Genomic DNA, 55,058 nt, shown 5'->3' with positions numbered 1-55,058 from the left:
ATGTGGCGGTAATCAGCGGAACGCTGGATCAGCTGACTTCGGGCAACCTGCAAGCGCGGGTGGGCGCTGTTAAAGGCTGGTCTGACGATCTGGCCCGAATTGGCGCCAAGATTGATCAGATGGCCCGCTCCCAAGAGGATGTGGTCGAGAGCCTGCGGCAGGTTTCATCGGATATTGCCCATGACCTCAAGACCCCGATTCAACGCGCTGCCGTCCATCTGGATGAATTGAGTCAGAGCCCGGATCTGACCGGGAATGCGCGGGAGATGCTGGAAAAGGCACAGGCGGAACTCGACCGGATCGTGTCGATCTTTCACGCGCTATTGCAACTGGCACAGATCGAAAGCGGCTCGCCACGGGCGCGGTTTGCGCCGGTGGACCTGTCCGAGCTATGCCGGACCTTCTGTGATGTCTACGAGCCCGCTGCCACTGAGAATGGGCAAACTCTGATCTGCGCCCTCCCCGATGTCCCGGTGCGTCCAGTGATGGGGGATCGCACGTTGTTGGGGCAGGTTCTTGCCAATCTCATTGAGAATGCCATGCATCACACCCCGCAAGGTAGCCGGATCACCGTTGCTCTGTGTCAGTCAGAAGCCCATGTGTATCTGGCGGTCACGGATAACGGCCCCGGCATCCCCGAGGCAGAGTGGGATCTGGTGCTGCGCCGACTTTACCGGCTGGATCGTAGCCGCATGACCCCCGGGAATGGATTAGGGCTGAGCCTTGTTGCGGGAATTGCGCAAGTGCATGATGCGACGTTGGCCCTCAAAGATGCGGGCCCTGGTCTGCAGGTCGGGCTCCGCTTTCCCTCCTAGCGCGGCATGAGATCTCTGCACGGATTGCCGGTGGCGTGCCCCACGTTGGTCCTTTGGCAGCACGGCCCAGAGGCCGCGCTCATGTTGCCTCAACCGTCACCTCTGCGCGCGTGCCACCCAAAGCCGCAAAGGCGCGTTGTCGGCAGGTGAGAACAAGAATTTGCTGTTCGCGCGCCGAACGATGGAGCGCATCAAACATGGCTTCGATGCGATCATCATCGGAATGAACTAGGGCATCATCCAAAATCACCGGGACGGGACGTCCCGAGGCCGCAAATAGCCGCGCAAAGGCCAGCCGTGTCAGAATCGCAACCTGTTCGCGGGTGCCGCCCGAAAGAATGTCGAGCGATTCCGCTTGACCATTGCGGGTCAGAATCGCCGGCAAAAGGCTGGTGTCGTCAATAGATAGCTGCGCTCCCGGATAGAGGATCGAAAGAAGCGGCTGCAACTCGCGCAGGACCGGGCCGAAATAGGCCTCGCGCGCGAGAGTTCGCGCCTCGTCCAACGCGCGGCGCAGACGGGTGAGGGCCCGCGCCTCGGCCTCGTAGCGGGTGGCGCGCGCCTCAGATTCGACGCGGGCGTCGGCCAAGGCGGATAGACGTTCCTCAATCCCTTCTTCGGCCAGTGCCGCGATAGTGGCGTTGAGGCTGGCAAGGTTCTCGCGGGCCATGGCCAGATCGCGCGTGGTCTGATCGACCGCTCCCTTGGCGCGGGTCAACCGGGCCTTGGTAGTGACAAGGTCCGGGGCGGTGGCGCGCAGGTTATCACATGCCCTTTCGGCCTCCACACAGGCGCTGGCAAGCGCGGGCTGGCGGGCCCGGAGATCGGCAATATGGGCGGCCAGCGCATCCGGATCCCCGGCTTCGGACAGGGCGGCCTCAAATTGCCGCTCTGCGCTACTGCGGTTGGCCTCGGCAGCGGCGCGGGTTTCACCTGCGGCCACGGCCAGATCATGCGCCGCCTTCGCGGTGGCGCGCGCGATCTCCTCGTCGGCCTCGGCAGCGGTGAGCTCCTTGGTCAAGCCATCAAAATCCTCAGCCTCTTGCGGGGCCTCAGCTGCGGCGGTCAGCGCCCGCGCCAAGGCCTCGCGCAGCGCCTCAACACCCTCAGGCGCCACTTCGGCGCAGAGAGCCGCACCCTGCTTGGCCTCTGCCTCAAGCCGTTGAGCTTTGGCCCATTGGGTGCGGGCGTCGGCTAGCGTGTCAACCTGCGCCTCCGCCAAGAGACGCGCTAGCGTCCTGCCTGCTCGTTCAATTTCGGCGGCACTGTTCGTGCCGCGCGCGAGACCTGGGTCGATATGCAACATCCCAAAGCCCGGCAAGGCAATGTCAGTTGCGACAAAGATCGGCGTGGGACGCGCGGCAAGGGGCTGACCATTGCGCAAAGCCGGGAGGCCGTCGGGGTACGCCGTAATCGTCACGGCCTGTGCCTCGGCCCGCGCGCGTGCCAGATCGAGATCACTTTGGGACTTGTCGGCGGCGTCAAGCAGTTTGGCCGTGACGCGGATGCCCGCCCGCGCGGCTTCGGTCTTGTACAGCACCGCCAGAAGTTCGGTGGCACGGTCCAACCGGCGCTGGAGATCCTCCGCCTTGATCCGTGCTGCATGCGCCGCTTGGGCACGGGTGGCCTGTTGCAGGCGGCGGCGCAGGTCGCGCGCCTTGGCGGCAAGATCCTCGGCGCTCTCGGCAGCGGCCTGGTCGCACTCGGCCAGGTTGGCAAAGCGGGTGTAAGCTCTTTTTGCGATTTCCTCGGCCTGCGACATCGTCTCTTTTGCCTTCTCTAGGCGGGCGGCACGGCCTTCTGCTGCCAGCACATCGCGCTGCAGATGCTCGGCATCCAACCGGGCAAGGCGCAGGGCGGTTTCGGCCTTTGCACCTTCGGCCTGATGCGCTTGCGCGGCTTGATGCTCCGCCTCGGCCTGAGCGAGGGCCTGCGCACGTCCAGCGATGTCGGAGGGATCGGTCAAGCGGGCAAGGTTGCGCTGAACCTCGGCCCGACGGATGAGGTCACCCGACAGCCGCGCGGCGCGCGGACGCAACTCGGCTTCTTCGCTGGCGAGTGTTGCGGCCTCTTCAACCGCGCGGGCCCATTCGCCTCCGGCCTTGGGGCGTCCGGTGGCTGTCGTCAAGCGCATCAGCGCGTCGGTCACACGGTCAATCACGCCGTCCATCCGCCGTCCGCCGGTCATCATGTCGATCTCACCCGCGACGGAGGACAAAAGATCACGTCGCGCATTCAACCCGCGCTCACGCTCACGCTTGTCGTCCGCGCCGCTGCCCTCGGGTTCCAACCCCATCAACCCTTGCCGTACCCAGAGCAGGCCAGACGGGCCTGCCAGCCCCCCGCCCATAAGCTGGTCAATCCACGCCTCGGCCTCGTCTGCCTGAGCGATCAGGCGGCCAGTGGCATCCTGCACCTGCGCCTGCGGGCGGTTGAGCCACCGCTTTGCAATGCGAAAGCGCCCCTCTGCGAGTTCTACCTCGGCCGCAACCTCGGGCGCGCCCCCAGCATGCGGTTGCAGAGCCTTGATGGCGGCATTGCGGCTGTTATGCCGTTCGAAGAACAATGCGTGCAACGCGTCAAAAAAGGTCGACTTGCCGAATTCATTGGGCTGGGAGAGCACGGTGATCCCGTCGCCAATCTGGCTGAGGCGCGCCCGCTGCCCCGCGAAGCGGCGCACGTTGGTCAACTCGATGACGCGTAGCCTCACGTCCTCACCTCTTGGCTAAGGGCATAGAGCCGGGCGAGCGCCGCTGACGCCGTATCGCGGTCGGATTGCGAAAGCGTGGCATCCCCCGCCTCGGCCATCAAAACCTCGGCGGCTTGACGCAGCGCGCCGGCACGGTCGATCTGATCGAGGTCTTCGGGAATCGCCTCAACGGCCAGAGCAGAGAGGTCCGCCGCGAACCAGCCGAAAGCCGGGGCGCGCGTGGCCAGATCACCCTCGAGTGCGGCGCGCTCGGCCAAAGGCAGGCGTCCGGTCACGGTGAGGCGCACCAGATGATCACGAGCGCGGATCTGCGGAAGGGCGGCGGCAAGGCGCGCTATCACATCTTCGCCGGGCAAAACGTCTAGGGTCGGCCGGCGCCAGCGAAACTGCGCGGTGTCGACCGGCGTCACCTCTGCTGTGCCCGCGAGTGTCACGAGGAGTGCGGCCCCCGGTGTGTCATGCTTGAACCCGTCCGGTTCTGGTGTTCCGGAATACCAAGTAGTAGGTGTCACCTGCATCTGCCCATGCCAATCGCCAAGGGCGAGATAATCGAGACCCGAGCGCGTGGCCCGGTCGGGCGGGATGATGCCAAGGGCACCTTCTTCGCCCGAGAAATCGGTGATCGCCCCATGCCCAAGCCCGGATGCGCCGCGCGCCGTGGGGCGTAGGGGCCGACATTGCCTCGGTAAGATCGCGCCCCGGGCGGCGCTGCGTGCAGGGCGCGGGCAAAAGCCAGTGATCGGGGGCAAGAGCGACCGGGGCATCGGAGGCGATGACGCGCAAATTCGCAGGGGAGGCCCGCGCGATGCGCCGCCAGAGTTCGGAGGCCGCAAGGCTGTCATGGTTGCCGGGCAGCAGCACCCAAGTCAAATCGTCTTCCTCGCCCATCGCACTGAGGGCTTGCCGCAATGTGTCGGGGGCTGGCGTTTCGGCATCGAAAGTATCACCCGCGAGCAGAACCACCCCTGCCCCGCCGTCGCGCGCGGCCTTGGCCAGCCGGGCAATCACCCCATGCCGCGCCTCACGCAGGCGGTGGCGTATACCCTCGGGATAGCCGCCAAAGGCGCGGCCAAGATGCAGGTCCGAGCTATGAAGGAAGCGAAAGGGGGTCATGGGGTTCCTTGTTGCGGCAAAGTGCTCTGTGGCAAGCTTGCCGCAAATGGGCGCACGATCAAGGCGTGGCACCCCTTGATCCGAGCGGTCGGCGCATTGTCCCGAAGCGCGCACCCATTCTCATATCGTCCGCCCGCCATCGACCTCCAGCACCACGCCGGTGATGAAATCCGCCTCATCCGAGGCCAGATAAAGCGCCGCATTGGCGATGTCGCGCGCTTCGGATAGGCGGCCCATCGGAATCGTCGAGATGAACCGCGCGCGGTTCTCGGGCGTGTCAGGCATACCCATGAACTGCTCCAGCAGGCCCGTTGCACCCATCACCGGCGCGATACAGCAGACGCGGATCTTGTCAGGGGCAAGTTCCACGGCCAAAGAGCGCGTCATCAGGTTCACCGCCCCCTTGGACGAGTTATACCAGGTCAGGCCCGGGCGCGGGCGGATGCCTGCGGTTGAGCCGATGTTGATCATCACCCCGCCCCCGGCAGCGCGCCAGAGCGGCACACAGGTCTTGGTCATGTGAAAGATTGACAGCACGTTGATGTCGTAGATCTTGCGAAAGGTGGCCTCGTCCGTTTCCATCAGGGGGCTGTTGGGATTGCTCCAACCGGCATTGTTGACCACGACATCAAGCCCGCCAAAGGCGGCAACCGTGGCATCGACGGCGGCCTGAACCTGATCGCCCTTGGACACATCGCAGGTCACGGCGATGGCATTCTCACCAAGCGCCTCTGCCACGGCGCGCGCGCCGGCCTCGTTCAAATCGACCACCGCCACCTTGGCACCTTCGCGGATATAAGCCTCTGCAATTCCTTTGCCAAAGCCCGAGGCTGCCCCGGTCACAAGTGTTCGTTTTCCCTGTAGTCTCATCTTGCATTCCTTTGGTCTTGTCAGTGCCACCCGCAGCGCGGCCTAGCCGTGATGGTTGATGATCGTCTTGATCCGCGAGAATTCGAGCAGCGCGGCAAAGCCCTTTTCGCGGCCATGGCCCGACTTGCGGATGCCGCCAAAGGGCAATTCGACGCCGCCACCCGCGCCGTAGCCGTTGATAAACACCTGACCGCAGCGCATCGCCTTGGCCACACGCTGTTGGCGTCCGCCATCGCGGGTCCAGACGGCGGCGACAAGGCCATAGTCAGTGGCATTGGCAATCGAAATCGCCTCGGCTTCATCCTCGAACGGGATCAGGCAGAGCACCGGGCCGAACACCTCTTCTTGTGCGATCCGCGCCTTGGGATCGCATGGGCCGAACACGGCGGGGGCAACGTAATAACCGCCTTTTGGCGCATCGGGGCGGATGCTGCCACGGGCCATAAGCGGCGCGTCGGCCTCAGCGATATAGGTCTCGACCCGCTTTTTCTGCTTGGCGGAGATGAGCGGCCCAAGCACCGCATCCTCGCCGGAATCCGAGGCGGCGATGGCGCTGAACCGGGACGTCAATTCGGCCACGGCGCGGTCGTAGATGCCACGCTGCAAGAGCACGCGGGTGCCCGCCGAGCAGGTCTGGCCGGCATTCTGGATCACCGCATTGACGAGAACCGGCATCGCCGCCTCAAGGTCAGCGTCGTCGAACACGATCTGCGGTGACTTGCCTCCCAATTCCAGCGTGCAGCCAATGAAATTCCTGGCCGCTGCGGTCTGGACGATCACGCCGACCTCTGGCGACCCGGTGAAGGACATGAAATCAATCCCCCGATGATCCGCCAGCGCCTGACCGGCCACGGCACCGCGCCCGGTGACGATATTGATGGCACCGGGGGGAAAGCCCACATCGATCGCCAGTTCAGCAATCCGCAACGCGCTGAGGCAGGCGTCTTCAGCGGGTTTCAGGACCGTGGCATTGCCCATGGCGAGCGCCGGGGCAACCGAACGGCCAAACATCTGCGCAGGATAGTTCCACGGGATGATATGGCCGGTCACGCCATAGGGCTCGCGGTGCACTTCGACATTATAGCCGTTGAGAAAGGGCACGATCTCGCCATGCACCTTGTCCGCGCCACCGCCGTAGAATTCGAAATAGCGTGCAGTGACTTTCATATCGGCGCGCGCCTGCGCAATCGGCTTGCCGTTATCGCGCCGCTCGAGCTGTGCCAGTGGTTCGATATTCTCAAGGATACGCTCGGAGAGGCGGATCATCAGGCGGCCCCGCTCTGCGGCGGTTAGTCTGGACCACTCGCCGCCGTCAAAGGCCGCACGCGCCGCTGCGACCGCCGCGTCGATATCGCTGGCGTCGCTGTCGGCAATCTGGGCAAAGGGCAGCCCGTCAATGGGCGAAAGCACCTCCATCACCTTGCCCGAGAGTGCGGGGACCCACGCGTTGCCAATCAGGTTCAGTGGCTTTGGGATGACCGGTGTTGCATCGGGATCAATGTCTTTCATGCCTTGGCTCCTTGGTGTTCAAATTCCCCTCACCATGGTGTCCTGTCGGATCCTGCCGATCGTACACGGCGTATTGAGGCTAAGGGTTGGATTCGCTCGTCGTCAGCGTGATCGAGCGATCCCGCGCGCGCAAGGTCTGAAAGCTGTTGGCACGGTTCGAAGCTGCGGTAACAAGGGGGCAAGTCGAAGCGCCCTGCCCCCTGATTCCTTCTTAGAATGTCTTGGCGAGCGTCAGCTTGAAATTTCGCCCCACCGCCGGACGGGTGGCCAGGTTGGGCATGTATTGCTCGTCGAGCAGATTCTCGATGCCGACGCGAAATTCGGTTCCCTCCCAAACTCCCCGCTCGGGGGCGATGGTAGCGCGCAGGTTGTGGACCGTATACCCCTCGTCCCGCACGCCGTTGACGGTGATGGAGTCGGCGCTGACAACCTCCCAACTCAGGTCATAGGTGTCGTCAAACACCTTACCCACAGTGGCGCGCAGGCTGTTGGCAGCAAGGTTGCGCCAATCACGGACCCCACCCAATGCGTCCACCTCTTCGCCATCGGAGATTGTGGCGTTGAGATCGACGTAAAAGCCGTTTCCCATGGCATAGGACGCTTCAAACTCCAGCCCTTGGGTCTGGATTTCATCCAGTAGGGCTTGGGCGGGCGTGGTATCGACAAAGGAATTCACATCCCAAAGTTCACTGTCGAAATACGTGACCTTGAGCGCCAGACTGTCACTGTCGCGCAAGAGACCGCGACGGTCATAGGAAAAGCCAAGCTCATAGGTGCGCGATTTTTCGCTCCGCCCAATCCGGATAGGGAATTCCAGATCGTCGATGATCGGCAAAACCTCGGTATAGGCGGCGCTGCCGAACAGGGTAAAGCCGTTGTTGAACGCATAGCGCAGCGACAGACCGCCCACCAGCGCGTCCTCGGAAAAGCGCCCATCGTTGGGGGCGGTGTTTCCGTTGACCTCAGAGGTTTCGTAACGGATGGCGGGCGTCAACGTCCAAGCACGACCGATGTCGATCTCATCCACAGCAAAGATCGCCCAGCGGTTATCTTCTCCCCCCGGTGCGGCAAAGGCATTGACGCGCTCGCGGTTGATGTATTCGACCCCCGCTGTCAGATCGTGGCGCAATGCGCCGGTATCGAACAGGGATGTGTTCTTGAGTGTAAGCGTGGTCGTTTCGTAATCATGGTCCGCATCAAGCAGCGCCGAACAAATGCTGATCGGAGCCGGTGGGCTGCCAGGGCAAGAGACAGGAGACTGAAGGATTGATTCATCCACATGCGAATATTGCAGCGTCAGATCAACCAGATCGTTAAGCGGGTTGAAGTTGTATTTGAGGATGCTTGTCTGGCTCTCGACCTCGCGGTCGACGTTGCCGAAGAAGGTGAGATTGCCAAAGCTGTCGAACGGCACGTCGAATTGTGAACTTTGGGTGTCCTGATAGCTGGCCTCGATCGAATGGGCCTTATCCTCGCCAAAGCGATACTTGGCCTTGATCAACATCGAGGGATCGTCGATCCGCGCCCTGAGCGGGTTGATGACAGTGCCACTGCCATCCTCGGGAAAACCCAGCCTGCGGCTGACATAGTTGAAGAGCAGGCCGAAATTCTCGGTCGGTTGCCACGCCCCGATGGTCGAAGACGTCACACCATTGCCGTTGGTCTGGAATTCCAGAGTTTGACGCAGGCCAAACCCGGTCTCGCCTTCGGTCACATCCTCTGGGTCGATGGTTTCGAGCCGCACGACGCCGCCCACAACGCCAGACCCGTATTCGAACGACCCGACCGTGCCCCGGATCACCTCGACCTCCTTGAAAAGGAACGGATCGGTAAAGAGCTGCGTGCCGATACGGTAAAGCTCCTCGGAACCGCGCGTGGCCCCATCGACCTGAATCAGCACCTTTTGATCCGTGCCGAATGTGTCATTCGAGCCAAAGCCCCGGATCGAGATGCCAGACCCCTGCGCCGTGTCGCCGTTGAGCAGGGCCACCGAAGGCACCGTTACCAGCAATTCGGCCACAGACCCGGCTTGACGGTCGCGAATTTCCTCTTCGTCGATCACGGTCGTCGGCGTGGCGGTTTCGGTCTGCACCGCGCGCTTGCTTTCTCCAAGCGTCAGGGTGCCAAGAAAGCCCTCTTGCGGTAAGGTCTCTTGAGCGAAACCGACACATCCTTGGCCAAGCCCAATGCAGAGGCAGGTTGTTGTCAGTAATATGCAGCGCCTGCGCGATGTCATCACGTGTCCCTTTCGTTTCGTTGACAATGGCTGTCACACCGTTGTGCTTGCGAAAGGCTGGCACGGTTTTTTCTTTTGGTTTCAGTGGTTGCGCGATCTTTTCCGGATCGGCCTTGCGCTCTTTAATCTTTTATGAGTAAAAGAGTCAAGATTGCGATCCAGGTTTCAGGGATCGTAGTTCAGAGCCACGTCCGCGCCCGAGGCGCGATGCAGCCAGCCCATCCATCCAGACATGAGGCCGGCATGACAAACCCCGCTCCCCTTACCCCCGACGCAATCCGGGCCTTTCAGGCCGAGAACCCCAAGATGCGCAGCCGCGATCAAGCGAACCACCTTGGAATCAGTGAAGCAGAACTTGTCGCCGCTCATGTCGGGCGCGGCGTGACCGCAATCGCCGCCCATCCCGATCAGGTGATTGGGGCTGCTCAACGGCTGGGCGATGTGATGGCCCTCACCCGCAATGAGAGCTGCGTGCATGAGAAAGTGGGGCGATATGACAATTATCACACCGGCCCACACGCGGCGATGGTGCTGGCCGAGGAGATCGACCTCAGGATGTTCCCAAGCCATTGGCGGCATGCCTTCATGGTCGAGACCGAGACCGACTCCGGTCCCAAACGCAGCCTGCAAGTGTTCGATGCCGCAGGCGACGCGGTACACAAGATTTTCCTGCGCGCGGGATCATCGCTCACCGCATGGGAGGCGCTGCGCCTCTCGCTGGCCCTGCCGGAGCAATCCCCAACCCTCTCTGTCGATCCGCGCAAGCCCCCCGAGGCCGCGAAATCCAACGCCGAAAAAATCGACGTCCTGCGCGAGGAATGGCGGCGCATGACCGATACGCATCAGTTCCTGCGCCTCACGTCCAAATTGCGGATGAACCGGCTGGGGGCCTACCGCATCGCGGGCGCGCCGTTTGTGCGCGCACTGGCGACCGAAGCGGTCAATACGCTGCTGACCCAACTGGCACAGACGGGCACCGAGGTGATGATCTTTGTCGGCAATCGGGGCTGTATCCAGATCCATTCGGGCCCGATTGTCACGCTCAAACCCATGGGGCCGTGGCAAAACGTGATGGACCCGAGATTCAACCTGCACCTGCGACTGGATCACGTGGCCGAGGTTTGGGCTGTAGACAAACCCACCCAGCGCGGTGCCGCGATTTCCGTCGAAGCGTTCGACGCCCAAGGGTCGCTGATCTTTCAGATCTTCGGGTTGGGCAAGGAGGGGCGCGACAACCGCGACGCCTTTGGCCAGATCGTCGAGACGTTGCCGGGCCTGCAAGAGGCGGACGCGGAGGCGCTGACATGAGCGGGATTACCCTGACGCGCCGGGTGCTCTTGGCACAAGTCGCGCTCTTGGCTCTGGCCGGGGCGAGCCTTGCGCAAGAGGCGGACCGCGTGCTCTCCATCGGCGGATCGGTGACAGAGATCGTACATGCCTTGGGGCAGGAACATCGGCTGGTGGCGCGCGACACCACCTCGACCTTTCCGCCCAAGGCGACGGAATTGCCCGACGTGGGCTATGCCCGCGCGCTCAGCCCCGAAGGCGTGCTCTCGGTCGCGCCCTCCCTCATCCTGGCCATCGAAGGGGCTGGCCCACCCGAAGCGATCGAGGTTCTCGCGCAATCGGGCGTGACCTATGTCAACATCCCCGAGGCGCAAAGCGCAGAAGGCATCCTGGCCAAGATCATCGCCGTCGGCGCGGCACTGGGCGTGCCTGACCGCGCCGAAGTCTTGGCGACAGAGACGCGCGGCGCACTCGAGACCGCCGCAGAACGCACGGCGCAGGTGCCAGAGGGCGCGCGCAAGCGCGTCCTCTTCATCCTCAGCCTGCAAGGCGGGCGCATCCTTGCGTCCGGACGCGACACGCAGGCCGCCGCGATCATCGAAATGGCAGGGGGCATCAACGCGGTCACGGGGTTTGACGGCTACAAGCAGATGACAGACGAGGCGGTGGCAGAAGCCGCCCCCGATGTGATCCTGATGATGGACCGCACGGGGGATCATGCCATCCTTGACGAACAGCTTTTTGCCCTGCCGTCGATCCGGGTCACGCCGGCTGGTGCGACCGAATCGATTGTCCGGATGAATGGGCTCTATCTGCTGGGATTTGGACCTCGAACGGCTAAGGCCGCGCTGGAGTTGAACACCGCTCTTTATCCGCAGCCGCATGGGGCCGATGATGACCGTGACCCAAGCTGACGCCCTGTCGCATCGCCCTTTGCAAGACCGGCGCACGCGCGCCAGGCGCGCGCATCTGTGGCTGGGTCTTGGTCTGCTCCTGACCTGCGTCCTCAGTCTTGAGATCGGAGCATCAGGCGTATCTCTATGGTCAATGATCGGCTTAGGGGGGCAGGACACCCCAATGCAGGGCATCATTCTCTGGGAGGTGCGCCTGCCCCGCGTGCTCTTGGGGGTGCTGGTGGGCGCGGCGCTCGCGGTTTCGGGCACAGTGATGCAGGGGCTCTTTCGCAATCCGCTCGCCGATCCGGGGATCGTGGGGGTCAGTGCAGGAGCCGGCCTTGGGGCAATCACGGCGATTGTGTTGGGCAGCCTGTTACCCATCGCGCTGCGCGACAGTCTGGGACATTTTTTGATCCCGGTTGCAGCGTTTTTCGGCGGTTGGGTCTCTGTCCTTCTGCTCTATGGCGTCGCAACGCACGGCGGACGGACGTCGGTGGCAACCATGCTGCTGGCGGGGATTGCACTTGGCGCTTTGTCGGGCGCGGTTTCTGGCCTGATGGTCTATGCGGCAGACGATCAGCAGTTGCGCGATCTGACGTTCTGGGGGCTGGGATCGTTGGCCGGGGCAACATGGGCCAAGGTGGCCACCGCAGCGCCGATCCTGCTTTTGGCCATGGCGGGGGCTATGACGCTTGGGCGCGGCCTCAATGGGCTGGCCTTTGGCGAAGCAACGGCGCTTCACCTGGGCATTCCGGTGCAACGGGTCAAGACGCTGGCCATTCTCGCCGTGGCAGCGGCCACTGGCGGTGCTGTCGCAGCCTCGGGAGGGATCGGCTTTATCGGCATCGTGGTGCCACATCTGCTTCGATTGGCGACCGGACCAGACCACGGCCCGCTCCTCCTGAATGCGGCCCTGTTGGGGGCAAGCCTTTTGCTCGGCGCGGATATCTTCAGCCGGGTGATCATCGCGCCGGCGGAACTGCCTATCGGGATTGTCACGGCGGTACTCGGCGCACCCGTCTTTCTCTGGATCTTGCTACGGCAGCGCCCTATGGGGGATTTCTGATGCTCCACGCGGAAGCGATCACGCTCGCAATCGGGGGCAAGGCCATTCTGCGTGATGTCAGCCTCAGTGCACGGGCGGGCGAGATCACGGCCATTGTGGGCCCTAACGGCTCTGGCAAGACATCGCTCTTGCGGGTGTTGACCGGCGAAACCGCCGCAGCAGGCCGGGTGCGACTTGACCGCTTGGATGTGCATCCGCGCGCGGCCACAGCCCTTGCCGCGCGGCGCGGGGTATTGCCGCAGGCCACGCGGATCGCTTTCCCCTTCACGGTGATCGAACTGGTGCGTATCGGGCATGGCGCGGGACAACATGCGACCCGCGCCGACATTCCTGACCGCGCGCTGGCGCGTGTGGGGTTGGGGCATCTGGCCAATCGTTTCTATCAGGATCTCTCGGGCGGCGAGCAGCAGCGGGTCCAGTTGGCGCGCGTTCTCGCTCAGGTCTGGGAACCTGTTGGACCGGGCGGGGCAAACTGGCTCTTCCTGGACGAACCGGTATCGAGCCTCGATATCGGCCAACAGCTGAGCGTGATGCGGATTGCTCGCAACTATGCGCAGGCGGGGGGCGGTGTGGTCGCGGTGATGCATGATCTGAACCTGACCGCGATGTTTGCCGATCATGTCGTGATGGTGCAACAGGGCGAGATTGCGGGTGCCGGCAAGCCGCACGAGGTACTGACCTCTGGCAGACTCTCGGCGGTTTACGGCTGCGCTCTCAGGGTCAGCACGCTGCCGCTTGGACATGTGCCCTATCTGCTGCCCCAAGCCGCGCAAGAGTTCGTGGGATGATGACGGCAGGGCACGCCAAGCCATACGCAAAACCAACATCACGAGCGAACCGCTATCTCGGCGCCGGACGCAGGCCAAGAACCTGCGCCGGGGCGATCCGTTCGCCATTCTCGAGAATCAAGGCGGTCTCGCCCGCCTCGAACTGTGCTTCGGCGATTTGACGATAAAAGCTTGCGGTATGGCGCGCGAGGGTTTCTTGATCCGCGAGGGAGTGCACCGTGAGCGTGTATTCCCCCTGCGCGAGCGGGAATCCTGCCGGATCGAGGCCAGACCAAACAACCGGGCCAGAGCGCGCCGGGATCGCTTGGCGGTTCACGATGATGCCTTGGGCATCGGTTGCAACAATTTCAGCGGCATCCGCCTGGGAGTCGACTGTAGCAATCAGGGAAATCGGCTGCCCGGAGAAGGCGACAGGGCCGGTTGCCAGCGCCTCCATCCCGATCCATCCGGACACTTGCGACAAGCCCTGTGCGCCCAGTCGCGCCCCCAGATCGGTGAGCAGGTCGTTGGTCAGAACCTGTTGTTCGACCGTCGAGAAAGTCGCCAGTTGCACGGCAAAATCCGAGGATTCAATTGGATTGAGGGGGTCCTGATTGCGCAATTGGGTCGTGAGCATCTTGAGAAAGGTCTCAAAATCAGAGCTGAATCCGGTTGTGGGTCGCGCAGCGGTGGCATCCGGCTGAGGGGCGGCTGCCGCTGCGCGACCCGACGCGGTGCCCGGTGAAATCGTCGTCACATCCATCTTGTTTCCTCTAAATCAAAACATTGATGCGTGCGCCCGCCATCGCGAGCGAAAGCAAGTTTGGGGGCAAGGACATATCCAGAATAGGGCCCAATCCCTGTTCCTCGGCCTGGTGGAAACCTTGTGCTTTAGGTGCCTTGGCCGCGTTCTCGCCGGAGTTCTGCCCGGCAAAGGAGAATCGCGCCTCTTGATACCCGACATCCAGCAGCCCCCGCGCAAGCGCCTCGACATGCCGCCGCAAAAGATCAAGCGTTTCTGAACGCTCCGCGACGACCGCAACGGTCACGACACCCTCATGGCTGCTCACCCTCAGGCGCACCCGGCCCAGTTCCTCGGGCGCGAGCCTGAGATCAACGGTCGGTTTCCCCCCATCACTTGATTGCACCGCCACCGCAATTTGCCGGGCAAGCGCCTGTGCAAGATCGGGTCGTGCCAAGGCGCTAAGAGGCTGATTTGGTCCTGCAGAGGGGACGACGCGCCAGTCGGACACTTCCGTGCCCGTTGGCGCGCCCCCCTCGTCTCCGAGATCAGTCGCTTTTGCGTCGGCAGACAGAGTAACTAGTGAAAAGGCATCCCGTGCGTTGAGGTCGGAGAGCCCCGGTGATCGCATCGCCAAAGAAGCCAGGGGCGATGGCCCTAGATCCCTCTGCGAAAGAAAAGGCTGGCCCGAACCAAATCTCGCCTCCCGTGGCGAGCCGGTGGTCGGATCTGAATCCGAAGCATTGTCCGGGTCAAGTTCAGATTGCCCCGCAAAAGCGGCCAGAGCTGGGCCTTCAAGCCCTGCCCAGTTGCGCATACCTGGCGGTAGGGAAAGGCCGAATTCAGCCCCCGCCCGGGGCTGAGGCTTGGCCAGGCCCGCGCGCGATACCAAGAGCCATTTGTCGCGCTCTTCCAACTCTGTCCTTGCCGCTGCCCTTGCATCTTGATCCATTTGGTTGGATCCCTCTTGCGAGGTCTCTGGCGCAGGACCCTGCGATTGATTGACAGGGGGAGCATCCGTGTAATCGGCAGCCCAAGGCGTTTTTTGCCCCTGCCCCGGGGGCCTGCCCTCATCCGCTTGCGGTTGCCCGACCAAGGGTTGCGTGCGATTGGCAGAGTTCAGGGAATCTTGCGTGGGTAAGTGATCCTTGATCGGCTCTGACAGAGAAACACTGCCCATACCAGAAGACACTTTTTCAGAGGGCATTGGCACTACCTGCGCGTGGTGGTGGGTGGCGTCCGACAATGTGGGCACCGATCCGACACGGGGTCCGGACGCGGCGGCGGTGACCGGCAAACCAGTCTCAGGCAACGACCCCTCGTGGGGCTGGGTCCGGGTGACGTCCGCGGGGGATGCGGCAAGCCCGGTATCTGACAAATCCTCCTCTTCGCTTTGCCGCTCCACTGCACCCTCTTCAACACTTCGGAAGACGCCAGCGAATGTTCGCGCGCCTTCAGATGGCAGGGCACCGACGGCCACCGTCCGCAAACCGGTCAGCGATGCCGGTGAGCGCTCAAGCGTGGGGTGCAGAGAATTCGTGGCGGGTATAGCAGACATCGGCCCCCTCAGTCATGGCGTGACGATTTCGTCGAAGATCGCAGAAACCGGTTACTGCTTCTTTACCGGTTTCGGTTCTTCTCTTGCCTAGTGTGATCAATTTGAGGGATTCCAATGACCGATGCTGTAACTCGCGCCTTTGGTACTGTGGACCGGCCACCAAATAGCCCAAATCCGACCCGGCTTGTGGCCCAGAGACTGGAGGCAAGCTTTCTGGCCGAAATGCTCAAGTTCGGGGGGCTCGACCCCAAAAGCGACGGTTTCGGGGCAAGCACCGGCGAATCGCAATTCGCGTCCTTTCACCGCGATGCACTGGCGCAGGAGATGGTCAAGGCCGGGGGTATTGGGCTTGCGGATGTCTTTTTTCAATCCATGATGGAGCGCGCCCATGACACTTGATCAGAGTAACAGCATCATCCAACAGCTTGATCGCATCCTAGAGGAGGAGCGCGAGGCACTGCTGCGCGGGGACCTTTCGCAGATCATGGCGCTCATGTCGGAAAAGGAGCGCCTGGTAGATGCGCTCAACGCCATTGCAACGACAACCCGGGATTTGAGAGGGGTTCGCGGGAAGCTGAGCCGCAATCAGGCCCTGCTTGATGGGGCTTTGCAAGGGATTCGCACCGTGGCGGCGCGCCTCGCAGCGCATCGGCGCATTCGACGTTCTCTGGACACATATGACCAGAATGGGCGCAAACACTCCATTCCCGGCGAGATTGCGCACCATCTCGAAAAGCGCGCCTGACGGATTGGCTAAAATTCTTGGCGTTTCGACAAACGGCTTAGCACTCCGTTAGCATCTTGAGGGCACTCTGCCTCTTGCATCCCGAACGGATGGCGCAGCCGGGGCATCCCGCATCCTGCAATCGTCAGAAAGACAGCCCAGATCGTTCCCCAACTGGGAAACGGACACCGAAATGGCGAAATACGCCAAACCCGAAAGGAACTTGATATGTCCAGTATTCTGACCAACAACAGCGCCATGGTGGCTCTTCAGACCCTGCAATCCGTGAACTCCAACCTCGCCAAGACCCAAGATATGATCTCGACGGGCAAGGCTGTGGCGACGGCCAAGGACAATTCCGCAATCTTCGCCATTTCCAAAGTGATGGAATCCGATGTGAGCGGCTTTAAGGCCGTGTCTGATGCGCTGTCCTTGGGGGAATCGACCGTCGCCGTGGCATCGGCCGGGGCCGAGCAAATCACCAACCTCCTCAACGAGATCAAGGAAAAGGTCGTCGCCGCAACCGGTGAGAACGTCGATCACGGCAAGATCCAGAACGATGTCGACGAGTTGGTGAATCAGGTCACGTCGATCATCGGCGCGTCGCAATTCAACGGGGCGAACCTGCTCAATACGGCAGGTGGTGACATCACCGTACTATCGTCGCTTGACCGCGACGCAACCGGCACAGTGACAGCCTCGAATATCACTGTGGCCTCTGTCGATTTCGAAACAAATCTTGACCTGAGCGACATCGACGTGTCGGATTCTGCGGCTGCCGATACCTCACTCGCGGCGATTGAAGTTCATATCCAGACGGCGGTGGATGGCGCGGCCGCGCTAGGTGCCTCGGCCAAGCGGATCTCGGATCAGAACGAGTTTGTCAGCAAGGTCACGGATGCGATCAAATCCGGCATCGGCGCGCTGGTCGATGCCGATCTGGAAGAGACCTCGGCGCGATTGCAGGCATTGCAGGTGCAACAGCAGTTGGCGACACAGTCCTTGTCCATCGCCAATCAGGCCCCGCAGGCAATCCTGTCGCTGTTCAGGAACTAAACCACTTAGGGGCGCTCTTCGGGGCGTCCCTGACACGTGACCTGTGACAGACTGAATTTGAAAGGACATGACGTGAATGCGACCCGTCTTGCGCAGAGCGCCTATCGCGACCAAGCCCGGTCCGTGCGGACTGACCGTGGGTTGGAATATGATGCCTTTGCCCGCGTAACCCAACGCCTTGTGATGGTTGCTGGAAAGGACCAACAGGATATGGTCAATCTTGCGGCGGCCTTGCATGACAACCGGCGGCTCTGGACCATCCTTGCGACCGATGTGGCCGATGCTCAGAATCCGCTGCCAGCGTCCCTGCGGGCGCGAATTGTCTATCTCGCGCAGTTTTGTCATCAGCATAGCAGTGCGGTGTTAAACACCAAGGCATCGCTACAGCCCTTGATCGACATTAACACCGCCATCATGCGCGGGCTGAGCGACCGGAGGGCCAGCCAATGAGCGGCCTTGTCCTCAAACTCAATCCGAAGGAGCGGGTGCTCATCAACGGTGCCGTGATCGAGAATGGCGATCGTCGCTCGCGGCTGTCCATCATGACGCCGAATGCGCATATACTGCGCCTTCGGGATGCGATTCACCCCGAAAGCGCAACGACTCCCGTGCGCCGGGCCTGTTTTGCCACACAACTTCTACTCTCGGGCGATGGCGATCCTCAGGACGCACGCCGTCAGGTCCTGCGCCGCATCGAGGAGTTGAGTCAGGTGTTGCGCGATCCCGACAGCCGAGCCCAGCTAACCCTTGCCACGCAGGCACTTCTGGATGGGGAACACTACAAATGTCTCAAGGCGCTGCGCGTCCTGCTGCCGCGTGAAGAGCGCCTCTTGGCGCATCGCGCATCATGAACTTTAGCCCTGTATTGACCATTGGAGGATTGCCGGGTTGGGCGCTCTTGTCGCGCACGTTTGAGCGTCAGACGGATCTGTTCAACAAATCCCCGCAGATCGTGCGTGATACCGAGTATTTCGAGCAGAACATCGGCAAGATCACAACGGCAGAGGGGTTGGTCTCTGATCGCCGACTGTTACGGGTGGCCTTGGGAGCCTTTGGGCTTCAGGAGGATATCGACAGCCGTGCCTTTATCCGCGCCATCCTTGAGGAAGGCACGATTCGGGACGACGCGCTTGCCAATCGCCTTGCGGATGACCGTTACAAACAACTGTCCGAAGCGTTTGCCTTTGCAGACCGCCCGGTCCCGCGCACGCAACTCTTGAGTTTCGGCACCGAAATCACCGAGAAATTCAGGCGTCGGGAGTTTGAGGTCGCTGTCGGAGATCAGGATCAGGCCCTGCGTCTGGCCCTGAACGTCCAGCGCGAGCTGGGCGACATCGCAGGCGACGCGGAATCCGAGGACACGCGCTGGTTTCGAATTTTAGGAAACCCGCCCCTGCGGCGCGTGTTCGAGGTAGCGCTTGGTCTGCCAGACAGTTTCGCACAGGCAGATCTTGACCGGCAGTTGGACGAGATCAAATCGCGCAGCGCGCGACAGTTGAACATTGGTTCCCTCTCGGATCTGAGCGATGAAAGCCTGCGCGAACAATTGATCCGACGTTTCCTGTTGCGTGATCAGGTGGCCGGCTTAAATGTCCAATCCTCGCAGGCCATCGCTCTGACGCTGCTGCAATCGGTTCCGCGCAGCATTTGATACCGGCTGTTCCTTGGGGGCTTATGCCTCCGCAGTGAGAAATCTCTGATTTTGCCGTTGCAATTGCCTGCGAGTAAAAGCCCTATGGGGCTGAGCAACAGGAGAGATACATGCGCTGCGTCTTTATCAATATCCGCTGCAAACCGGGACATTCCTATCGCGTGGCCGAGGCCATCGCCCTGCGCGAAATTCATTCAGAGCTTTACTCCACCTCCGGTCCCTTTGACCTGCTGCTCAAGCTCTACATCCCCGAGACCGAGGATGTCGGTAAATACATCAACGACAATCTTCTGGATATCGCCGGGATCGAGCGTACTGAAACGACCCTGACGTTCAAGGCGTTCTAGCTCAAGATTTCGAACCGGGTGACATCAATCATACCGCGATCCGTGATCTTGAGCGCCGGGATGACCGGCAGCGCGAGAAAGGCCAGTTGCAGGAAGGGTTCCTGCAAGGTGACACCAAGGGATCGTGCCGCGGCGCGCAGGTCGACAAGACGGGCTTGGACCGCCTCGAAGGGCTCAAGGCTCATCAATCCTGCGAGCGGCAAGGGCAGCTCCGCCAGAACCTGCCCGCCTTGCACAACGACAAAGCCCCCCTCAATCTCGCCCAGCCGCGTGGCGGCAAGGGCCATATCCGCATAATCCACCCCGACACAGGCGATATTGTGGTGGTCGTGGCAAACGGTCGAGGCAATAGCCCCGGATTCGAGCCCAAAACCGTGCACGAATCCGGTTGCGATATTGCCGTTCTTGCCGTGCCGCTCGATCACCGCGATTCGAACGAGGTCGCGCGCGACGTCGGGGCGTTTATCTCCGTTCACCGGCTCAATCCGTTCGTGCAGATGCGCGGTCAGGATCTTGCCTTCTATTATGCCGATCACATCCGTCTCCGCGCGATTGCTGGCATGGCGGAAATCCTGCGGGCCGATCGCGGGTGCACGCACCGAATGTCGCCCGATCGCGGGCACGGTGCCCCGCGCGGCAAAGGCCGCCGCATCGGCACGCCGCCCGGCGCAGAACACATGCTGCACATCACAAGCCGCAAGCGACCCCACGGCCACGATATCCGCCCGTCGACCTGGCGCAATCAGACCCCGGTCGCGCAGCCCAAACGCCTCTGCACCCGAGAGCGATGCCGCGCGATAGGCGGCAAGAGGCGATGCCCCTTCTGCGATCAGCACCCGGATCATGTGATCAAGATGCCCTTCTTCCGCGATATCGAGCGGGTTTCGATCATCGGTACAGAGACACATGTAGGGGGCCGTTATATCCGACAGCAGTGGGGCGAGCGCATGAAGATCCTTGCTGACCGAGCCCTCGCGAATGAGCACGCGCATGCCGCGTTGCAGTTTCTCGCGCGCTTCTTCGGCGGTGGTCGCCTCGTGCTCAGTGCGAATGCCCGCCGCGCAATAAGCGTTGAGATCGCGCCCCGACAGTTGCGGGCAATGCCCGTCGATATGTCCTCCCTCGAAGAGCCGCAGTTTGTCCATCATCCCCGGATCGCGATAGATCACACCGGGAAAATTCATCACCTCGGCCAAACCGATCCCCGAAGCATGCCCCATCACCGCGCGCAGGTCCTCGGCATCAATCTCGGCGCCCGAGGTCTCCATATGGCTCGACGGCACGCAGGACGAGAGCTGCACCCGGATGTCCATCAGGGTATGTTCGGAAGCCGCCTGAAAATAACGGATGCCCTCCAGCCCCAGAACATTGGCGATCTCGTGGGGATCACAGATCGCGGTGGTCACGCCATGCGGCGTCACGCAGCGGTCGAATTCAAAGGGCGTTACGAGCGAGCTTTCGATATGCAGATGGGTGTCGATAAAGCCGGGCACAAGGATCAGCCCTGCAAGGTCAATCACCTCGCGCCCATCATACCTCGCACCGAGGCCAACAATGGAATCACCGCAGATAGCCACATCACCCGAAATCATATCCCCGGTGACAAGATCGAACACCTGAGCACCGCGCAGTACGAGGTCTGCGGGCTCATCACCGCGGCCCTGTGCAATGCGTTGCTCGAGATCTGCCATGCTATGCCCTCCGACACATTGCAAGTGTCGCGTGGCAGAGGACCAAGCGCAAGCCCATAGGCCGAAGCGCATCGACCACATGCTTGCTATGGGGATGCCTTTACTCGGCAGTTGCCGTTGGCTTTGCCAGCTTCATCTCTGGTTTACAGGCCATGCCATTGTAGCGGCTGACCAGCGATTCGTTGCGGCGCTGATAAGCGCGGGCTTCGTCACCTGCGGCACCCTTCATATCCATAAAGAACCACGGCACGAGCAGAAAGGCGCCTGCGGTCCCGGCAACAATATTCTGCGCGGTCTTGGTTTGCTGTTCCTTGATCAGGCCTTCGATGGCGCGGGTGTTGGCCGTGATCTCGCCGCGCAACTGCGTGCAGTTGAGGGCGCTGTCACCGGGCTGCACCTCGGCGACTGGGTCAGGCGTGCGACCACCGCATGCGCTCAGGAGGGAAATTGACAGAAGGGCTGGCACGAACAACTGTTTCATCTGATTACCTTTTCACAGAATGTGCGCGTCCATATCCTGCCCCTATGACAATGAAAAGCATCGATTTTGCGTTATCACCGTCGCCGCTTGCGCCGTCCTCCGTCGCTGCCATCTCCATGGGTGTTAAAGTTGGGATTGGGCAGGATCACGATCTTGGACAGTTCCGGGAAAGGATCAGTTTTGTGCGGGATCGCATTCGCGGCAACGAAATGCTCCTGGAATTTTGGCTCGATGGCGGTTTCGACCTTGGTGATCTCACCCACCACGCGCTCAATCTCACGCCGGGCAGCGACATTGCAAAGCGCGATGCGCGCGCCGGTGCCCGCCGCATTGCCCGCCGACGTCACCTTGTCGAGCGGCACATCGGGGATCATGCCCAGAACCATCGCATGCAGCGGCGAGATATGCGCGCCAAAGGCACCAGCCAGAACAACGCGGTCAACCTTGTCCACGCCGCGCTCATCCATCAACAAGCGCGCCCCGGCATAGAGCGCCGATTTGGCAAGCTGGATGGCGCGAATATCGCCCTGAGTCACGGTGATAACCGGACCACCCTTGGCGCTGCCATCGTGGATGACATAGGAGTGGGTGCGCCCGTCCTCGATCATGCGCGCCGTGCCCGTGGCCCCTGATGATCCGATCAGACCGCTTTCATCCAATAGCCCCGCCATGCGCATTTCGGCCACAGCCTCGATAATGCCAGAGCCACAAATGCCGGTAATGCCTCCGTCGCCCACAGCCTCATCGAAACCGTCCTCATCCGACCAGATGTCAGAGCCGATCACCCGAAACCGGGGTTCCTTGGTCACTGGGTCGATGCGAATAGCCTCGATGGCGCCGGGGGCGGCGCGTTGGCCACTGGAAATCTGCGCGCCTTCAAACGCGGGACCTGTGGGCGACGAACAAGCCAGCACGCGCGTCTTGTCGCCCAAGAGGATTTCGGCATTTGTGCCCACATCGACGATGAGCGCAAGGTCGTCGGATTTGCCCGGCTCTTCGCTCAACGCGACGGCGGCGGCGTCGGCACCGACATGGCCCGCAATGCAGGGCAACACATAGACCTGCGCACGCGGATTGATCGCGCTCAGATCCAGTTCCCGGGCGTTCAGGGCCATGCTGCCCGAGGTGGCCAGCGCAAAGGGTGCCTGGCCCAATTCCACTGGGTCGATCCCCAGCAAGAGGTGATGCATCACCGGGTTGCAGACAAACACCGTTTCGACGATTAGGTTGGCGTCAATCCCGGCCTCCTTGGCAATCTCTTCGGCCAAGGTATTGATCGCGTCACGCACGGCGGCAGTCATTTCGCGGTCACCGCCGGGATTCATCATCGCATAGCTGACGCGGCTCATCAGGTCCTCGCCAAAGCGGATCTGCGGGTTCATGATGCCCGATGATGCCTTGACCTCGCCCGTTTCCAGATCGGTGAGATGGGCCGCGACCGTGGTCGAACCCAGGTCGATAGCCAGACCAAAGAGGCCGCCTTCATGCAGTCCGGGCCAAATCTCCAGCACCTGTGCCGGGCTCTCGACATGGCCGCGGTGCAGGGCGACCGTCACCTGAAACTTGCCCTTGCGCAGCACAGGTTGCAATTTGGACAAAAGGCTCAAATCGGCGCGGATGTTGTCGATCTCCCACTGGGCCTTGAGCGCGCGTTTCAACCGCTCGAAATCGCCGGTGGGTTCGTGCATATCGGCCTCGTCCACCTCAACGAAATAGAGGCGGGTGGCCGGGTCCATCTCGATCACGCGGGCAGAGGCGGCCTTGCGCACCACCTGTTTGTGAACTTGGCTTTCGGGGGGCACGTCGATCACCACGTCACCCATGATCTGTGCCTGACAGCCCAGACGGCGGCCCGGTTTCAAGCCGCGTTTCTGGTCATAGCGTTCCTCGACCGCGTTCCATTCCGACAGAGCGTCGGGGTGGACGGTGACGCCATGTTTGGAAAATTCGCCATAGCCCGGCGTGATCTGGCATTTTGAACAGATACCGCGCCCGCCGCAGACCGAATCGAGATCGACGCCAAGCTGGCGCGCGGCCGTCAAAACCGGCGTTCCCTTGGGAAAGCGTCCGCGTTTGCCGGAGGGCGTGAAAACGACAAGTGGGTCGGTCGACATATGCGAAATCCTGCTTCTGAGGCGTTGCTTGGGCGGAACATAAGCCATAGGCGCTTGTCCGACAGCCCACAAGCGTCAGAAAATCGTCGGCGGGCGGCATGCTGCGCTCCGGCAGGGTCCGTCAGGTCAGCGACCAGCCAAAAAGCCAGATCGTCAGCGGCACCGGGGCCGTCGCCGCAAAGAGCGTCAGGACCGCCAGAGGCGCGCGAAAAACGCCGGAAAGGCCTGAGACAAAGGCAATGCCACCACCACCGCCAATGATCGAATTTCCCGGAACATTGATCAGCACCGCAAGGTGCAAGTAGCGATAATGGACAATCCAGTCGAGATAGCGCCCCGGCAATTGCGCCGCGATAAACCCGGCACGCTCTGGCGGCGACAGGGTCTCAAACTCTTCCAACATGCGGCAGGCACGCGTCAGATGAAGATCGAGCAAAATACGGTGTAGCCAGCGATAGGGCACTTTGCACCCAACCATATAGGCCATCGTCAAGCCAGAGGCTGTGGCCAGCCAGACAAAGGGCGCGATATCGCCCCCGCCCGCGGCCAACACCATCAACCCGATTTCGATCCCCGGCACAAACGGGATAGCGATAAGAACGGCATAGATCAGCAAGGCCACCACGAGGAACCCTGGCATCGTCCAGCCCTGTTCATTTTCAAGGATGTAGCCTTCGGCCCACGCAAACAAGAGGTGCAAGGCAAAGGCCAAAACTGCCAAAGCAGCCAAGCGAACCACCGTACGCAACAAGCCGGTTTTCACAGGAGGCGGCACGGGAGGCGTGGCAGGGCGGGTGAAGTCATCCATAGGGCGAGTCTAGGCCCAGCGCCTTCGCGCGCACAATGGGACTCACGTGCAGATCACGTGCATTTGCATGACCCGCGATCGACCGAGCGCTCGCATTTCAGTCACGCCGTATCTCCGCGCCAAGTTGCGCCATCAGCGCCTCGAAAATCGGAAAGGAGGTGGCAATTGGACTGGCATCATCAACCTGAACCGGCGAATTACTGGCCATGCCCATCACGAGGAAAGACATGGCAATCCGGTGATCAAGATGGCTGGCACAGGTCTGGCCGCCGGGCACATTGCCATGACCACGCCCGCGCACGATCCACCAATCCGGTCCATCCTCGACCTCGACACCGCCCGCGCGCAATCCGGCGGCCATGGCCTCGATCCGGTCGCTTTCCTTGACGCGCAATTCCTTGACGCCGCGCATCACCGTCTCGCCACTGGCAAAGGCCGCCACCACCGAGAGGACAGGATATTCGTCGATCATGCTGGCCGCGCGTTCGGGTGGCACCGCGACACCTTTGAGGTCCGGCGAAAAGCGCGCACGCAGGTCGGCGACAGGCTCGCCACCTTCTTCGCGCAGGTTCTCGTAGCTGAGGTCGGCCCCCATCTCGCGCAGCGTGGTAAAGAGCCCCGCGCGTGTCGGGTTAAGCCCGATATTCGGCACCAGAACATCCGAACCGGGGACGATCAGGGCGGCACAGACAGGAAAGGCCGCCGAAGACGGATCGCGCGGCACCACGATGGTCTGGGGCCGCAACTCCGGCTGACCGGTGAGGGTGATGACACGACCCTCTTCGGTTTCTTCGGTGGTGATTTCTGCCCCGAACCCGGCCAGCATACGTTCGGTGTGATCGCGCGTCGCCTCACGTTCGATCACAACGGTTTGCCCCGGAGCATTGAGACCCGCCAAAAGTACCGCGCTCTTGACCTGCGCCGAGGGCACAGGCACGACGTAGCGCACTGGAACAGGCTCGGCCGCACCCACGATGGTCATGGGAAGCCGCCCGCCTGCGCGCCCGACCGACTGTGTCCCGAAAAGGGCCAAGGGGTCTGTGACCCGCGCCATCGGGCGCTTGTTCAGACTGGCGTCGCCGGTAAAGGTAGCCGTGATCGGCGAGGTGGCCATTGCCCCCATGATCAGCCGCACGCCCGTGCCTGAATTGCCGCAATCAATGACGTGGTCGGGCTCTGCAAAGCCACCCACACCCACGCCATGCACATGCCATACGCCCGCCGCGTCGCGCGTCACCTCTGCTCCGAAGGCCCGCATCGCCTTGGCCGTATCAAGCACGTCTTCGCCTTCGAGAAGCCCGGTGATAACGGTTTCGCCCACGCTGAGCGCACCCAAGATCAGCGAGCGGTGCGAGATCGACTTGTCCCCCGGCACATCGGCGACACCGGACAGCGGCCCGGAGCGGTGAGAGGTCATGGGGATAGGGGTGCCGTGGCCGGACATGATGCGCCTCTTGAGTAGTCTGCATTGCCCGCCTGATAGCCCAAGCAAGCGGACCCGTCCATGACCATCGCCGCCTTGGATCAGGGGCGGTGCCCAATGGGCTCACGAACCGCTTTGCCGGCGCATATCAGGGGCGCGCAAGCGTCACGGCCCGCGCATAATCCCTTGTCCGTCGCTCCATGACAAAAAAGGCGCGCCGGGATCATTGCCCAAAAGGCGCGCCTCATCAGGTGTTGTGGCCTCAGCTACAAAGCGGATTCTCCCATGAGTATAAGGCACAAGGGCCAAGAGAAACTCATTGGCACTGGTTGTTATAAAATCCTGCGTGGCAGCGCCCGCGACGATTTGCAGATTGATCCAACTAGGTTCAAACACGTAGCGAGCACTCGAATCCTGATGCAGCGCTGTAACATTCACACAGACGTAAGTGGCGTCGCCGCAATTCCTGAACGCGACGCCGTGTAGGGGGGTGACCTGCGCATGGCTCAGATGGCGATAGCCATAGCTCATGCCAAGGGCCGCCACCTCTTGCCGGATCACCGGAATATCGACGGTGGCGCGGTTGCGGGGTATGAGATTGCGCTGGATTGCGCGCGCGAACATGGGTTAAACCTTACAGGTATTTTGACATGATCCAGTATTAACCAACAAAAGGTGACGCCATGAATTTGGAGCGTTTCGTATCGGCACAGGACCGGATCTGGCCGCTGCCTCTGACCGAGATTCGGAATCGGGAAAAGAGGCATCACTGGGCCTGGTTCACGTTACCCCAGGTCAAGGGGTTGGGGCGCTCTGAGTTCGCGAAATCCTTTGCCATTGACGATCTGGATCATGCGCGCGCCTACTTGGCGCATCCCGTTTTAGGGCCGCGGCTGATTGAAACCTGCGCGGCGATGGTGGCCCTTGAGGATATTTCTGCCGAAAAGGTTTTGGGTCCAATCGACGCGCTCAAGCTCCAGTCTTGCGCGACACTCTTTGCCGAAGCAGGCGGCCCGGAAATTTTTGATCATGTGCTCGCACGCTTTTTTGGCGGGTCGCGCTGCGAAACCACGCTCGATTATCTGGCGGGGCGACGGGCGCTGCCGACGGATGACGAATATTTCATAAATCCCAATGCAGCCAAGTCCGCAGATAGCGCGCTCTGATCGGTCAGCGCAGGCGCTGAATGGTGCTATAGCCCATGGTCGGCCCCGCCCAATGGCGGGATTGTACCACTGCGCCATTTGCATCGACCAGATAGGAATTCTCGACGCTGCGATCGGCCTGCCAGCATTCCGCCGTCATCCGCACCGCTGGAACTGATCCACTGACACTGGCCAGCATTTCGGTCTCGCCACGCGTGATTTTGCAGTCGGATTTCAGGTTCACAATCTGGTTTTCACCATCCAGATAGCGTTGCTGGATCGTGGCTACCCCATCCTCGCGACGCGCGACGACCTCGAGAAGCGGTTCTACCCGGGACGACATCAGGTCATTTCCAAGGCCGCGTGTCGAGACCAGCACACCGTTCAATGTGGTGGCACTCAGCCGCTCGGAACTGCCATAGGCGGCCCAGGTCTGATAAGCGCCATTTTGGGCAATCGGTCGAAGGATGGCGACGGCCTTGCGATCCTCCAATTGGTAGAGGAGCACAGGGCCTGTCGTCTTGGCGAGTGCGTCGATCGCTACCGCTTGCACGACTTGCGGATCAGGGGCCACAGGCTTGACCCGGCGTTGTTCGATCACTCTCTTGGTGACGGTAAAAACATTCTCCGAACTGCGCTGGTTCGAACAGGCGGCCAGAATCATGGCGCAAACCAGAAGGCTCAGCCGAGGCAGGGACGCAGCGATCATCTCCAGAATTTCCCCCAGCTTGCCACGGTGTCGCGCTCGTGCGAATTGCGAATGGTTTCATACAGCCGGCCCGTCACATTGACGCGCGCGCCCCCGTCGCGGGTCAGTGGGCGGATCACCGCGGTTGGCGCTTGCTGCGTGGGCTTGCCGAACAGCCATGAAATCGGGGCAGTGATGCGGATGCCCTTGTCAAAGGACCCTTCGCCGAAATCCTGCGCCGAGACGTCGGTCTTGGTTGCAAAGGCCCCAACCTTCCAGCCGTTGGCGAACTCTCGGTCAAAACCGATGGTCACGCCCCAATCCCCAGCCAGATAGCGACCCGCGTCAACCTGCGCATGATAGCCCCCGCCGAAATCGTAATAGACCGAAGCATGCCCGTTGAAATCCGGGATGGTTCCGCTGAGCGTGTTGCTATCGCGCAGCCCGAAATCGCCATCGAAATCGCGCGGGCGGACATAGTTTAGTTCTGCGCCAATGGCGATGCGGCTATCCACGGGTCGCCAGAGCACCTCTGTCGAGACGCCGGCATACATCTGCTCCAGATATCCCAAAGTAATCCGCCCGTAGTAATCCGGCGCAAGTCGCTGATACTTGCTGAGTGTCAGCCAGTCGACACGCGGCGCATCGGATTGTGCATATCTCGCGGCATCCGAGCGCACGCGCGGAATGCGCGAATTGCTGAAACGGTTGGATTGATCCAGATTACCGAACAGCTTGACCGAGGTTGCCGCCCGAGCCATCCAGCCCCGCCCCAATTCCGCCTGCCCCTGCACACGCAATGCTACGTCAAAGCGCAGTGGTTCGTCGGGATCAAAGAGGCTGACCCGTGTGAAGGGATAAATGCTCCATCCGTAGCGTGGGAATTTGCCCGGCAGGGGCTCGGGAAGATTTCCAAAGCGCAGGCTGTCACGAAAGGTTGCCGCCGCCAACGCCTCATCCGAGGCCTTATGTTCCAGACGCTCAATGTCAGTTCGGCTGAAACTGACCGTGCTTGCCGGGATACCCTTGGCGTAGAGCGTGACGTGGAAATCCTCGATCGAGGCAGGCAGCGCGCGGGTCATGGCACGTACGGTTCGGCCAAGCGCCTGAGATGTACGGTCGTAAGTCTCGTTCTGGATGCCGACATAGGCTGCACGCCCTTCGAGCCGAAGGCGGATCAGGTCAATCTCATCCAGAGCCAGCGTTTCGTCGAGCGATTTTGCAACCTGTGCGCGCGCGGCTGGCTGGTCCGCCCACCCAAGATCGCGGGCGGCGTCGGGATCGCGCACCGCAACCGGCAGCGGCGCAGCCTCGAGACCGCCCGGTATGGGCATGCCACGTGGGTTGATCCCGATCGTGAAGTTCACGCCGATCTCTTCGCCATGCAGTACATAAGCCCGGACATTGGCATCTTGCGCCAACTTGTAGGTCAGGCTGGCGTTAACCGCCGTGCTCTGCTCAAAGATTCCGGCACGACGCTCGGTGTCGTAACTGTCGGATGAATATTCGAGCGCGAACGCCAACTTGTCCGTGACGTCATAGCTGAAACCACCAAAAAGGCCGATGTCGCCTTTGAACCAGTTGGAAATGCTGACATCGCCGCCGGTGCCCACCCCTGCGAAATTGAAGGGAGTTCTGGTGCCGAAGCCGCCAATCGCATTGTTGGATCCTAAACGTCCCCATCCCAGACCCGCTGTCACTCTCAGACGGCTGCCGACAGATTTCGTGGCAACGATGTATTCCGCACCGAGCACCCCTGTGCCGAGAAAGTCCTGAAGGCCCACCGCGATGGCCGGTGAATATTCGGTTTCCTTGAACAGTCGAAACCGCAAGTCAAAGCTGCGATCATAGAAAGTATCGAACTGAGGCGTCAGATCCCGGGTGCCGGAATATCGAAAACTGCCTGTAAGCCAGGGGGCAACCTGAAAACTGAGGGTCGTTTTGCTGAACCCGTCGAAATAGGCAACGGTCGTCGACAATTGCGCATCCGGAGCCATTTCAGCGGTCGGCATGTCGATTAGACCGCCCGGCGTGCCGTAATTGTTCGTGATAGTCGTGACCAGATCGTTTGCGGATGCGCCAGTGGCCCCCGTCAGAATGGCCACCGCGCCCAAGATGTTTCGCAATCTGATTGTCATCGACTGTTCACCGGTTTCGAGCGCCTTGCAACTTCTCCCGGGCGACCATAACGATCACAGCGCGACACGGCAACGTGAGTTTCCGCTGACGGCGTGATTGCCGCTGTCGTGCGCAAGAATCCGTCACATTCCAACCAGAAATGCCGCGAGCCCCGCACCAACCGCCCCGACCAGCGCCCCAAGCCCCGTCCATAGCGCGCGCTCTGGCCAAACCGCCCGCTTGACCGGCACCGGCGCTGCGGTTTGCCGGATGAGCGCCGCTTCAACCAGTCCCGGCAGACGTGGACCATAGCGCGACAGCACCATGGCCGTGCGCCCCAGATCGCGCAAGGCAGCGCGGGGGCCAATGGTCTGCTTGATGTAATCCTCGACCACGGGCTTCGCGACCTGCCAGATATTGATCTGCGGATTGAGGCTGCGCGCCACACCTTCGACTACGACCATGGTGCGCTGCAGCAGGATCAGTTCGGTGCGTGTTTCCATGCCGAACCGCTCTGTGACCTCAAAGAGATAACTGAGCAGGCTGCCCATGGAAATCTTGCTGGCATCCATGCCAAAGATTGGCTCTCCCACAGCGCGTAGCGCACGGGCAAAGGCATCGACATCGCGATCCGCAGGCACATAGCCCGCCTCAAAATGCACTTCGGCAACACGTCGGTAATCGCGCCTTATGAAACCGTAAAGGATCTCGGCATAGACGCGGCGGGTGTATTCGTCGATATGCCCCATGATACCGAAATCATAGGCAATGATATCGCCATTCCCGGAAACCTTGAGATTGCCCTGATGCATGTCGGCGTGAAAATACCCATCGCGCAGAGCATGGCTGAGGAAAAGCTGCAACACCCGTTCGCCCAATTCGGCGCGATCATGTCCTGCGGCATCCAGCGCGGCATTGTCCCCAAGCGGCAAACCATCGGCCCAAGACATGGTCATCACTCGCCGCGAAGAAAGAGGCCATTGCACCGTTGGCAACTGAAAACCGGCATCCTTGGCGGTATTGGCCGCGAATTCCGAGGCCGAGGCCGCTTCAAGCCGCAGATCGAGTTCGCCCATTACGACGCCCTCGAAATGGGAAATCACATCTGTCGGGCGGAGGCGTCGTGCGCCGGGGGCCAAAAGCTCGACCATGCGCGCGGCGAAATAAAAGGCGTCAATGTCGCGGCGAAAAGCCCGCTCGATCCCCGGACGCAAGACCTTGACGGCCACCTCCTCGCCGGTTCCACGTAGCCGCGCCTTGTGAACCTGTGCGATCGAGGCGGCGGCAACTGGCTGGCTGAAATCGTCAAAGATGTCCTCGACCGGATGGCCCAATTCCTGCGCGATACTGCGCTTGGCCACCTCGACCGAGAAGGGCGGTAACTTGTCCTGCAAGACCCGCAGATGCGTCGCCAATTCCTCGCCCACCAAATCGGGGCGTGTGCTGAGGATTTGGCCGAATTTTATATAAGCAGGTCCAAGAGCGGTCAGCGCGCGCGGCGCGGGCGGGGTCGCGAGATCGCCCTTGTCGCCCAACCACTGAAACGGCCAGGCCAGAAAACGCATCGTGCCGCGCACCAAAGGCGGGGCTTCGAAAGCATCCATGATGAGACCCATCGCACCCGTGCGTTCCAGCGTCGCGCCGGTACGAATGAGGCGCAGAATGTTGTGCGGGCCACGCATTGCTCAGATCTTCCAGCCGGAATGCAGACAGGCGATGCCCATGCTCAGATTGCGGTATTTCGCCTGTTCAAACCCGGCTTGGCGGACCATGTCCAGAAACGTCTCCTGATCGGGAAACTTGCGGATGGATTCGACCAGATACTGGTAGCTGTCGCGATCATTGGCAATCATCTGCCCCAACCGCGGGATAATGTTGAAACTGTAGAGGTCATAGACCTTTTGCATCAGATCATTGGGAATCTGGCTGAATTCGAGCACCATCAGCCGCCCGCCGGGTTTGAGCACACGAAACGCCTCGTTCAGCGCCTCTTGCGGGCGGGTCACGTTTCGGATCCCAAAGCTGATGGTGTAAACGTCGAAACTTGCATCCGGAAAGGGCAACGCCATCGCATCGCCCACCACCCAATCGAGGCTATCGGCCATGCTCTCGGCCTCGGCCCGCTTTCGTCCTTCGACCAGCATCGGCTCTGTCAGATCTAGCACGGTGGCTTGGCCATACCCGGCGCGCTTGAGAAAACGAAAGGAAATATCCCCCGTGCCCCCCGCCACATCGAGCAGACGTTGGCCCGCGCGCGGGGCCAGCCAGTCCATCATCGCATCCTTCCAGATCCGGTGAATTCCAAGGGACATGGCGTCATTCATGACGTCGTATTTGCTGGCCACGCTGCCAAAAACGCCGCGCACGCGCCCGGCCTTCTCCGACTCGGGGATATCCTGAAATCCGAAATGCGTGGTTTTCTCGTTCATGGCCTTGCCGCTCTTGTGTCTCGCCTTTCTTATAGGGCTATGACAGAGGGTTACAATGCGCCCCTTGTGCCGATAGAGGTCCGATATGCCAGAATTGCCCGAGGTTGAGACAGTCCGCCGCGGCCTGACCCCGGTGATGGAGGGTCAGGTCATTGCCCGTGCCACCGTCAACCGGCCTGATCTGCGCTGGCCCTTCCCCCCCGACATGGCCGTGCGTCTGACAGGTCAGACGGTGACGGCGCTCCGGCGACGCTCGAAATACATCCTCGCCGATCTGACATCGGGCGAGAGCCTGCTCATTCACTTGGGCATGTCGGGCCGCATGCTGGTGTCGGGCGATCCTCTGGGCCGCTTTGTGCATGATCACCCGGCCCCGGAGAAACATGACCATGTCGTGCTCGATATGGAGGGGGGCGCGCGGATCACCTTCAACGATCCGCGGCGTTTTGGGGCGATGGACCTGCTGCCCACCAAGACAGCGGAGGCGCACCCGCTCTTGGCCCGGTTGGGGCCTGAGCCTTTGGGCAATACGTTCAACGAACCCTATCTGATGGGCGCTCTCAAAGGCCGCAACACGCCTATCAAATCTGCCCTGCTGGATCAGCGAATCGTTGCGGGTCTCGGGAATATCTATGTCTGTGAGGCTCTCTTTCGCGCGCGGATCTCGCCGCTGCGCCGGGCAGGTTCCCTCTCGGGCAAACGTGCCGCTGCCCTAGTGCCGATCATCCGCGCAGTCTTGACCGATGCGATTACCGCCGGCGGCTCCTCTTTGCGGGATTTTCGACAGGCTGACGGGGAGTTGGGCTATTTCCAGCACAGTTTCGACGTCTACGGGCGCGAAGGCGACCCCTGCCGCAACGCCGGATGCAAGGGCCATATCGCCCGCGTCACTCAGGCCGGCCGTTCCAGCTTCTATTGCCCTCAGTGTCAAAGATAGGTTGAACGCGCGGCCAACAGTGGTAATGAATCGGCTCTGATGACAACAAATGAAAGCTGATTTCATGGCCTATGAGACGATCATCGTCGAAATAGAAGACCACGTCGCCCTCATCAAGCTCAACCGCCCCGACGCGCTCAATGCGCTCAACGCGCAGTTGATGTCGGAACTCGCAGAGGCATTAGGAGAGGCGCAACAGAACGAGAAGGTTCGCTGCATCGTTCTCACCGGCTCGGAAAAGGCCTTTGCCGCCGGCGCCGATATCAAGATGATGAGCGAAAAGAGCTTTGTCGATGTCTTCACCGAAGACCTCTTTACCGCCGACAGCGCCGCCATATGCCGGGTGCGCAAGCCGATCATCGCGGCGGTGTCGGGCTACGCACTTGGCGGCGGCTGTGAACTTGCGATGATGTGCGACTTCATCATCTGCTCGGACACCGCCAAATTCGGCCAGCCCGAAATCAATCTGGGCGTGATCGCGGGCATTGGCGGCACGCAGCGCCTGACACGGCTGGTGGGCAAGTCCAAGGCAATGGACATGAACCTTACGGGGCGCTTCATGGATGCCGAAGAGGCAGAGCGTTCGGGGCTGGTGAGCCGCGTGGTGCCTGCCAAAAAGCTGATGGAAGAGGCGATGGCGGTGGCGCAGAAGATCGCCGAAAAATCGCAGATTTCCGTAATGGCAGCCAAGGAGGCAGTCAATCGCTCTTACGAGACCACACTGCGCGAAGGGCTCTTGTTCGAGCGCCGCGTGTTCCATTCGCTTTTTGCGACTGAAGATCAGAAAGAGGGCATGGCCGCATTCGCCGAAAAGCGCGAGGCGCAGTTCCGCGACAAGTAAGCGCGTTTGCAGCGAGAGGGGCGCTGCCCCTCTTGGCCTGCGGCCAATTCACTCCGAAAAATTTGAACCACAAAGAAACATGAAAACGCGCGCCCGGGTTTGACACACGCAACACCCGGGCGCGGCTTCTTCATGGGCGGTCATCGGCTCTCCAGCCTGTACTGCAGGCCAAGGATCTCACATCAGGGTTAATAAACCTTGCGCTTCTTCTTGGCAAAAATACTCAAACTCCACGCTCTGCCGCCAGACGCCAACCTCTCAGATCAACCCTTCAGCCGCAAAGAGCGCCTTGACGTCCGCTTCGGGCCGCGCACCGTAATGGCCGATCACCTCGGCCGCCGCGATACACCCCATGCGCCCGGACACAGCCAATGACCGACCGGTTGCAAGACCGTAGAGCAGGCCAGCGGCAAATTGATCCCCCGCGCCTGTGGTATCGACCGGGGTCACGCGATGCACCGGCACGGTCACAGTCTCGTCGCCCTGCACCAAGACGACATCATGGCCCGAACGGGTGCAGACGATGAGACCGCTTTCAGATGCTGCCTGTTCCAATGCCGCCCCCAGATCCTCGGTCTCGTAAAGCGCGCACCATTCGTGCTCGTTTCCGATCACATAATCCAACTCACGCAGGAGACGGCGAAAATCGTCACGGTGGCGATTGACGCAGAACGGGTCCGAGAGGGTGATCCCCGCTTTGCCGCCACCGGCCCGCGCGGCGCGTGCCGCTGCTTGAAACGCCGCCTTGCCTTTGGGCTTGTCAAAAAGATAACCCTCCAGAAACAAAAGCTCGGCCTGCCCGGCCACCGCTTCGGGCACATCTGCGTCGTCAAGTTCTGTCGAAATGCCCAGATAGGTATTCATCGAGCGCTCGCCATCGGGCGAGACGAAGATCATCGACCGCGAGGTGGGCAGCACGCCATCGCCACGCGGTGCGTTGACGAAGTCGGTGCCAACCTCGGTCATCGCCGCGGCATAGTAGCGCCCGAGTTCGTCATCGCTGACCCGCCCGATAAATCCGGTCGAGAGGCCAAGCGCACCCAGTCCCGCTATGGTATTGGCGACCGACCCGCCCGGGGCCTGCCGCCGGTCGGTCATGTTTTCATAGAGAAATTCGGCACGCTCTGTTTCGATCAATTGCATGACGCCCTTTTCGATGCCCATGCGTGCGAGAAAGGCATCGTCGCATTGGCTGATCACGTCCACCACGGCATTGCCGATGCCAACGGCCTGATATTTGGTCATAGAGTCTTGTCCTCGAATAAGCAGAGATCACGAATAAGGCAGGTGCCGCAGGCGGGTTTGCGCGCCTTGCAGGTGTAGCGGCCGTGCAGGATGAGCCAATGATGCGCGTGGCGCTGAAAATCCACTGGCACGTTGTCCTCGATGGCGCGCTCGACCGCCTCTACGGATTTGCCGGGGCAAATGCCGCTGCGATTGCCCACGCGGAATATATGCGTATCCACCGCCTGCGCCGGGTACTGCCACCACATGTTGAGCACGACGTTGGCCGTCTTGCGCCCGACACCGGGTAGCGATTGTAGTGCCGCGCGGGAATTGGGAACTTCGCCGCCATACTCCTCGACCAAGATGCGGCTCAGCTTCATCACATTCTTGGCCTTGTTGCGATAAAGGCCAATCGTCTTGATATGCTGGATCAGGCCCTCTTCGCCCAGATTGAGCATCTTTTGTGGCGTGTCAGCGACCTGAAAGAGATCCCTCGTCGCCTTGTTGACGCCGACATCGGTGGCTTGCGCCGAGAGCGCCACGGCGACTACGAGCGTATAGGCGTTGACATGGTCCAACTCACCCTTGGGTTCCGGCTCTGCGGCCTCGAACCGGGTGAAGATCTCGCGGATCGTGTGGTAGTCAAGTTGGCGTGCCATGGCTGCTCTATGCCGGGATTTGGCGGGATGCGCAACATTCGGGTCGCATACTGCAATAGGGCGTCATATCTTGCTTGCGCAACGACAGGACGACCATAATGAACGCCCAACCTGAACCCGGTTATCATTACCACGTCATGCGCCGCGCGATTGACCTCATCGACAGCCGCGATACGGCACTGACACTCGAAGAATTGGCGCGCGAGATGGGCATGAGCGCCGCGCATTTCCAGCGGCTCTTTTCGCAATGGGTGGGCGTGTCACCCAAACGCTATCAGCAGTATCTGACGCTGGGCCACGCCAAGGCGCTGCTCACAGAGCGTTTCACCACTCTCGCGGCGGCAGATGAGGCCGGGCTGTCAGGCACCGGGCGGCTTCACGATCTCTTCTTGCGGTGGGAGGCGATGAGCCCCGGTGAGTTCGCCCGCGGCGGTGACGGGCTGACGATCCATTACGGCTGGTTCGACAGCCCGTTTGGCGAGGCCCTTGCCATGGGCACGGAGCGTGGCCTCTGCGGCCTGGCCTTTTCCGAGGAGTTCGGGCGTGAGGTGGCGATGGCGGACATGCGCTCTCGCTGGCCCAAGGCCATATACACCGAGGCTCCCGACAGGATCGCAGGTTGGGTAGAGGCGGCCTTTGGCGGGCGGGGCGAGGCTGCGCTCCACATGATCGGCGCGCCGTTCCAGATCAAGGTCTGGGAGGCGCTGTTGCAAATCCCGTCGGGCCACGTGACGACCTATTCGGAAATCGCAAGTGCCATAGGCAACCCGCGCGCGGTGCGGGCTGTGGGCACGGCGGTCGGTCGCAATCCGGTCAGCTATCTCATCCCATGCCACCGCGCCTTGCGCAAATCCGGCGCGCTGGGCGGCTATCACTGGGGCTTGCCAGTCAAACGCGCCATGCTCGCCTGGGAGGGCGCGCGCGCCGACGAGTAGGCGGAAAGTTGCACGCCAAGCGCGTCTTTTCCCCGTGAATGTCCCTTGGGATACCGCGTGATATTGCATATCATCGCACCAGACCCGATCCATCGGGCCAGTTGAACCGAAGAGGCGAATACCATGATACGAGCGAAAAAATCCTTGCTGATGCTCTCTGGCGCATCCCTGCTGCTGGCGACGGCCTGCACCGACCCGGGCTATGTGGGCGGCCCCAACCCCAATCAAAAGGCCCAGCAGGGGGGCGATCATCGGCGGCCTCATCGGGGCTGGGACCGGCGCAATTGTCAGCGACAGCAAGGGCAAGGGCGCGCTGCTTGGTGGCGTGTTGGGGGCCGTGGGCGGCGCCGCCATCGGCAGTGCGCTGGACCGGCAAGAGGCGGAATTGCGCCAGCAACTCGACAGCGATGTGCGGATCGTCAATACCGGCGACCGCTTGATCCTGACCATGCCGCAAGACATTCTCTTCCCGGTGGACGGGGCCACCGTTGCTCCTGCCCTGCGTGACGACCTCTTCAAGGTCTCGCAGAGCCTTCAGGCCTATCCCGACACCACCGTGCAGGTCGTAGGCCATACCGACAGCGACGGCGATGCAGGATATAATCAGGGCCTGTCCAAACGTCGCGCAAATGCGGTTGCGGATGTGCTTGCCAGCGGCGGCGTGCCTTATGGCCGTATCCGCGCCTTTGGCCGTGGCGAGGATCAGCCGGTCGCGTCGAACCTCACCAGCGAGGGCAAGGCACAGAACCGCCGCGTAGAGATCGTGATCCTGCCGAACGCCTGACGGTTCCTGAAACGCGAGAAGGGGCTGACCGCATCCCGGTCAGCCCCGTTTTTATTTGGTCTGGATACTTTCGAGATAGGCCATCAGCGCCGCAAGTGGGCGCGGTGTGGGTGTAAGCCTGCCATCACCCACGTCGAGCGGCACGGTGTCGCCCTCCAGTAACAGACCGAATTCCGGCATCTCTTGTCCCGGTAGGCCTGTGCGGTCGTAGCCGTCGATCACGGACAGCACATGCGCGCGGGGAAACACCCCATCGTTCGAGAGCCGCGTCAAATCCGCCGGGCGCGGCGTGAAACCAGAGGCCCAAGGCCCGTCACCCTTGCCCGATGCCCCGTGGCATTGGACGCAGTTGGCGTCATAGATCGCGGCCCCTTCGCCCGCGTCGGGCATGGATTGGGTCGCCGCACAGGCCGCAACACCTGCGGCGGTCAGGATTGCCAAGATACGCATCGCTCGCCCCTTTGTTTTCGCCAAGGGTAGCAAGAGCCCCATGACTGCGCAACGCCCCTGATCAGGACAGCTCGCCCGCCAACCCCTTGTCGATCAGGGCCACGGTTTCCGTGACGCCATAGAGCGCTATGAACCCGCCAAAGCGCGGCCCCTGCGAGGCCCCCAGCAGAACCTCGTAGAGCGCCTTGAACCAGTCGCGCAGCGGCTCGAAACGGTCACGACCAACCGCATAGACAATGGATTGCAGCGCCTCGTCCTCAGCTGGGCCATCATAGGCGGCCAGTTGATCGCGCAAGTCCATCAGCGCCTCACGCTCCAGATCGGTGGGCGCGCGATAGACCTTCTCGGGGGCTACGAAATCCTCGTAATAGCGCACCGCATAGCCTGCGGCGGCATCTAGGTCGGCATGGGTCTCGGGGCGCGCGTCCGGCGCATAGCGACGGATGAACCCCCAGAGCGTTTCCTTGTCCTCTGCGGCAGAGACCGAGGCAAGGTTGAGCAGCATCGAGAAGGGCACGACCATCCGGCTCTCGGGAACATTGCCGCCGTGGATATGCCAGACCGGATTGGCCAATTGCTGCTCCAGCGTCTGATCGGGGAAGGCGCGCAATTGCTGGTGATACTCGTCCACCGCCTTGGGGATCACATCGAAATGCATCCGCTTGGCGGTCTTGGGCTTTTGATACATGAAGTAAGACAGGCTCTCGGTGGCCGCATAGGTCAACCACTGGTCAATCGACACGCCATTGCCCGAGGATTTCGAGATTTTCTGTCCGCTTTCGTCAAGGAAGAGCTCATAGGTGAAATGCTCTGGCGCGGGCGCGCCCAGCGCGCGGCAGATGCCGTCATAAATCGGCGTGTTGGTCGAGTGATCCTTGCCATACATCTCGAAATCCACACCGAGTGCCGCCCAACGGGCCCCGAAATCAGGCTTCCATTGCAGTTTCACATTGCCGCCCGTCACCGGCAGGGTCCATTCGCGCCCGGTCTCGTCGTCAAAGGTGATGGTGCCGTCCTTGGCGTTCACCTCTTTCATCGGGACATAGAGCACGCGGCCCGTTTCGGGATGAATGGGCAGAAAGATCGAATAGGTCTGCTGCCGCTCTTCACGAAGGGATTGCAGCATGATCTTCATGATCGCGTCATAGCGCTCGGCGGCGCGCAAGAGCACGGCGTCGAATTGGCCAGAGCGATAGAATTCAGTGGCCGAATAAAACTCATACTCGAACCCGAAGGTGTCGAGGAACCGCCGCAGCATGGCATTGTTGTGGTGGCCAAAGCTCTCATGCGTGCCAAAGGGGTCCGGCACGGAGGTGAGCGGCTTTTGCAGATGCTCCATCAGCATCTCACGGTTGGGCACATTGCCCGGAACCTTGCGCATGCCGTCGAGGTCGTCGGAAAAGCAGATCAGCCGGGTGGGAATATCGCTGATCACCTCAAAGGCGCGGCGGATCATCGTGGTGCGCAGCACCTCGCCAAAAGTGCCGATATGGGGCAAGCCCGAGGGACCATAGCCCGTCTCGAAGAGCACGTAGCCCTTCTCCGGCGGGGCCTTTTCATAGCGTTTGAGCACGCGGCGCGCCTCTTCAAAAGGCCAGGCTTTCGAATTCATCGCGGCGTCGCGCAGGTCGGACATCTGTCACACTCCAGGTTGCGCCTCGCCAAAATCCCGGCGCGGCATCTGCGCTTCCTATTGCCGGGGGGCGTGACAGTCAATATTCTGCACCGCAACATAGCCCCGCGCGAAAGGCCCGCATATGTCCGAACCGATGCCCCACCCGCTCACACCGCAGGATTGTCTTGTGGCGGTCATGATCGCTGTCTCGGCCTCAGACGAGGACATGCGCACCGCCGAACTCATCAAGATAGAGAGCACGGTGAACAATCTGCCGATCTTTGCCGATTACGATCTGGATCGGCTGAAGCTGATGTCGCAAACCGTGCTCGATCTTTTCACGGTAGAAGACGGTCTTGATGCGCTCTTTGGTCTGGTGCGTGCCAATCTGCCCGAACGGCTGTTCGAGACGGCCTATGCGCTTGCCTGTGATGTGGCCGCGGCGGATGGGACTTTGAACGAGCGCGAACTGCGTCTGCTCGAAGAGATTCGCTATGAACTCACGATCGATAGATTGCATGCCGCCGCCATCGAACGCGGCGCACGGGCACGGCATATGACCGCATGAGCCTGCTCAACGCGCCGCTCCGCGCGCGGGTGGGGTGCCTGCCCGCCGCAGGATGACACCAAGGCGGGCAAAGCTGTTTTTGACCGAAACCGACTCGTTCTCGGCCAGGAATCCGTCCAACTCAGGCCACACCCGGATCGCCTGATCCAGATCTGGATCGCTGCCTTCTGAGTAGAGACCAACCCTGATCATTGTCTCAGATCTGGCGTAGCTGCCCAAAAGGCCACGCGCACGTGAAATCAGTGCGTTCTCCTCCTCGGTTGCGGCACGTGGCAGGCTGCGCGATACGGACCGCAAGAGATCAATCGCTGGATAGCGTCCACGTTCCGCAATCTGACGATCCAGCACCACATGTCCGTCAAGAACCCCGCGCAGAATGTCGGCGATCGGTTCCTCCATATCCGAGCCCGCGACGAGGACAGTCAAGAGCGCGGTGATATCCCCTGCCCCATCCTCCCCCGGCCCCGCCCGCTCGCAAAGAGACATGATGAGATGCGAGGTTGATGCGGGATATCCGCGCAGTGCCGGCATTTCTCCTGCTGCCGTCGCCACCTCTCGATGCGCCTCGGCAAAACGTGTGATCGAATCGGCAAGAAAGAGCACCTGCTGCCCTTGATCACGAAAGAACTCGGCCACCGCCATCGCCGTCCAGGCACAGCGACGACGAACGAGCGGTGAGCGGTCCGAGGTGGCAGCAACAATGACGCTGCGGCGCATACCCTCTGGCCCCAGGACATGCTCGACGAACTCTCGCAATTCACGCCCGCGCTCGCCAATGAGGGCAATCACCACGACATCCGCCTGCATATGCCGCGCCAGATGCCCAAGCAGCATGGATTTGCCGACGCCCGATCCGGCAAATAAGCCCACACGCTGGCCGCGCACGATGGGTAGCATCGTGTTGAACGCCGCCATCCCGGTTTCCAGCCGTACGCCAAGCGCACGTCGCCGCGCAGGTGCTGGGGGATCAGCCCGCAGCATCCGTGCCTCGGCCCCCCGCAACAGAGGGCGACCATCAAGCGGGGTGCCAAAGGGATCAATGATCCGACCCAACCAGCCCGCAGAGGGCGCAATGAACTCGGCCTGCCCCAACATCGCCCGGTCGCCAAGCGCGACCCCCTCAGGGCTGGAATCAGGCAGGACCATCACCGAGGCCGCCTCGAGCCGGATCACTTCGCCCGTAAGCGGGGCGCCCGAGCGACGCCGGATATCCACCCTGTCACCAAGCCGCGCCTCAGAGGATAGGCCACTGATCCTCAAGGTATTTCCCTGCACCGCGCTGACCCGCCCCATCACCCGCGACATGCGCAACGAAGAGAGTTCCGCCCGCAACGCCGTCATGTCCTGTCTCTGCATCGATTGCTCCAATCCTGATCCCGCAAACAATTTCTAAAGGAATCAGGGTTAAGCCTTGGTTGAAGCCAATCGAGGGAGAAGCCCCGATGTTTGAGACTATGGAAATCTTTCGCATGGCCCATGCGTTGGCGCAGCATGCGGGTGCCCGTCAGGCCGTGGTATCGCAGAACATGGCCAATGCCGATACGCCGGGCTATGCCGCGCGCGACATCGCAGCCTTCGCGCAGGTCTACGACTCGGATCGCGGTGCGCAGTCACCGCGCATCACGCGGGATGGGCATATGCTCGGATCCGAGACGCGCCTTGAATTCACTGTGGCCGACGATCCGACTGCGGTCGCGGACCCTAATGGCAACTCGGTCACGCTCGAGACCGAAATGCTGCGTGCGGTCGATGTGAAACGGCAACATGACCGCGCGCTTGCGATCTACAAATCCTCGCTCACCGTGCTGCGCACGGCGATCGGGCGGCGATAGGGGCAGGTCATGAGCGATTTTTCCGACGCCCTTTCCGTTTCTGCCAGCGGTCTCAAGGCACAGGCCCAACGCCTGCGCCATGTGTCCGAGAATATCGCGAATGCCGACACGCCCGGTTATCGGCGCAAAACCGTGTCGTTCGAAACGACCCTCACCGGGACTGGCACCGATGGCGCCGTCGCAGTGAGCCGGGTCAACCTTGACCGCAGCGAACCGCAGCGGATCTACGATCCCAGCCACCCGCTTGCCGATGAGAGCGGGCATTATCAGGGGTCTACCGTCGATCTGATGATCGAAATCGCTGACGCCCGCGAAGCACAGCGCAGTTACGAGGCCAATCTCAAGATGTTCGATCAGGTGCGGCAGATGTCCGCCGGGCTGATGGACCTGTTACGCCGATAAAGGAGATCCAGAATGGATATTACAGCACTGAATGCCGCCCAGAAATACTCTGCCGCGCGACCGGCCACCGAACCGCTGGCTGGTCAGGCCGCCGCCGGCAGCGCCTTTCAGACTCTCGCCAAGGATTTTGCTGCCACGCTCTCCGAGGGCGAGACCCTCGCCAAGGCGAGCATGATCGGCAAGGCCGATCCGCATTCTCTCGTGCAAGCGCTCGCGCAAACCGAACTCGCGGTTGAGGCCGCTGTCACGGTGCGCGACCGTGTGGTGGAGGCCTATCAGGAAATCCTCCGCATGCCGGTCTGATCCGATGCTGAACGAGGTCCTGTTCTTTGACACGTTGCGCGAAACCCTCTGGATATCGGTCATCGTCTCTTTGCCGATCCTCGCCGTAGCGCTGGTGGCAGGCCTCGTGGTCGGGCTCTTTCAGGCCCTCACCTCGATTCAGGAACTGACCCTGACCTTTGTTCCCAAGCTGGGCGCGATCATCGTCGTGTTCTGGATCACGATGGGGTTCATGACGCAAACGCTGGTCACATTCTTTCAGGACCGGCTCATTCCGATCATCACAGGAGGCTGAGATGGAAAGCGCAGGTTACACGACGCTCACCCGACAGACCGGGCTTTTGCGCGAATTGCAGGTTGTCGCCAACAACATCGCCAATGCCGCAACCACCGGCTATCGTCAGGACGGGTTGATCTTTTCCGAATTCGTCAAGCAAACCGAAGGCGGTCCATCGCTCTCGATGGCACGCGGCAATGTGCGAATGACCTCTATGCTACAAGGGCCACTTGCCCCCACCGGCGGCATGCTTGATCTGGCGATAGAGGGCGAAGGCTTTTTCCTGATCGAGACCCCTTCGGGCGAGCGCCTGACGCGCGCGGGTAATTTCACGCTCTCGGCTCAGGGCGATCTGGTGACGCCTGACGGGTTTCGGGTGCTGGATGTCGGCGGGGCGCCTGTATTCATTCCGCCCGACGCCACGAATATCGGCCTCTCGCCCGACGGCACGCTGAGCGATAACGGTCGCCCCTTGGCCCAGATCGGTCTCGTGCGCCCCGTCGACGGCTTTGCCATGGTCCGCGAGGATGGCGTCATGTTCCGCGCCGATGGCGAGATTGAGCCGGTCGAAGAGGGGCGCATCCACCAAGGGTTTCTGGAGGGTGCCAATGTCGATCCCATCGGCCAGGTCGCCCGCATGATCGAGGTGCAGCGCGCCTATGAGATGGGCCAGAGCTTTCTCGATAGCGAACATGAGCGCGTGACCTCCGCACTCGAGTCCTTCATCCGATAAGCCAGGAGCACGCCATGCATATCCTCAAGATCGCCGCCACCGGAATGGCCGCCCAGCAGATGCGGGTCGAGACGATTTCGAACAACCTCGCCAATATGTCCACCACCGGCTATAACGCGCGCCGGGCGGAATTCGCCGATCTGCACTATCAGCAGTTGGCCCGCGCAGGCACTATCAATGCTGCCGATGGCACGGTCCTGCCCACGGGGGTACAACTGGGCCTCGGCGTGCGGCCCTCGGCGATTTCGGTGCAACTGGCGCAAGGGTCGCTGACCCAGACCAATGGCGATCTCGACCTCGCCATCGACGGGAGCGGCTATCTCGAGGTCCGATTACCCTCGGGCCAGTCCGGCTATACCCGCGACGGCGCCCTCAAACGCTCGGCGGATGGGGTCATCGTCAATTCCGACGGCTTTCCCGTCGCCCCCGAAATTACCATCCCAGAGGATGCTCGCAGCATCACCATAAACGCCGAAGGCGAGGTTTTCGCCTTTTTTCAAGACACGGCCGAAGCACAGCAACTGGGCCAGATCGACCTTGTCGGCTTTACCAACCCCAAGGGGCTTGAGGCCATCGGCGGCAATCTCTTTGTCGAGACCGAGGCCTCTGGCCCCGCGAATGTAACCACCGCTGGACAAGATGGTTTGGGCACGCTGCGCCAAGGCTATCTCGAAGACAGTTCGGTCGATCCGGTGCGCGAGATCACCGAGTTGATCGAAGCTCAACGGGGCTATGAGCTGAATGCCAAGGTCATCACTGCCGCCGACCAAATGCTCAGTGCCACGACACAGGTGCGGTGATGCGGTGGCTTACCCTCATTCTCGGCGTGCTCCTCAGCGGTCCCGCTTTGGCAGATTTAATCATCGCCACCCGCACCATACGCCCCCAGGAAATCCTTGGGCCGTCAGACCTGTTGCTGCAAGAGGGCGCAGACCAGAGCAATGTCACGCTGGAGGACCTGATCGGACAAGAGGCGCGGGTGGCCCTCTATGCAGGGCGTCCGGTGCGCCCCGGCGATGTCGGACCACCCGCCGTGGTCGAGCGCAATCAAGTCGTGCCACTGATCTATTTGCGTGGCGGTCTTGAGATCATGACCGAGGGTCGCTCGCTCGACCGGGCGGGGATCGGGGATCATGTCCGCGTTATGAACCTGGCGTCGCGCGCCACCGTCTCGGGGCGCGTCACAGCGAGCGGCCGAATACTTGTTTCTCAATAGGAGTCGCCATGCCCGCCTTTCGTTTTGTCACAGTATTTGGTGTGGTTCTGCTCAGCGCCGCCTGCGCGCGTCTCGACCATCTCGGCAAGCCGCCCAGCTTTACGCCGACGATGAACTCCACCGAACAGCTTGCCATGCTGGATCCAGGCTTGCCACGCAGCACCGCGCAGGACACGCCCTTTCAACAAGCCTCGCTCTGGAGCGGCGGCAAGCAGTCGCTCTTGGGCGACCGGCGCGCAGCCCAGCGTGGCGACATCATGACCGTTGTCATTGAGATTGACGAAGAGGCGCAGATCTCGAATTCCACATCGCGCTCTCGGGACGGGTCCGAGAGCCTTGCGATCCCGGACCTCTTCGGCATCCCGCAACGGCTCAACCGCAACCTGCCCGAGGGGGCCAGCCTGGACCGCGCCGCCGGTCTCAATTCCACCAGCCAATCGGGCGGAGAGGGCTCTGTCAGCCGAAGTGAGGAATTGACCCTGCGCGTGGCCGCGACCGTGATGCAGGTCCTGCCAAATGGGGTGCTCGAGATACAGGGTTCTCAGGAGGTGCGGGTCAATTTCGAGCTGCGGGAGTTGCTGGTGTCCGGCTTTGTACGTCCCGAAGACATCTCGCGCCAGAACGAGATCACCTATGACAAGATCGCCGCCGCACGGATTTCCTATGGGGGACGCGGCCAGATCACCGATGTTCAGCAACCCAGGATCGGTCAGCAATTGCTCGACGGCCTTCTGCCCTTTTGACACCCAGCTTCAGGATCCACCACAATGCTTGCGAAATTGCTGCCTCTACTTTTGCTGCTGTTCGGCGTGGCGGCCGGGGCCGGAGCGGGCTTTGTCCTCAGACCCGAGACTGAGAGCGTGCAGGTGGAAAATCCGGCAATGCCCGGCAAGGATCATGCAGCACCAGCGCCAGAAACCCCCATTGCCAGTGACATCGTGAAACTCAACAATCAGTTTGTCATCCCTTTGGTTGCCAAAGACAGGATCACTGCACTGATGGTGCTGTCGCTCAGCGTCGAAACCGCCGCAGGTCGCACATCGGAGATCTATGACCGCGAACCGAAGCTGCGGGATGTTCTGTTGCAAGCCCTTTTCAATCACGCCAACCGTGGAGGCTTTGACGGAGAGTTCACCAAAGCCCGGAACATGGATGTTCTGCGCCTGGCGTTGGCCGAAGCTGCAAGCGAGGTGCTGGGGGATGCGATCCTAGGAGTTCTGATCACCGAAATCGCACGCCAGGACATCTGAACGACGGCAGTCAGTCGGGGTACGTCCGCAAAAGCTGAGCGAGACTGTCCAAAAGCGCGGTCCGCGCCCTGTCGCGCCTTTGCACAGCGCAGCGCGTTTCCTCCTCCGAGAGTTGGGTCGCCGCCTGATACTTCCCAAAACTGCGATGCAGCTCTCGGCTCAGCTGACCCTTGCGCCCTAGAACACGCGCCAGTTCGGAATGCAGCCGCGCCTTGCTCTGCCCGATCCAACCCTGCCACAAGAGATCCGCGCCGACCGCACGATATCCGCTTGCATCCTCTTGGGGCATCTCGCCTGCGGTGCGGCGCATCGCTTCAAGCTGGCGCAGGTCAGCGCGCAAACCTGCCTCTTCCGTCAGCAGCCTTTGCATCCTGGCCGAGTCCGCGCGATAGAGCGCCTCTGTCAGGGCGATCATGTCGGCCTCGCTTCGGAAGGTCATCCAAAACTCCTTGCCTTGCGCCGCATGTCTTCGGCAAAGCGGATGGCGACGGCCACTGCGGCGTAATGCATGGGATCAATTTCCTGGCCGATTTCTGTCGTGGCGTGCAGCGCGCGCGCGGTGGGCGCATCCGACAAGACAGGCACGTCATTGTCACGAGCAAGGTCGCGGATCGCGAGCGCGATGTGATCCTGGCCCTTGGCTACGCAGATTGGTGCAGCCCCCGGTTTGCGGCTCCATTTCAGAGCCACGGCAAAATGGGTGGGATTGACGATCACCACATCGGCCGTCGGCACATCCGCCATCATCCTGCCAGATGCCAATTCCGTGGCGCGGTGCCGGCGCCGCTGCTTGACGCTGGGATCGCCGTCATTCTGCTTTTGCTCGTCGCGCATGTCCTTATGTGACATCCTCTGACGCCGCAGATGATCGAAATGCTGCCAGAGATAATCAAGCCCACCAACTGCGAGCGTGATCAGCAAAACAAGGATCAGGAAATCGATCATCATCGCGCCCATCACCGCCCCGATGATCGGGGCTTCTGCATGCACGGCGCTCACCATGTCAGGTAGCCGATAGGACAGGAACCCTCCAAGCAGGAGGCCGTAAAGACCTAACTTCGCAAAACTCTTGGCAAATTCAAAAAGCCCCGTCGCCCCGAACTTGTTCTTGGCGTTCTCGACCGGATTGAGACGCGATAATCTCGGCTCCAGCTTGTTTGGGGCCACCACAAACGCGCGTTGTGCGATCACGGCCGCAAGTGTGAGCGCCATTGGCAAGATGAGAAACAGGGAAAGGCCGAGCACGATCTGCCCCGCCATATCGCCCAACGCCGAGGCGGCGCGACCGCCCTGAAACACGAGCGACGCCAAGTGGTCGGACTGTTCCAGCAAGGCCACAAGATTGTCGCCAACCTTCTCCAGCAACATACCGCTTGCACCCAAAAGAGCGAGCAGTAGCCCGGCGTAGGATCCCGCCGTGTTGAGATCGGCAGAGCGCGCGAACTCACCTTTCTTGCGGGCCTCATCCAGCTTGTGCTGTGTCGCCTCGAGCGTCTTGTCAGAGTCGTCCTCTTGCCCTTCCATCGCTATCCTCCGAACGGGTTCGCGACAAAATTCTGCAATGCCTCGACCCAAACCATCAGCATCGTGGGCACCACCAACATCAGCAGAAAAAGTGTAAAGGCCATGATCACCGGGGCCCCAACCAGAACAACCATCAACTGCGGCATCGCCCGATTGATGATGCCCAGAGTCAGGTTGTAGAGAACCGAGACAAGAACAAAGGGCGCGGCAAGGGAGAAGCCAAAGGAAAACGCCTGCGCAATCCGGGCCACGCCCCATTGCGACAGGGCACCGATATCCGGGGGCTCCCCAACAGGAAAAACCGTGTAACTGAGCACGATCATCTCTGTTACACGGACATGCAAGCCCATGATCATCATGAGAGCAACGCCCCCCGTTGCGAGCAGGTGACCAATGGCCGGGAGCGGCGTTTGTCCGACACTCCCAAGGATCTGCGCCAGAGAGGTTGACTGCGCCGCAATTGACCCTGCCATCTGCAAGGCCATCAGAAAGAGCCGTAAGGCGAGACCGAGAGCGAGACCGATGATCGTTTCAGACAGGATAAAGCCCACAGTCGGCGAATGCACCTGTGCCGTTAGATCAGGCGACAGCACGGGGGCCACGATCATCGTAAACGCGATGACAATAACCAACTTGATCCGCATCGGAACAGAGGCCTCGCCAATTCCCGGCAAGAGCCCGATGATCGGCGCCACCCGCAGGAATACGCCTACATGCAGCCAAAGCATGTCAATCGACAGTTCAAAGACTTGGGCAAAGGGCGTCACGAGCGCACTACCCCAACAAGCGACGGTTTGACCTCGAATCCAATTTCTTCAAAGCTTAGAACCGGGACGTTGACATTCCTCGCACTCAAGAGCGTGCGCAGAAACCGGCGTCGCAAGGTCGAGGTGACGAGGGCAGGCGATAGTCCCCTTTCCCCGGCCAGTTGCACCTGTTCGGCAACTCCGGCCGTGAGCGCGCTGAATTGCTCTGGTGGCAAGGCAACGTCGGAACGACCCCGCTCGCTGTTCACCTCATAGGTTGCAAATGTATCCTCCCATTCCGGAGCAAGCTGGATCAGGGGCAGGCTGCCATCGGGGCGTTGCAACCCGGCCACCAACTGAAACCCAAGCCTCTGGCGCACATGCTCGCATATCGTCTCGGATTGGGACCCCAAGTGGCGGGATTCGGCAATGGCCTCAAGAATGAGCGGCAGGTTTCGGATCGAGACCTGCTCTGCCAGCAAGAGACGCAGCACGGCATGCAGCAGATCCGGTGCAACCCGGTCCGGGATCATGTCTTCGAGCAGCTTGCGATTAGCCTCTGACCTGCCTTTGTCAGAGAGGTTCACCATTTCATCGAGCAGACGCCGCATGGCCTTCATGGTCAGCAATCGACTTAGATTGCGGCGAATCACCTCGAGCAGATGGGTTGCCAGCACCTCGGGCGGCGCAACCAAAGTGACCCCGCAGAGCGCCGCGCGATCCTGTTCGGATGCCGGTATCCAACGTGCCGGTGCGCCATAAACCGGTTCTTTGACCGTTTCACCCGGTGCCAACGAAGGATAGTGCTCGGGATCGAGAGCGAGAAGGTGATTATCCCGCAAGAACGCCCGCGCCCGCTCCACCCCTTGAATGCGGATCAGGTAGCTGCCGGGCGGCATCCCGGGATCATCGGTCAACCGGATATCCGAGAGGATTATCCCATATGTCGTTGCAATATACTGGCGCATATTGGTGATGCGCGCCTCAAGACCGACGCCGGGATCAAGCACCATGTTGACGAGGTCCGGGGCAAATTCCACATGAATATCATCCAACTCCAGAATATCGCCCATCGACCTGACCGGCGCGCTTGCTGGGGCAGTATCCTCGGCCGGGGAAGCCGCGCTCAAGACCCGGCTGCGATGGCTGGCAAAGGCCAACGCGGCCAACCCAACGCCGCCGAGGAGAAAAGGCACAAACGGAAGGCCCGGAACGAGCGCGAAAAGCCCCATCAAGACCGCAACCGTTGCGAGCGCCCTTGGATGACGGCCAATCTGCTCGGAAATCGCAAGATCCGTCGCGCCCTTGTTGCCGCCCCGAGCCAGCAGCAGAGCGGCAGCAATCGAGATAATTACCGCTGGAATCTGCGTGACGAGCCCGTCGCCGATTGTCAGGATCGTATAGGTTTCAAAGGCTTGACCGATCGGCATGTCATGCATCGCGATGCCGATCACGAGACCAACCAGAAAGTTCAGGAGCGTGATCAAAAGGCCCGCAACCGCATCGCCCTTGACGAATTTAGAGGCTCCATCAAGCGATCCGAAAAAGGTGGTTTCTTGTTGCTCCCTCTCTCGTCGTTCCTTGGCCTCATGATGACTGATGGCGCCCGCCGACATGTCACTGTCAATAGCAAGTTGTTTGCCCGGCATGGCATCGAGGGCAAAGCGCGCGCCCACTTCCGCCATGCGCGCGGCTCCTTTTGTAATCACCAGAAAGTTGACGATCAACAGCACCAGAAACACGACGAGCCCCAACAGCACATTGCCGCCAATGATGAAATTGGCAAATCCCTCAATCACCTCTCCGGCGGCATCTGCGCCGGTGTGACCCTCTCCGATGATCAGCTTGGTCGAGGAGACGTTGAGCGCCAGTCGGAGCATCAAGGACGCCAGCAGGATTGTCGGGAATGCGGAAAAATCGAGTGGCCTGTCGATAAAGAGCGTGATCGTGAAGATCAGGATCGCAAGAGCAAAGGACGCGGCCAGGCCGACATCCAGCATCCATGCCGGAACGGGCAGGATCATCATCACGATCACGGCCATAAGGGCGAGTGCCAGAAGGACCGTTGGTTGAAACACCGATTTGATGGATAGGCCGGTCATGCCTTAGAAACCTACCGCGACTGTTTGATCGAGACGGATCATGTAGCCCCGAGTTTCCCCCATCGGCACGAGAGAGCCCCGACGCGAGACACCATTCGAATTCTGCAACAGCGGATAGCCGTTCCGGGACAGAACAGGCTCGGCGGGCCACTGCCGCGTAGTTGTCTCAGATTCTTGGGGCGGGATGCCGTCTAGCCCGGCGCGGATATCTTCGACCCTTTCGCGATAGCCTTGGGCGCGCTGCGGTTGCCGGGAATGATAGGCCCCAATCGCCTTGGACCAAGTGCCCATCTCACGCCGCAAGTCACCCAAAAATCGCGCAGCGTACAGCGCATTCTCCCTTGGATCGAACATGCTCTCAAACGAGTCGAACGCTGCAGCGTGCCACCGAGTGTTTATCTGAAAGCACCCAATGTCGAAACTGCGGACACCGCGAGCATAGGCGCCGCGCACAAAGGCATGCGCCGCCGCTTCGCTCTCGAACCAATAGCCGTCGCCCTCCAAGTTCACGGTCCAAGGCCAAGCCTGAAATTCGCCCGCCACGAAACGGCCCGTTTCAACCTTGGCAATCGCGCGCAGCACATTTGTGGGAACATCCGCTTTTCCCGCCGCGTGCCGGGCCGCGTCATCACAAAGATCGACGGGGGTCGCCATGGCCTGTACCGCGCCCATAAAACTGTAGATCGTTAGGTGCCATAGCAGGCACCATAAACGGGTCAGACCTTTCTTTACCCGGTTGATAGGGACAGATTGTAAAACTCTACGGTCATGCGTTTGCTCTGCTCCGCTCCCTATGTGCGCCAGAAGTTTGCCAGACACAGGCTGTCCACCAACAAAGCGGCCTATGATCAGAAGGTCAGCCATTAACGCTCCAAGTTTAGTTGCGACGAAGGCCTCGACACTGGCGTTCTTTCGCTTTAGCGCCCACGCTCTCGGAATCTCCACGACCAGCCTGCGCCCTATCTCTTGCGATTCGGTAACTTGTTGCCCGATTGTCAGGGGGAAATGGAAATTTCGGTACTCGCCAACAGCGCGCTCAAAGCGGAGCGGGCAGCAACGCTTTGATCAATCAATTGTCGATTGAAAGACAGAACTCCGCCGGATTTGTCTGGCGCAGCTTGCGTCATGGCTTGGGCCAGCTTTTGCTGCGACGGGTCACCCGAGGACAAGAGACTTTGCCAATCCCGTGAAAGCCATGCGGCTTTCTGCTTTGCGGCCTCATCTTTAAGCCCCTTTGCATAGCGCATTGCTCCGGCGTAATCTCCAAGAGCGGTCCGGGCGCGGGCGCGCAGGGTGTCGGCCTCAGGCGAGGCAAGACCGATGATCTCTGCCTCCACGAGGTGCGGACGTCCCCGGGCCAGCGCAATTTCTGCCTTCAAGAGCCGATACTGCGGGTCTTTTTCCGGCGGCGGTGCCGTATTGAGAAGCGCATCCGCAAGATCGGCAAACCCCAAGGTCAACACGCGCTCCACGATCCGCCGGTTCAGATCGGCAGGCATCATTGAGAAATTTGCCTTAGGCTCATTCAGGGTCTGTCGGAGGAACGCCAGATCCTCGGCATGTGCGACAAGCAGGTGCAACATCTCATTGCGCGTTTCCTTTGCCGTTTCGATCGGCAAATCAGGGCTGACGCGATCAAATTCAGCAAAAGCTTCGTGGTAGGATCGCGATGCGGTCAGGGCCAGCAAATAAGAGCGCCCAAGGTCTTGACCCAGCGGGGTTCCACGGGCCTCTTGATAGAGAGCGGCGGCCAGTTGTGCGGTGTCGTAGTCTATGGCTTGCCCCCGAGAGATTCGGGATTTGATCAGAACTGACAGAGCCTGCGCAGAGTCCGCATCATTCCGCGACAAAGAGCCTTTCAGGCTTTGGTCGGCCGCGTCGAAATCATCGTCTGCCATCGCAAGCTCTGCTCTTGCGATTTTTTCGCCGGCGGTGCCCGGCAAGTCCGTCGGCGCAAGACCCCGCAAGATCATATCCGATGTTTCACGATGCTTGGCCGCCAGCAGCTTGCGGGCAAGCGTCGGGCCAAGATGTCGACGCAGGTGCTCGGGTAATTCTGCAAACCCACGTAGGATCGCCGGATGGTCGAGCAGTTCGCCCTCTGGAATTGCCTCATGCGCCAGCGCAGCCCATAAGGCGCTGCGCCCACTGCATCCCAGATCTTGCTTGAGGCGGGTCACTGATAGCGCGACATCTGGGTCGTCAACCACCGCCGCCAATTCTAGGAGAACCGAGACCTCATGGGCATCAGACGGGATCAACGACACCACTTGCAGCGCCTCTCGGCCAAATCCGAAATAGATGTAGAGCCTTGCAAGTTGCAGCGCGATTTCTGGATCGACAACATCGAATTCCCCCGAAAGTCGAGGATAGAGATCACCTATCTGCTCCGGTAGCGGTGCCCGCTCTCCCCAGGTCGCAACGTCCAGAGTGGCCTCTGGTAGACAGGCGGTCGTGGGTGTGTCGGACGGCGCAGAGGACAAGGCCAGTTTTGGAGCGCGGTCGATTGCGCCCATCACCCGGAGATTGTCGCCCGGGGCCAAAGGCAAAACTTTGATCAAGCGAGACTCGGTACCCGGTGCCATGTCGTCAGGCGGCATAGTCTCGACCGTCGCACTTAGAGGTGTTGGGGGGGACAATGGCTCTGCAACGTGGTCGAGCAAGCGTACAGGCTCGACCAGTCCCTGATTGGCTGACTGGGCGATCTGCTCCAGAAGGGTCCGCCGCGCCGTCCGCAGTATATCATCCGGCGCAGGCGCGATGGGAGGCATGCCGGTCTGCGTCATGCCTAGAGGCGGGGCTATGCCCGATGCCACCAATCTGGCCGCCGAAGACTCGGGCCGCGCCATCATCGACAGCACGAGGCCAGCGGTCTCGTCCTCTGCCGCACGCGCTTCCTTTGTTTGCGCTGGCGGCATCTCGGTGGTGGCAAATGTGAGAATGTCAATCACCAACATAGACCCGGAATGCCAGAACGTCCGCGTTGTGCAGGCACAGCCAAATGTCAGGTCCAGTTGTCCAGAGCCGTCCGGAGCGTCAATCGCGGCAAGCCGCCCTTGGGTCAGCCGGTCAAAGGCTCGGCTCAGGTCAAATGCGGGGCTCTGGCCGGAAAAGGTAATCGTGATGCCATCCTCGCGGGCTTGCCCCTGCCAGTCGCGTCGCGCTGGAAAATCCAGCACCAGCCGCGTAAACCCCTCATGCTCTCCCGAGCGCACCACAACGTTTTGAGCAAGCGCTGGAATGGCCCATAGAGACAGGAACAACACTGTGACCCACGCCCGGATCATGCCGCCTCCTGTTTCAGAGATTTCAATGCCTCTTCCAACTCGTTGAAACTTGGACGCTTGTGGTTTGGTGTGTTTTGCCGCCCCACTTCAATGCAGATATTTGTGGCATGGTTATGCAGATTGGCCACCAGCACTTCGCGGATCAGTTGATAGAAATGCCCGTCCTCCTCGACCACATCCTTGACCTTGGCCGCGAAGGGCCCGACCAGCCCGTACGAGAGGAAGACGCCCAAAAAGGTCCCAACCAACGCGCCACCAATCATCTTGCCAAGGATTTCCGGTGGCTGGTCAATCGACGCCATCGTCTTGATGACCCCTAGGACAGCGGCGACAATCCCCAAAGCGGGCAACCCGTCCGCCATGGTTTGCAGGGCATGGCTTGAGTGCAAAGCATGGTGAAGAGTGGCCTCCATCCGCTTTTCCAGAACCTCTTCCACCTGATGCGGATCGTCGTAATTCATGGAGGCCGAGCGTAGCGTGTCGCTGATCAGGGCCACAGCCTCTGCATCGGCCAAAATCTTGGGGTATTTCGAGAAGATTGCCGAATCCTTTGGGGCCTCGATATGCTCTTCGACGGCGATTGGGTTCTGCCGACCCAAACGGATCAACTCGAATAAAAGACAGAGCAAATCCCTGTAATCCTGCGGCTTCCATTTCGGTCCCTTGAAGACCTTGGCCACATCTCTGAGTGTGTGCTTGATCGCAGGTCCGTCATTACTAATGAGAAAGGCTCCGACAGCCGCCCCACCGATCATCATGAATTCGAACGGCAACGCCTTGAGTATGATCCCAAGCTTGCCCCCGGCGGCCATATAACCACCAAAGACCATGACGAAAATTATGACAATCCCGATAATCCCGACCATCGTGTTCCCCACAGGCAATCCCTGATCCGAGACTGCCATCAAGCCGTTAACAAACCCTGACGGTCCGCCCTCATTCCCGAGGCGCGGTGGCATTGCGCCCCGCGAGGATCACGCTGATGCCATGTGCCGCACCGGGCGACAGCCCAGCGAGCACATCGGCCGCGGAGTCGGGGCGCATGCGGGCAAGGAATCCGGCCGCAAAGACCGGGTCCATTTCCTCAAAGAGTGCGGCCGCCTGTTTGGGCTTCATCGACTCGTAAACCTTGGTGAGTTGCAGCACG

57 protein-coding genes and 1 pseudogene (2 of these 58 only partly in view) are annotated in these 55,058 nt (G+C 61.1%); 27 read left to right on the top strand and 31 right to left on the bottom strand.

The annotated features are described in order from the left end of the window. Positions 1-815, top strand: partial view of a sensor histidine kinase gene (locus tag ROSMUC_RS20715; protein ID WP_037276799.1) — the 3' portion only. Its footprint begins 538 nt before the window's first position; 815 of the gene's 1,353 nt are visible here — the last part of the coding sequence; its start codon lies off the left edge, out of view; its stop codon occupies positions 813-815. Positions 816-894: 79 nt separating this feature from the next. Here the strand turns inward: ROSMUC_RS20715 and ROSMUC_RS20710 are convergent, their stop codons facing one another. The 6 genes from ROSMUC_RS20710 to ROSMUC_RS20690 all read right to left on the bottom strand — a co-directional run bounded on the left by ROSMUC_RS20710 (position 895) and on the right by ROSMUC_RS20690 (position 9,253). After that, complete coding sequence (locus tag ROSMUC_RS20710) at positions 895-3,525, bottom strand: AAA family ATPase (protein ID WP_037276798.1); 2,631 nt, start codon at positions 3,523-3,525, stop codon at positions 895-897. Then, on the bottom strand, positions 3,522-4,037 hold the full coding sequence (locus ROSMUC_RS21525; RefSeq protein WP_245875257.1) for a hypothetical protein: 516 nt from the start codon (positions 4,035-4,037) through the stop codon (positions 3,522-3,524). The genes ROSMUC_RS20710 and ROSMUC_RS21525 overlap by 4 nt, the downstream gene beginning before the upstream one ends. After that, entirely contained in the window at positions 3,982-4,638 is a 657-nt protein-coding gene (locus ROSMUC_RS21520; protein ID WP_245875256.1) for a metallophosphoesterase family protein, read from the bottom strand. Before ROSMUC_RS21520 ends, ROSMUC_RS21525 begins: the two co-directional genes overlap by 56 nt. A 120-nt stretch (positions 4,639-4,758) precedes the next feature. After that, positions 4,759-5,508 (bottom strand): SDR family oxidoreductase, encoded by a 750-nt coding sequence (locus ROSMUC_RS20700; protein ID WP_037276797.1) that lies wholly within the window; start codon positions 5,506-5,508, stop codon positions 4,759-4,761. Between the two features lie 42 nt (positions 5,509-5,550). Further along, positions 5,551-7,017 (bottom strand): aldehyde dehydrogenase family protein, encoded by a 1,467-nt coding sequence (locus ROSMUC_RS20695; protein WP_037276796.1) that lies wholly within the window; start codon positions 7,015-7,017, stop codon positions 5,551-5,553. A gap of 211 nt (positions 7,018-7,228) precedes the next feature. Beyond that, positions 7,229-9,253, bottom strand: coding sequence for a TonB-dependent receptor domain-containing protein (locus ROSMUC_RS20690; RefSeq protein WP_425442849.1), 2,025 nt, complete (start codon positions 9,251-9,253; stop codon positions 7,229-7,231). 243 nt (positions 9,254-9,496) lie between these two features. On the opposite strand from ROSMUC_RS20690, the gene ROSMUC_RS20685 reads away from it, so the two are divergent. The 4 genes from ROSMUC_RS20685 to ROSMUC_RS20670 are packed head-to-tail and all read left to right on the top strand — an operon-like array spanning position 9,497 to position 13,290. Further along, positions 9,497-10,561, top strand: a complete 1,065-nt coding sequence (locus ROSMUC_RS20685; protein ID WP_037276794.1) for a hemin-degrading factor — start codon at positions 9,497-9,499, stop codon at positions 10,559-10,561. After that, entirely contained in the window at positions 10,558-11,454 is an 897-nt protein-coding gene (locus ROSMUC_RS20680) for a heme/hemin ABC transporter substrate-binding protein (protein ID WP_037276792.1), read from the top strand. The genes ROSMUC_RS20685 and ROSMUC_RS20680 overlap by 4 nt, the downstream gene beginning before the upstream one ends. Further along, the gene (locus ROSMUC_RS20675; protein WP_102106042.1) at positions 11,435-12,502 is read left to right on the top strand and encodes a FecCD family ABC transporter permease; all 1,068 of its coding nucleotides are present in this window, start codon (positions 11,435-11,437) and stop codon (positions 12,500-12,502) included. The genes ROSMUC_RS20680 and ROSMUC_RS20675 overlap by 20 nt, the downstream gene beginning before the upstream one ends. After that, a complete protein-coding gene (locus ROSMUC_RS20670) occupies positions 12,502-13,290 on the top strand; it encodes a heme ABC transporter ATP-binding protein (protein WP_206018485.1) in 789 nt (262 codons plus the stop codon). The genes ROSMUC_RS20675 and ROSMUC_RS20670 overlap by 1 nt, the downstream gene beginning before the upstream one ends. A 52-nt stretch (positions 13,291-13,342) precedes the next feature. Here the strand turns inward: ROSMUC_RS20670 and ROSMUC_RS20665 are convergent, their stop codons facing one another. After that, positions 13,343-14,032: a flagellar hook capping FlgD N-terminal domain-containing protein gene (locus tag ROSMUC_RS20665; RefSeq protein WP_037276790.1), complete on the bottom strand. Its 690-nt coding sequence runs from the start codon at positions 14,030-14,032 to the stop codon at positions 13,343-13,345. Between the two features lie 10 nt (positions 14,033-14,042). After that, positions 14,043-14,468, bottom strand: coding sequence for a flagellar hook-length control protein FliK (locus ROSMUC_RS21150; protein WP_037276788.1), 426 nt, complete (start codon positions 14,466-14,468; stop codon positions 14,043-14,045). Positions 14,469-15,683: 1,215 nt separating this feature from the next. On the opposite strand from ROSMUC_RS21150, the gene ROSMUC_RS20655 reads away from it, so the two are divergent. The 7 genes from ROSMUC_RS20655 to ROSMUC_RS20625 all read left to right on the top strand — a co-directional run bounded on the left by ROSMUC_RS20655 (position 15,684) and on the right by ROSMUC_RS20625 (position 19,347). Beyond that, positions 15,684-15,968 (top strand): rod-binding protein, encoded by a 285-nt coding sequence (locus ROSMUC_RS20655; RefSeq protein WP_075571779.1) that lies wholly within the window; start codon positions 15,684-15,686, stop codon positions 15,966-15,968. Beyond that, positions 15,958-16,314, top strand: a complete 357-nt coding sequence (gene flgN / locus ROSMUC_RS20650) for a flagellar export chaperone FlgN (protein ID WP_037276787.1) — start codon at positions 15,958-15,960, stop codon at positions 16,312-16,314. The genes ROSMUC_RS20655 and flgN overlap by 11 nt, the downstream gene beginning before the upstream one ends. A 207-nt stretch (positions 16,315-16,521) precedes the next feature. Continuing rightward, positions 16,522-17,349: a flagellin N-terminal helical domain-containing protein gene (locus ROSMUC_RS20645; RefSeq protein ID WP_037276785.1), complete on the top strand. Its 828-nt coding sequence runs from the start codon at positions 16,522-16,524 to the stop codon at positions 17,347-17,349. A 72-nt stretch (positions 17,350-17,421) separates the two neighbouring features. Then, the gene (gene flaF / locus ROSMUC_RS20640) at positions 17,422-17,799 is read left to right on the top strand and encodes a flagellar biosynthesis regulator FlaF (protein WP_037276783.1); all 378 of its coding nucleotides are present in this window, start codon (positions 17,422-17,424) and stop codon (positions 17,797-17,799) included. Next, positions 17,796-18,200: a flagellar biosynthesis repressor FlbT gene (gene flbT / locus ROSMUC_RS20635; protein ID WP_037276781.1), complete on the top strand. Its 405-nt coding sequence runs from the start codon at positions 17,796-17,798 to the stop codon at positions 18,198-18,200. The genes flaF and flbT overlap by 4 nt, the downstream gene beginning before the upstream one ends. Beyond that, a complete protein-coding gene (locus tag ROSMUC_RS20630) occupies positions 18,197-19,000 on the top strand; it encodes a DUF1217 domain-containing protein (RefSeq protein ID WP_037276779.1) in 804 nt (267 codons plus the stop codon). The genes flbT and ROSMUC_RS20630 overlap by 4 nt, the downstream gene beginning before the upstream one ends. 110 nt (positions 19,001-19,110) lie before the next feature. Then, entirely contained in the window at positions 19,111-19,347 is a 237-nt protein-coding gene (locus ROSMUC_RS20625) for an Lrp/AsnC ligand binding domain-containing protein (RefSeq protein WP_037276777.1), read from the top strand. On the opposite strand, the gene ade is transcribed toward ROSMUC_RS20625, so the two are convergent. The 6 genes from ade to ROSMUC_RS20595 form a co-directional block, all read right to left on the bottom strand. After that, positions 19,344-21,038 (bottom strand): adenine deaminase, encoded by a 1,695-nt coding sequence (gene ade / locus ROSMUC_RS20620; RefSeq protein ID WP_037276776.1) that lies wholly within the window; start codon positions 21,036-21,038, stop codon positions 19,344-19,346. The genes ROSMUC_RS20625 and ade overlap by 4 nt on opposite strands. Positions 21,039-21,138: 100 nt before the next feature. Beyond that, positions 21,139-21,519 carry a hypothetical protein gene (locus ROSMUC_RS20615; protein WP_245875254.1) on the bottom strand — a complete coding sequence of 127 codons (381 nt, stop codon included), beginning with the start codon at positions 21,517-21,519 and terminating at the stop codon, positions 21,139-21,141. 74 nt (positions 21,520-21,593) lie between these two features. Next, a complete protein-coding gene (locus tag ROSMUC_RS20610) occupies positions 21,594-23,633 on the bottom strand; it encodes an ASKHA domain-containing protein (protein WP_037276774.1) in 2,040 nt (679 codons plus the stop codon). 121 nt (positions 23,634-23,754) lie between these two features. Further along, positions 23,755-24,372, bottom strand: coding sequence for a hypothetical protein (locus ROSMUC_RS20605; protein ID WP_245875264.1), 618 nt, complete (start codon positions 24,370-24,372; stop codon positions 23,755-23,757). A gap of 166 nt (positions 24,373-24,538) precedes the next feature. Further along, entirely contained in the window at positions 24,539-25,885 is a 1,347-nt protein-coding gene (gene aroA, locus ROSMUC_RS20600) for a 3-phosphoshikimate 1-carboxyvinyltransferase (RefSeq protein ID WP_037276771.1), read from the bottom strand. 144 nt (positions 25,886-26,029) lie between these two features. Then, positions 26,030-26,488 (bottom strand): UTRA domain-containing protein, encoded by a 459-nt coding sequence (locus ROSMUC_RS20595; protein WP_052115470.1) that lies wholly within the window; start codon positions 26,486-26,488, stop codon positions 26,030-26,032. Positions 26,489-26,547: 59 nt separating this feature from the next. Here ROSMUC_RS20595 and ROSMUC_RS20590 point away from each other — a divergent pair, with 59 nt between their 5' ends. Next, positions 26,548-27,030, top strand: a complete 483-nt coding sequence (locus ROSMUC_RS20590; RefSeq protein WP_052115469.1) for a DUF1810 domain-containing protein — start codon at positions 26,548-26,550, stop codon at positions 27,028-27,030. A 4-nt stretch (positions 27,031-27,034) separates the two neighbouring features. Here the strand turns inward: ROSMUC_RS20590 and ROSMUC_RS20585 are convergent, their stop codons facing one another. The 4 genes from ROSMUC_RS20585 to ubiE form a co-directional block, all read right to left on the bottom strand. After that, complete coding sequence (locus ROSMUC_RS20585; RefSeq protein ID WP_245875253.1) at positions 27,035-27,718, bottom strand: YjbF family lipoprotein; 684 nt, start codon at positions 27,716-27,718, stop codon at positions 27,035-27,037. After that, positions 27,715-29,835, bottom strand: coding sequence for a YjbH domain-containing protein (locus tag ROSMUC_RS20580; RefSeq protein ID WP_052115468.1), 2,121 nt, complete (start codon positions 29,833-29,835; stop codon positions 27,715-27,717). The genes ROSMUC_RS20585 and ROSMUC_RS20580 overlap by 4 nt, the downstream gene beginning before the upstream one ends. Before the next feature lie 123 nt (positions 29,836-29,958). Then, positions 29,959-31,497 (bottom strand): 2-polyprenylphenol 6-hydroxylase, encoded by a 1,539-nt coding sequence (ubiB, locus tag ROSMUC_RS20575; protein ID WP_037276770.1) that lies wholly within the window; start codon positions 31,495-31,497, stop codon positions 29,959-29,961. A gap of 3 nt (positions 31,498-31,500) precedes the next feature. Next, a complete protein-coding gene (ubiE, locus tag ROSMUC_RS20570) occupies positions 31,501-32,244 on the bottom strand; it encodes a bifunctional demethylmenaquinone methyltransferase/2-methoxy-6-polyprenyl-1,4-benzoquinol methylase UbiE (RefSeq protein WP_037276769.1) in 744 nt (247 codons plus the stop codon). Positions 32,245-32,329: 85 nt separating this feature from the next. Between ubiE and mutM the strand changes: the two genes are divergently transcribed. Both mutM and ROSMUC_RS20560 read left to right on the top strand, forming a co-directional pair. Next, the gene (gene mutM, locus ROSMUC_RS20565; RefSeq protein ID WP_037276768.1) at positions 32,330-33,181 is read left to right on the top strand and encodes a bifunctional DNA-formamidopyrimidine glycosylase/DNA-(apurinic or apyrimidinic site) lyase; all 852 of its coding nucleotides are present in this window, start codon (positions 32,330-32,332) and stop codon (positions 33,179-33,181) included. A 64-nt stretch (positions 33,182-33,245) separates the two neighbouring features. Further along, positions 33,246-34,022 carry an enoyl-CoA hydratase gene (locus ROSMUC_RS20560; protein WP_037276909.1) on the top strand — a complete coding sequence of 259 codons (777 nt, stop codon included), beginning with the start codon at positions 33,246-33,248 and terminating at the stop codon, positions 34,020-34,022. 258 nt (positions 34,023-34,280) lie between these two features. Here the strand turns inward: ROSMUC_RS20560 and ROSMUC_RS20555 are convergent, their stop codons facing one another. After that, positions 34,281-35,267, bottom strand: coding sequence for an adenosine kinase (locus tag ROSMUC_RS20555; protein ID WP_037276767.1), 987 nt, complete (start codon positions 35,265-35,267; stop codon positions 34,281-34,283). Then, positions 35,264-35,908, bottom strand: coding sequence for an endonuclease III (nth, locus tag ROSMUC_RS20550; RefSeq protein WP_037276766.1), 645 nt, complete (start codon positions 35,906-35,908; stop codon positions 35,264-35,266). Before nth ends, ROSMUC_RS20555 begins: the two co-directional genes overlap by 4 nt. Before the next feature lie 98 nt (positions 35,909-36,006). On the opposite strand from nth, the gene ROSMUC_RS20545 reads away from it, so the two are divergent. Both ROSMUC_RS20545 and ROSMUC_RS20540 read left to right on the top strand, forming a co-directional pair. After that, a complete protein-coding gene (locus tag ROSMUC_RS20545) occupies positions 36,007-36,843 on the top strand; it encodes a methylated-DNA--[protein]-cysteine S-methyltransferase (protein WP_037276764.1) in 837 nt (278 codons plus the stop codon). Positions 36,844-36,966: 123 nt separating this feature from the next. Then, positions 36,967-37,627 (top strand): annotated as a pseudogene (locus tag ROSMUC_RS20540) (YiaD family glycine zipper/OmpA-like lipoprotein). Between the two features lie 51 nt (positions 37,628-37,678). Here the strand turns inward: ROSMUC_RS20540 and ROSMUC_RS20535 are convergent. Together ROSMUC_RS20535 and ROSMUC_RS20530 are read right to left on the bottom strand one after the other, a co-directional pair. Further along, a complete protein-coding gene (locus tag ROSMUC_RS20535; protein ID WP_037276762.1) occupies positions 37,679-38,077 on the bottom strand; it encodes a c-type cytochrome in 399 nt (132 codons plus the stop codon). Between the two features lie 61 nt (positions 38,078-38,138). Next, on the bottom strand, positions 38,139-39,713 hold the full coding sequence (locus ROSMUC_RS20530) for a lysine--tRNA ligase (RefSeq protein WP_037276760.1): 1,575 nt from the start codon (positions 39,711-39,713) through the stop codon (positions 38,139-38,141). A 121-nt stretch (positions 39,714-39,834) separates the two neighbouring features. Here ROSMUC_RS20530 and ROSMUC_RS20525 point away from each other — a divergent pair, with 121 nt between their 5' ends. Further along, positions 39,835-40,260 carry a tellurite resistance TerB family protein gene (locus tag ROSMUC_RS20525; protein ID WP_037276759.1) on the top strand — a complete coding sequence of 142 codons (426 nt, stop codon included), beginning with the start codon at positions 39,835-39,837 and terminating at the stop codon, positions 40,258-40,260. Between the two features lie 6 nt (positions 40,261-40,266). Here the strand turns inward: ROSMUC_RS20525 and ROSMUC_RS20520 are convergent, their stop codons facing one another. Next, a complete protein-coding gene (locus ROSMUC_RS20520; protein WP_037276756.1) occupies positions 40,267-41,616 on the bottom strand; it encodes a FliI/YscN family ATPase in 1,350 nt (449 codons plus the stop codon). 86 nt (positions 41,617-41,702) lie between these two features. Here ROSMUC_RS20520 and ROSMUC_RS20515 point away from each other — a divergent pair, with 86 nt between their 5' ends. The 9 genes from ROSMUC_RS20515 to ROSMUC_RS20475 are packed head-to-tail and all read left to right on the top strand — an operon-like array spanning position 41,703 to position 46,252. Then, positions 41,703-42,092: a FlgB family protein gene (locus tag ROSMUC_RS20515; RefSeq protein WP_037276754.1), complete on the top strand. Its 390-nt coding sequence runs from the start codon at positions 41,703-41,705 to the stop codon at positions 42,090-42,092. Positions 42,093-42,101: 9 nt separating this feature from the next. After that, positions 42,102-42,494 carry a flagellar basal body rod protein FlgC gene (gene flgC / locus ROSMUC_RS20510; RefSeq protein ID WP_037276752.1) on the top strand — a complete coding sequence of 131 codons (393 nt, stop codon included), beginning with the start codon at positions 42,102-42,104 and terminating at the stop codon, positions 42,492-42,494. A 12-nt stretch (positions 42,495-42,506) separates the two neighbouring features. Further along, positions 42,507-42,797, top strand: coding sequence for a flagellar hook-basal body complex protein FliE (gene fliE / locus ROSMUC_RS20505; RefSeq protein WP_037276750.1), 291 nt, complete (start codon positions 42,507-42,509; stop codon positions 42,795-42,797). A 4-nt stretch (positions 42,798-42,801) separates the two neighbouring features. Then, positions 42,802-43,071: a flagellar biosynthetic protein FliQ gene (locus ROSMUC_RS20500; protein ID WP_037276748.1), complete on the top strand. Its 270-nt coding sequence runs from the start codon at positions 42,802-42,804 to the stop codon at positions 43,069-43,071. A gap of 1 nt (position 43,072) precedes the next feature. After that, entirely contained in the window at positions 43,073-43,786 is a 714-nt protein-coding gene (locus ROSMUC_RS20495; RefSeq protein ID WP_037276745.1) for a flagellar hook-basal body complex protein, read from the top strand. Between the two features lie 14 nt (positions 43,787-43,800). After that, entirely contained in the window at positions 43,801-44,586 is a 786-nt protein-coding gene (gene flgG, locus ROSMUC_RS20490; RefSeq protein WP_037276744.1) for a flagellar basal-body rod protein FlgG, read from the top strand. Then, on the top strand, positions 44,586-45,002 hold the full coding sequence (flgA, locus tag ROSMUC_RS20485; RefSeq protein ID WP_037276743.1) for a flagellar basal body P-ring formation chaperone FlgA: 417 nt from the start codon (positions 44,586-44,588) through the stop codon (positions 45,000-45,002). Before flgG ends, flgA begins: the two co-directional genes overlap by 1 nt. An 8-nt stretch (positions 45,003-45,010) precedes the next feature. Further along, positions 45,011-45,745 (top strand): flagellar basal body L-ring protein FlgH, encoded by a 735-nt coding sequence (flgH, locus tag ROSMUC_RS20480; protein WP_052115467.1) that lies wholly within the window; start codon positions 45,011-45,013, stop codon positions 45,743-45,745. Positions 45,746-45,769: 24 nt separating this feature from the next. After that, complete coding sequence (locus tag ROSMUC_RS20475) at positions 45,770-46,252, top strand: flagellar basal body-associated FliL family protein (protein WP_037276741.1); 483 nt, start codon at positions 45,770-45,772, stop codon at positions 46,250-46,252. Between the two features lie 10 nt (positions 46,253-46,262). On the opposite strand, the gene ROSMUC_RS20470 is transcribed toward ROSMUC_RS20475, so the two are convergent. The 8 genes from ROSMUC_RS20470 to ROSMUC_RS20435 form a co-directional block, all read right to left on the bottom strand. Continuing rightward, positions 46,263-46,691, bottom strand: coding sequence for a hypothetical protein (locus ROSMUC_RS20470; protein ID WP_245875252.1), 429 nt, complete (start codon positions 46,689-46,691; stop codon positions 46,263-46,265). Further along, complete coding sequence (locus ROSMUC_RS20465) at positions 46,688-47,776, bottom strand: EscU/YscU/HrcU family type III secretion system export apparatus switch protein (protein WP_037276740.1); 1,089 nt, start codon at positions 47,774-47,776, stop codon at positions 46,688-46,690. The genes ROSMUC_RS20470 and ROSMUC_RS20465 overlap by 4 nt, the downstream gene beginning before the upstream one ends. A gap of 2 nt (positions 47,777-47,778) precedes the next feature. Further along, a complete protein-coding gene (locus ROSMUC_RS20460; RefSeq protein ID WP_052115476.1) occupies positions 47,779-48,504 on the bottom strand; it encodes a flagellar biosynthetic protein FliR in 726 nt (241 codons plus the stop codon). A 35-nt stretch (positions 48,505-48,539) separates the two neighbouring features. Next, a complete protein-coding gene (gene flhA / locus ROSMUC_RS20455) occupies positions 48,540-50,624 on the bottom strand; it encodes a flagellar biosynthesis protein FlhA (protein WP_037276739.1) in 2,085 nt (694 codons plus the stop codon). A 3-nt stretch (positions 50,625-50,627) separates the two neighbouring features. Further along, positions 50,628-51,278 carry a lysozyme family protein gene (locus ROSMUC_RS20450; RefSeq protein WP_102106039.1) on the bottom strand — a complete coding sequence of 217 codons (651 nt, stop codon included), beginning with the start codon at positions 51,276-51,278 and terminating at the stop codon, positions 50,628-50,630. 341 nt (positions 51,279-51,619) lie between these two features. Continuing rightward, positions 51,620-53,911 (bottom strand): hypothetical protein, encoded by a 2,292-nt coding sequence (locus tag ROSMUC_RS20445; RefSeq protein WP_037276738.1) that lies wholly within the window; start codon positions 53,909-53,911, stop codon positions 51,620-51,622. Beyond that, positions 53,908-54,777, bottom strand: coding sequence for a flagellar motor stator protein MotA (gene motA / locus ROSMUC_RS20440; protein ID WP_037276903.1), 870 nt, complete (start codon positions 54,775-54,777; stop codon positions 53,908-53,910). Before motA ends, ROSMUC_RS20445 begins: the two co-directional genes overlap by 4 nt. Before the next feature lie 70 nt (positions 54,778-54,847). Then, positions 54,848-55,058, bottom strand: partial view of a MotE family protein gene (locus ROSMUC_RS20435; RefSeq protein ID WP_245875251.1) — the end only. Its footprint extends 308 nt past the window's final position; only the last 211 of its 519 coding nucleotides appear in the window; its start codon lies off the right edge, out of view; its stop codon occupies positions 54,848-54,850.

This window comes from Roseovarius mucosus DSM 17069 (genome assembly GCF_000768555.3).
Taxonomy (GTDB): domain Bacteria; phylum Pseudomonadota; class Alphaproteobacteria; order Rhodobacterales; family Rhodobacteraceae; genus Roseovarius; species Roseovarius mucosus.
Note: the sequence above shows the minus strand (reverse complement) of the source record. Positions and strands in the feature narration are given on the sequence as shown.

What these genes read in the sequence shown, in the direction of transcription:
- ROSMUC_RS20500 (WP_037276748.1), top strand. Translation starts at nt 42,802, where the DNA reads ATGCTGAACGAGGTCCTGTTCTTTGACACGTTGCGCGAAACCCTCTGG.
- ROSMUC_RS20700 (WP_037276797.1), bottom strand. Translation starts at nt 5,508, where the DNA reads ATGAGACTACAGGGAAAACGAACACTTGTGACCGGGGCAGCCTCGGGC.
- ROSMUC_RS20610 (WP_037276774.1), bottom strand. Translation starts at nt 23,633, where the DNA reads ATGTCGACCGACCCACTTGTCGTTTTCACGCCCTCCGGCAAACGCGGA.
- motA (WP_037276903.1), bottom strand. Translation starts at nt 54,777, where the DNA reads ATGGTCGGGATTATCGGGATTGTCATAATTTTCGTCATGGTCTTTGGT.
- ROSMUC_RS20630 (WP_037276779.1), top strand. Translation starts at nt 18,197, where the DNA reads ATGAACTTTAGCCCTGTATTGACCATTGGAGGATTGCCGGGTTGGGCG.
- ROSMUC_RS20530 (WP_037276760.1), bottom strand. Translation starts at nt 39,713, where the DNA reads ATGTCCGACCTGCGCGACGCCGCGATGAATTCGAAAGCCTGGCCTTTT.
- ROSMUC_RS20665 (WP_037276790.1), bottom strand. Translation starts at nt 14,032, where the DNA reads ATGGATGTGACGACGATTTCACCGGGCACCGCGTCGGGTCGCGCAGCG.
- ROSMUC_RS20555 (WP_037276767.1), bottom strand. Translation starts at nt 35,267, where the DNA reads ATGACCAAATATCAGGCCGTTGGCATCGGCAATGCCGTGGTGGACGTG.
- ROSMUC_RS20690 (WP_425442849.1), bottom strand. Translation starts at nt 9,253, where the DNA reads ATGACATCGCGCAGGCGCTGCATATTACTGACAACAACCTGCCTCTGC.
- ROSMUC_RS20535 (WP_037276762.1), bottom strand. Translation starts at nt 38,077, where the DNA reads ATGCGTATCTTGGCAATCCTGACCGCCGCAGGTGTTGCGGCCTGTGCG.
- flgN (WP_037276787.1), top strand. Translation starts at nt 15,958, where the DNA reads ATGACACTTGATCAGAGTAACAGCATCATCCAACAGCTTGATCGCATC.
- ubiE (WP_037276769.1), bottom strand. Translation starts at nt 32,244, where the DNA reads ATGAACGAGAAAACCACGCATTTCGGATTTCAGGATATCCCCGAGTCG.
- nth (WP_037276766.1), bottom strand. Translation starts at nt 35,908, where the DNA reads ATGGCACGCCAACTTGACTACCACACGATCCGCGAGATCTTCACCCGG.
- mutM (WP_037276768.1), top strand. Translation starts at nt 32,330, where the DNA reads ATGCCAGAATTGCCCGAGGTTGAGACAGTCCGCCGCGGCCTGACCCCG.
- ROSMUC_RS20590 (WP_052115469.1), top strand. Translation starts at nt 26,548, where the DNA reads ATGAATTTGGAGCGTTTCGTATCGGCACAGGACCGGATCTGGCCGCTG.
- ROSMUC_RS20495 (WP_037276745.1), top strand. Translation starts at nt 43,073, where the DNA reads ATGGAAAGCGCAGGTTACACGACGCTCACCCGACAGACCGGGCTTTTG.
- ROSMUC_RS20460 (WP_052115476.1), bottom strand. Translation starts at nt 48,504, where the DNA reads ATGCTTTGGCTGCATGTAGGCGTATTCCTGCGGGTGGCGCCGATCATC.
- ROSMUC_RS20645 (WP_037276785.1), top strand. Translation starts at nt 16,522, where the DNA reads ATGTCCAGTATTCTGACCAACAACAGCGCCATGGTGGCTCTTCAGACC.
- ROSMUC_RS20615 (WP_245875254.1), bottom strand. Translation starts at nt 21,519, where the DNA reads ATGAAACAGTTGTTCGTGCCAGCCCTTCTGTCAATTTCCCTCCTGAGC.
- flgG (WP_037276744.1), top strand. Translation starts at nt 43,801, where the DNA reads ATGCATATCCTCAAGATCGCCGCCACCGGAATGGCCGCCCAGCAGATG.
- ROSMUC_RS20675 (WP_102106042.1), top strand. Translation starts at nt 11,435, where the DNA reads ATGACCGTGACCCAAGCTGACGCCCTGTCGCATCGCCCTTTGCAAGAC.
- ROSMUC_RS20580 (WP_052115468.1), bottom strand. Translation starts at nt 29,835, where the DNA reads ATGACAATCAGATTGCGAAACATCTTGGGCGCGGTGGCCATTCTGACG.
- ROSMUC_RS20670 (WP_206018485.1), top strand. Translation starts at nt 12,502, where the DNA reads ATGCTCCACGCGGAAGCGATCACGCTCGCAATCGGGGGCAAGGCCATT.
- flgC (WP_037276752.1), top strand. Translation starts at nt 42,102, where the DNA reads ATGAGCGATTTTTCCGACGCCCTTTCCGTTTCTGCCAGCGGTCTCAAG.
- ROSMUC_RS20655 (WP_075571779.1), top strand. Translation starts at nt 15,684, where the DNA reads ATGACCGATGCTGTAACTCGCGCCTTTGGTACTGTGGACCGGCCACCA.
- ROSMUC_RS20595 (WP_052115470.1), bottom strand. Translation starts at nt 26,488, where the DNA reads ATGTTCGCGCGCGCAATCCAGCGCAATCTCATACCCCGCAACCGCGCC.
- ROSMUC_RS20545 (WP_037276764.1), top strand. Translation starts at nt 36,007, where the DNA reads ATGAACGCCCAACCTGAACCCGGTTATCATTACCACGTCATGCGCCGC.
- ROSMUC_RS20515 (WP_037276754.1), top strand. Translation starts at nt 41,703, where the DNA reads ATGTTTGAGACTATGGAAATCTTTCGCATGGCCCATGCGTTGGCGCAG.
- ROSMUC_RS20585 (WP_245875253.1), bottom strand. Translation starts at nt 27,718, where the DNA reads ATGATCGCTGCGTCCCTGCCTCGGCTGAGCCTTCTGGTTTGCGCCATG.
- aroA (WP_037276771.1), bottom strand. Translation starts at nt 25,885, where the DNA reads ATGTCCGGCCACGGCACCCCTATCCCCATGACCTCTCACCGCTCCGGG.
- flbT (WP_037276781.1), top strand. Translation starts at nt 17,796, where the DNA reads ATGAGCGGCCTTGTCCTCAAACTCAATCCGAAGGAGCGGGTGCTCATC.
- ROSMUC_RS20475 (WP_037276741.1), top strand. Translation starts at nt 45,770, where the DNA reads ATGCTTGCGAAATTGCTGCCTCTACTTTTGCTGCTGTTCGGCGTGGCG.
- ROSMUC_RS20695 (WP_037276796.1), bottom strand. Translation starts at nt 7,017, where the DNA reads ATGAAAGACATTGATCCCGATGCAACACCGGTCATCCCAAAGCCACTG.
- fliE (WP_037276750.1), top strand. Translation starts at nt 42,507, where the DNA reads ATGGATATTACAGCACTGAATGCCGCCCAGAAATACTCTGCCGCGCGA.
- ROSMUC_RS20525 (WP_037276759.1), top strand. Translation starts at nt 39,835, where the DNA reads ATGTCCGAACCGATGCCCCACCCGCTCACACCGCAGGATTGTCTTGTG.
- flhA (WP_037276739.1), bottom strand. Translation starts at nt 50,624, where the DNA reads ATGACCGGCCTATCCATCAAATCGGTGTTTCAACCAACGGTCCTTCTG.
- ubiB (WP_037276770.1), bottom strand. Translation starts at nt 31,497, where the DNA reads ATGCGTGGCCCGCACAACATTCTGCGCCTCATTCGTACCGGCGCGACG.
- ROSMUC_RS20560 (WP_037276909.1), top strand. Translation starts at nt 33,246, where the DNA reads ATGGCCTATGAGACGATCATCGTCGAAATAGAAGACCACGTCGCCCTC.
- flgA (WP_037276743.1), top strand. Translation starts at nt 44,586, where the DNA reads ATGCGGTGGCTTACCCTCATTCTCGGCGTGCTCCTCAGCGGTCCCGCT.
- ROSMUC_RS20450 (WP_102106039.1), bottom strand. Translation starts at nt 51,278, where the DNA reads ATGGCGACCCCCGTCGATCTTTGTGATGACGCGGCCCGGCACGCGGCG.
- ade (WP_037276776.1), bottom strand. Translation starts at nt 21,038, where the DNA reads ATGGCAGATCTCGAGCAACGCATTGCACAGGGCCGCGGTGATGAGCCC.
- ROSMUC_RS20445 (WP_037276738.1), bottom strand. Translation starts at nt 53,911, where the DNA reads ATGATCCGGGCGTGGGTCACAGTGTTGTTCCTGTCTCTATGGGCCATT.
- ROSMUC_RS20625 (WP_037276777.1), top strand. Translation starts at nt 19,111, where the DNA reads ATGCGCTGCGTCTTTATCAATATCCGCTGCAAACCGGGACATTCCTAT.
- flgH (WP_052115467.1), top strand. Translation starts at nt 45,011, where the DNA reads ATGCCCGCCTTTCGTTTTGTCACAGTATTTGGTGTGGTTCTGCTCAGC.
- ROSMUC_RS20685 (WP_037276794.1), top strand. Translation starts at nt 9,497, where the DNA reads ATGACAAACCCCGCTCCCCTTACCCCCGACGCAATCCGGGCCTTTCAG.
- ROSMUC_RS20680 (WP_037276792.1), top strand. Translation starts at nt 10,558, where the DNA reads ATGAGCGGGATTACCCTGACGCGCCGGGTGCTCTTGGCACAAGTCGCG.
- ROSMUC_RS21520 (WP_245875256.1), bottom strand. Translation starts at nt 4,638, where the DNA reads ATGACCCCCTTTCGCTTCCTTCATAGCTCGGACCTGCATCTTGGCCGC.
- ROSMUC_RS20470 (WP_245875252.1), bottom strand. Translation starts at nt 46,691, where the DNA reads ATGACCTTCCGAAGCGAGGCCGACATGATCGCCCTGACAGAGGCGCTC.
- ROSMUC_RS20520 (WP_037276756.1), bottom strand. Translation starts at nt 41,616, where the DNA reads ATGCAGAGACAGGACATGACGGCGTTGCGGGCGGAACTCTCTTCGTTG.
- ROSMUC_RS20465 (WP_037276740.1), bottom strand. Translation starts at nt 47,776, where the DNA reads ATGGAAGGGCAAGAGGACGACTCTGACAAGACGCTCGAGGCGACACAG.